Source organism: Bacteroidia bacterium, assembly GCA_020852255.1.
Classification (GTDB): domain Bacteria; phylum Bacteroidota; class Bacteroidia; order JADZBD01; family JADZBD01; genus JADZBD01.
This window is the reverse complement of record JADZBD010000025.1, coordinates 57,672-115,342: the sequence shown is the minus strand read 5'-3', so window position 1 is coordinate 115,342 and position 57,671 is coordinate 57,672. Positions and strand designations below refer to the sequence as shown.

Below are 57,671 nucleotides of genomic sequence, written 5' to 3'. Positions count from 1 at the left end.
CCCACACAGGAAGAAGTAAAAACAGAGAACGTGGGAACGATCACCCAGGAAGGTGATGACGGACCTCCGCCGATTGTGGAAACGCCAACCGAAACAGAAGACAATACGGTATACGAAACGGCCGCCATTCAGGAGCAACCGGAATTTCCGGGAGGCGTAGCTGAAATGTATAAGTTCCTCCAGAAGAACATAAACTACCCGCAGATGTGTAAAGAGAACCAGATCTCCGGAAAAGTATATGTTGAGTTTGTGGTAGGTAAAGATGGTTCCATTTCTGAAGTGGCGGTAAAAAAAGGCGTGAATGCCTGTCCGGCCATGAGTGCCGAGTCGCAGCGTGTGATCTCGCAGATGCCCAAGTGGAATGCCGGAAAACAAAACGGTAAACCGGTTAAGGTGCGTTACCTCATTCCGGTTACCTTTAACCTGAAATAAGTTTCATTCGCGCCCCGGTTGTTACCACTTCCGGGGCGCATTATATCCCGACATGTCAAAGCAAATCACCCTGTTCATGATCGTGCTGTACACCGTAACGGGGTTCGTTTTCATCTTCACCGATCTGTTAATGGAACATATCAGCAAGTACCGAATGCTGTGGGGCTGTGTGTTTCTTGCCTACGCTGTTTTCCGCGCCTCCATGTTATACAGGGCACATCGTAAAGAACAAAATCAAAACAAGGAACTATGAATCGCGGATCTGTTACCTTCTGGTGCCTTACCGTTGTGCTGGCTGTATTGCTCATCCACAGCTGCAGTTCCGGCACTACAAAAAGGAATAATTCTGATACGCCCACCTCGGGCAGCGTTCGCGTGGGCGCCGATGATTCCTACCGGCTTATCATGGATGCGGAAGAAATGACTTTTGAGCAGTTGTATGTGGATGCAGATGTACATTTTACCTATACCCACGAAGATTCGCTAGTGGGCTTATTACTGAAAGACTCAATACGGTTCGCCATTCTTTCGCGTAAACTAACCGCACAGGAAGAGCAGGTGGTGAAACAGCGCAAGGTGGATCCCACCTATATCAAAATTGCATATGACGGCGTAGCCCTTATCGTTCATCCCGACAATAAACTCCGCGGTTTAAGCGTGCCACAGATCCGGCAGATACTCAGCGGGGAGTTGCAAACCTTTGCCCAGCTGGATTCCATGGGGAACAGAGATTCGTTGCGTATGGTTTTTGATCACGCACTTTCCTGCAATGCCAGGTACATGAAAGATTCCCTGATGAAAGCGGGGGCCGAGTTTCCCGGCAACTGCTTTGCCGTTAAATCCAATGAAGAGGTCATCAATTATGTAGCGGCACATCCCAACACTATCGGGGTTATAGGGGTAAACTGGCTCAGTGACCGCGACGACTCTCTTTCCAATTCCTTTCTGAAAAAGGTGCGGGTGCTGCCTATTTCCGCGGGTCCGTTTAAAGAGTATTTTGAACCGTATCAGGCCTATCTGGCTCAGGGACAATATCCCCTGATTCGAGACGTGTATATTGTTAAGGTTGAGGTAGGTGCAGGCCTTGGCACAGGGTTTGCTGCCTTTATTGCAGGTGAAAAAGGGCAGCGAATTATACTGAAATCGGGTCTAGTACCGGCCACCATGCCGCTACGGATTGTGGAAGTTAAACAGTAACCCTGATTTTGTATTTTCGCTCTCCGTTTACTGAAAAACAGTTATATGAAAAAAGTGATCCTTCTTGCTGTTCTCCTGACCGGGTCAGTGGTTCCTTTTCATGCACAGTCTCTTAAGGACGCCATTCGTCTTTCGGACAATGAACAATACGAGAAAGCGGCAGCAACCCTTGTCCGGCTGATTCAACAGGCGCCGAATAACGGTGAGAACTACTTTTATCTGGGAGAGAATTACTTCCGCCAGGAGGAATTGGATTCGGCGCTTTTATTTTACAACAAAGGCGCTTCCGTGAACCCTAATTTTCCGCTCAATCATGCCGGAATTGGAAAAGTGTTCTGGTACAAGGGAAAATCCGCAGAGGCCGGAACCCATTTTTTCAAGGCAGTTTCCATTGTAGAAAATGACAAAACCCAAAAATTACATCAGGTAAATACGTACCTGAAAATAGCCGAAGCCTATGTTTATGCTCCGATAAAGGATGTTCCCAAGGCGCTTTCCTACCTTAACAAGGCACTGGCGATCAATCCTAAAAACATGGAAAGCCTGGTACTGAACGGCGACGCTTTGTTTGAGCAGAACACCACAGACGGCAGTGCGGCCATTGAAGAGTACAAAAAGGCAGCGGCTGCAGACAAAACCTCGCCAAAGCCCCTTGTTCGTCGCGGTATTCTGTACATGCGCGCGAATAATCCTTCGGAGGCCGCCAAATATTTTACGGATGCCATAACACTTGAACCCAATTTTGCCCCGGCGTACCGCGAGCGTGCGGAAGCCTATAACAAAATGGGCCAGATCGAAAAAGCACTTGAGGATTACAAAAAATACCTTGAGCTCAACACCGGCAGTATTTCCGCCAGGGTGCGCTATGGGATCTTTCTTTACATCGCAAAAAAATATACCGAGGCACTGGATGTCCTTAAAGCAGTACAGAAAGAGGTTCCGTCCAATATGGTAGTGCTTCGGCTTATCGGATACTGCTATTATGAAATTGGTGATATGGCCAACGGAATGTCCACCATGGAAACGTACCTTGCCAAGCAGACCCCGGACCGGGTTATCGCGAGAGATTATGATTATTACGGAAAGTTTTACCAGAAGTCAGGAAAAGATTCCCTGGCTGCTGAAATGTTCAAGAAAGCCTTTGCGATTGACAGCAACAACTGTGATATGGCGGCCGAGATCGGTGGCGTTTACGCCAAAATGAAAAAACACGCTGACGCTGCAGTGTGGTATCAAAAACGAATCCTCTGCGGAAAGAAGATTGTGGCGAACGACTACTACTACCTGGGCCGCTCACTGTATTACTCCAAACAATACGTATATGGAGATTCTGCGTTCGCCGGCTACATTCGCCTTCAAAGCGGGATTCCGTTCGGATATGTGTGGAGAGGCCGCTGCAACGCCGCACAGGATACAGGTAAAGTGATGAAAGGGCTGGCCCTTCCCTTCTATACCAAAGTGATTGAGCTGGTGAAGCCCGAAGAGGTTGAAAAAAACAAAAAAGACCTGGAAGAAGCTTATGATTACCTGGGATCGTACTACCTCTCCAACAAAGAATACGCTTATGCCAAGTGCTGTTATGAAAAAATTATTGCACTCAATACCGGCAGTGAGAAGTTCAAACGCGTTCAGGAGTTTCTGAAAAGCGGTGCAGAGTTTAAGGGCGTAACCGCTGCCCCGGACTGCCTGAAAAAGTAATCAGGCTTCGAGGCGGTGCACCTGCTTCTGGCGGTATTTATCATACAACTGATGAACAATGCCGTCGGATAAACCAAACTGCGGAACAATGATTTTTTCCGCCTGCGATTGTTTCAAAACGCTGAGCAGGATTTTTGAGGCCGGCACGATCACGTCTGCACGGTCAGGATTCAGTCCCAGCACCCGCACCCGGTCTTCATAGGCGTACGATTCTACCATTTCACACACCTCTCTGATCCTTGAAACAGGCAGCGGCTTGCTCTCCTTTTTACGTGTCATTTTGAAGAGCTTGTTAATGTTTCCACCCGACCCGATGGCCGTTACCGGTCCTTTTCCTTCGCAAATCTCTCTCACCCATTTTTTAAAATAGGCCCAGTATTCCTTGTCGATCTGCTCATGCAGCATGCGAATAGTTCCCACGTTGAACGACTGAGACGCGACCACTTTTCCGTTGGAAAACAGCGTTATCTCCGTGCTTCCCCCTCCAATATCAATATAGAGATAAGACTGTCCGTTTTCCAGGTACTTCTCTATGTGGTTGGCATAAATGATATCCGCTTCCGTTTTGCCGTCAATGATTTCTATCCGGATACCGGTCTCTTTGCGAATTCTGTCCACAATATCCCAGCGATTCTCGGCGTCACGCATAGCCGAAGTAGCACAGGCGCGGTAGTCTATGGCATCATATACTTTAATCAGGTATTTGAATGCCTGCATCGCTGTTACCAGCTTATCCGCTTTATCTTTTCCGATTCTTCCCCGGATAAAGGAATCTTCTCCCAGGCGAAGGGGTACGCGAATCAGCTCCGCCTTTTTAAAAACCGGGGATTTCCCGTTTTGGGAAATTACGTTACAAAATAAAAGCCGCGTGGCATTGGATCCTATGTCAATTGCGGCGAATTTCATTCTTACTTCGATTGTGTTGAGCGGGTAAGATACTGATAGATTTCTGACTGGGAGCGCACCGAAGGTTTTTCCCCCGCCTTCACATAGGTGTTCTCCTGCATAGGAGTCAGAATCCGCGCCTTGGTATTGTCGGACCATTGTATTTCCATTGTCTGCTTTATTGTTTTGGCGATTCGCGGATCGAGCACCGGCATGGCCACTTCTGAACGGAAATCAAGATTTCGCGTCATCCAGTCGGCCGATGACAGATATATCCTTTCCTTCCCACCCTGATGAAAGATAAAAACCCTTCCGTGTTCCAGGTAACGGTCTACGATGCTGATGGCTTCAATGTTTTCGCTCTGATGCAGTGTTCCTGTTACCAACGAGCAAATTCCCCGAATGATCAGCCGGATCTTTACCCCTGCGCGGCTTGCTTCATATAGCCTGCGGATCATCGTACTATCTACCAGGCTGTTCATTTTTAAAAAAATCTCCGCTCTTCTCCCTGCCCTTGCTTCACTGATCTCCCCGTCAATCAGGCGCATCAGTCTTTTCCTGAGATTAAACGGAGCTACTAAAAGCTGCTCCAGTTGCGGACGGTAATTATTATTGAAGTAAAAACGAAAAACCTCCTCTACTTCCTTTGCAAGCTTTTTGTCTGCAGTAAACAAAGAAAAGTCGCTGTAGACCCCTGAAGTATCCTCATTAAAGTTTCCGGTTCCAACATGAGCGTACCTCGCGGTCTTGTCCTTCTCCTTCCTGTGAATCAGGATCAGCTTGGAATGCACTTTAAACCCGGGCACACCGTAAATCACATTTACTCCCTCCTCCTTCAGCTGATTCGACCAGAAGATGTTTGCCTCCTCATCAAAGCGGGCCTGCAGCTCCACCACAGCGTTCACTTTTTTACCGTTTCGTGCCGCGTTGATAAGCGCATTCACCACGTTAGAGTTTCGCGCCGCCCTGTACAGCGTAATGCTCACCGCAGTTACCTTGGGGTCCATGGAAGCTTCGCGCAGGAGGTCAATGGTGTGATTAAACGATTGATACGGATACATCAGCAGAATATCCTGGTTGCGCAATACTCGGATAAAACTTTTTTCTCTTCGTAACACGGGGTGCCGGGCCGGCGGCTCTTCTTTGTATTTCAGGGTGGCGAGTCCGAGGTCCGGAAACTTTATAAAATCCCGGAAGTTATGGTAACGTCCTCCCGGAACCAGGTATTCGTCTTTGAGCACCGGCAATTTCCGTTGGAGGAACTGGAGCGCATCCTTGGGTATTTCCACGTCAAAGATGAAGCGGACCGGGAACCCTTTCCGCCGCTTTTTCAGGCTTTTAGAAAGTTTTTCCAATAACCCTTTCGAAATGTCATTGTCTGTTTCCAGCTCGGCGTCGCGGGTCATTTTTATAGTAAAGGCATCAATGGTATCGTATTCAAAAAATGGGAACACGTCGTTGAGGCAGTGGCGGATCACGTCGTCGAGCAGGATCACGCATCTTTTCCCCTTCGCATCGGGCAGGCGAAAAAACCGGGGCAGCGCAGAGGGGATTTCGATGAGCGCATACCGGTACTTGTTTTCCTTTTCTCTTCGGACGATCCTGACCAGGAGATAGATTGCCCGGTCTTTCATGTACGGAAACTGAGGAGCGCTGTCAACCATAATGGGAAACAATGCCGGCATCACACTTTCACGGAAGTACTGCCGGGTCACTTCGCTCTGCTCCCTGTTAAGCTGCTTTTCATTCACGATCAGGGCTCCGCTCTTTTCCAGTTCCCGGAGCAGTTTTCTGTAAGTACTTTCAAAACGGGCTTGTTGCCGGATGATAATCTGCTGAATGCGGTCGTAGAGCGCGGCCGGACTTTCTCCGAGAAACTCCTCTCCCTTTTTTCCGTGTTTCATCATGCGCCTTACGGCTGCCACCCGTACGCGGTAGAATTCATCCAGGTTGTTAGAATAAATTCCAAGAAAACGAAAACGCTCCAGCAAGGGCACGCTGTTATCCTCCGCTTCCTGAAGCACCCTCTCGTTGAAGGAAAGCCAGGAAACCTCCCGGTTGATCAGAAAAACATGTGCAGGCATGGTGCCCGAATTTAAGGATTATTCGGGCCTTTTCTTCGGGAACTCATAAAACAGGAGTTCCCCCTTTTCAACATCGCTCCAGTGCCCGATCCTGAACTGAAAAGCAGCTGCGCCGCAGGTCGGAACATTATCGGTGCGTAAATTGCCCAGGCGATTGGCCAGGGTGGTAATAACCGGATTGTGCGCAAAGATTAACAACGTGTTAACATTCGCCTCCGTTCCCCGGATCACCCGCAGGTATTCTTTCTCGCCGGTTTCATATAGTGCGGCGCTCATCTGAATAATGCCGGGATCCAAAGAAAATCCTTCCGTAAAATAAAGTGCAGTGGTCATTGCGCGCAGGGCCGGGCTTGAGATCAGTTTGTCGGGTTTCACTCCCAGGTTCCGTAACCTTTCCGCCATAGCCGGCGCATCCGAATGTCCGCGTGCGTTGAGCGGACGGTAGCGGTCGCTGAGAAGCTCATTCCCCCAGTCGGATTTAGCATGCCGGATCAGAATGAGTGTTTTCACTGCGGCCAGAAATAATTTTTCTCCCATTCAAAAAACGCGTCCGCTTTGGTTCGGTGCTCCGTCACCCAGGCGGAAATGTCTTCGCCGGGATCTGTGTAATAACTCAGCAGAACATAAGCCAGTGTTTCTGCGTGGCCGTTCTTTTCCATGGCAATGAAAAAGGGCGCATAGAACTCCCAGAAAAATCCTTTTTGTCCTTCCGCATTCGCGGCCAGTGCTGTGCACAAGGCTTGAATTTCCTTCGCCAGCTTTTCCGCCGGGGTATGCTGTGTGTCTTTCCCGTAGAGTGTAGCCACCGACAAAGAAAGAAAGAGGTCAACCGTTGAAAAATTGTTTTCTGCTTTCTTGTCCATGCTTCCCGGCTCCACGGTAATATTCATCTGGTTATTGTCACCCTTTGAAACGTTGCCTTCCATTTTGCGCACCAACAGTTCCACCCCGGCCAGGGCCCGGGATCCCTCCTGCTCTAGTATCAAAAAGCGCATCAAGGCTAAAAGGGTGGCTATCCGGTTCTTTTGTTCGTCCATGATCACTGCCAGGTAAAAAGCAGAACCGGGATGGTGGGGGTTCAGGCGGGCGGAAGCATACAGGGCCTCGGCGGCATTCTCCTTCTTTCCCATGGAATAATACGTAACCCCCATATTAAAGGGGATTAGGTAGTAGGAAGGAAACTCGTCCCTGCCCTTTTTAAAGACCTTTACAGCGGCTTTTGGGTCGCCGGAGGCATCCAGACAGGTTCCATACACTACGTACGTCTGGCGGCGTATGGCAGTGTCTTTCTTCTGGTCCAGCAGCTCTCTGCACAAGCGGAAGCAGGGCTCCCATTCTTTGAGGTAATAATGCTCTCTGGAAAGTTCCAGTTTAGCGCGAAGGTTTGCCGGCTCTTTTTTAAGAAGATCCAGCAATGCTTCCCGTGCCCCTGCATGGTCTCCTTTGAGGCTAAGTTTGAGGGCAAATTCTATTTCCGGCGACTGGGCCGTGGCTGTTCCTGTTAAAAAAAACAATATGATTACCGTGACAAACCCCTTCATATCAGTACATCTTCTGGTCCCACAATCCCACCTCGGGTTTGCGCTTCCTTTTTTTCTTTTGCTTTTTCGGCTTCCCGCTAAGGGGGTCCTTTTCCCAGTTCAGCTCCTTCCGGGACTTTTTCATTTCTTTTCTCTTCGTACGCCGCTCTTTCCGTTTTTCCTTTTTAGACTTAATCACTTTTTTGCCCTTTGCTTTTTCACCGTAGCTCTTTCTCTTTTTTCTTGATTTTTTTTTGAAACTGTCTTGCTCTCGGTGGCTTGTCTTCTTTTTTCTTTTCGATGTAAAATAGTCTCCGTGAAATGTTTTGCCCGGTTTTCGTTCTCTGCCGAAGGGATTCTGAATCACACTCACGCTTTTGTGCTTGTATCCGCTACCCCAGGAAGGACAACTCTGCGCAAAAAGAAACTGGCTGCCTGTCAGCAGCAGGATGAAAAAAAACCGTACCAGCGGAAGCTGACACATGAGGAAAGTTTTGACGACCAGGATCAGACCTGGTTGATACGCTTAGTCAGATCGTCCTTATAGGAACCGCCGATCGGTATCTCCTTGTTCTCGTGTTCAAGGATGACATTGCTGTGATCAATGGCCACAATTTTATCAATACGAACAATGTAAGATCTGTGAACGCGCACAAACTCGTTCGACGGCATTTTCTTTTCAATGTCCTTCATCGTAGAGTGAATGGTATATCTTGCGTGGGCAGTATGAATGACCACATAGTCCTTCAGCGCTTCCACATAATATATATCCGAAGTTTTCACCTTTACGAGTTTGTTGCTCGACTTTACGAACAGAATGTCCTTTGAGTCTTTGTTTTCCACGAGCGAGTAGAGGAAATCACGTTCTTTCTTCACGTCTGTTTCCCGCTGGTGTTTATACAGCGCCATCTCAATGGAAGTGTGCAGATCAATTTCCTTGAACGGTTTGATGATATATCCGTAGGGCTCGGTTACCTTTGCCTTGGCAAGCGTACTCTCGTCGGCATAGGCAGTCAGAAATATCACGGGGATGTTGAACCGCTGACGGATCTGATCGGCGGCTTCAATTCCGCTCATCTCCCCTTTCAGCATAATGTCCATCAGAACCAGCTCCGGCTTCTTCTCTTCCGCATTTCGTATGGCGTCCTCCCCGTTATTGCAGATACCCACCACGTTGTAGCCCAGCTTTTTCAGACTCTGCTGAATATCCTTTGCCACAATGCTCTCGTCTTCGGTGATCAGAATATTGACTTTCGACATTCCTTTATTTTTTGATCATTCTTGGGAACGTGATTGTAAATTTCGTTCCGTTTTTTCTATCCAATTTAATGGTTCCGTTAAGCTGCTCTGACAGGGTTACCACCAATTGCAGTCCTAACGAATCCGTATTTCGATAATCAAACCCTTCCGGTATCCCGTCGCCATCGTCGGCTAAAACAACCGTGATCTTGTCGTCCTTCTCCCTGATTTTCAGGGTAATAATACCCTTTTTCTTTTTACGGAACGCATATTTCAGTGCGTTGGAAACCAACTCGTTGATTATCAAGCCGCAAGGAATTGACTGATCCAGATTCAAATGAACGTTTTCCACCTGACTTGCAAACTCGACCTTACGCCCGGAAAGGTCGTACGAACGCATCAGGTTCTTCGACAAATTTACAACATACTCCGAGAAGTTGACCTTAGAAAAGTCTTTGGTTTGATAAAGACTTTCATGAATAAAGGCCATTGATTTGATGCGGTCCTGGCTTTCCCGGAGCATCATGAGGGTGTTTTTGTCTTTTACATAGCTCGACTGCAGGTTGAGGATTGAAGAAATAACCTGGAGGTTGTTTTTTACGCGGTGGTGCACCTCTTTCAGCAACACTTCCTTTTCGTGCAGAGACTGGATGATCCGGTTCTCGTTTTGTTTACGTTCCGTGATATCGCGGGAAACGCCCATCGCTCCGATAATCTCTCCTTTGTCGTTCTTGAGCACAGAAGCAGAAAGATACGCGTGAAAAATCTCTCCGTTTTTTCTCCGGTACATCACCTCTCCGGAAAAAGTTCCGCTTTTATACAGGCCCTCTTCGGTAATGGTGCTTCGGTCTTCCGGGTTGGCGTAGAGCAGGCTAACGTGACAGCCAATCACCTCGTCTGCGGAATAGCCGAATGTTTTCTGTGCGGCCGCATTAAACTCGGTAAGTTTACCTTCGCGGTCCGAGGCACAAATCATGTCAATGGAGCTGTCGATAAGCAGTCGGGAATATTTCTGGGTTTCCCGTAACATGCGCTCTGTATTTTTTCTTTCCGAAATTTCTTCCTGCAGCCGCCTGCTGGTTTCCTCCGCGAACTGTGCCCGGAGGGTCTCTTTTTCGAGCTGACGATAATACTCGGGGTCTCTCACAAACATGAGCACCGCCTTTTCTCCTTGAAAATCGATGAGAATCGGTTTAGTCTCAATGCGGATGGTGTCTCCTTTGTGGTTACGGACGCGGGATTCGAGGTACCCATGATCTTCTCCCCGGAGGAGGGTTATCTTCCGTCTCCGCAGTATTTCAAGATCCTCTTCCAATGAGAAGTTGAGTACGTTTTTGCCGATGAATTCATCGGACGATCGGGCGCCCATAAGCTGAAGGGCGCGTTGGTTTGTGAAAAGGATGGTTCCCTGAAGATCGTGGACAAAGATTCCTTCCGGCGAAGATTCGATCAGATTTTTATACATCCGGCGGCTGTCCTCCTGGGCAAGCTCAAACAATTTCCGTTCTGTAACATCGGCAATAAATCCTTCCAGGAAAAGCACTTCGCCGTCGGGTCCGTATACCGCCTCCCCTTTTTCCCATACCCACCTTACATCCCCGCCGGCCTGAATAATGCGGTATTCTATTTCGAACGAACCTTTGTCCCGGACCGATTGCCGGATCTGGATGCCACCAATCCCTTTGTCTTCCGGATGAACCAGCGAAGAGAAGGTGCGCTCTTTATTTCCCACGATATCTTCCGGGTCGTAGCCGGTTAGTTCCTTGCATCCGTTGCTTAAAAAAAGCATGGTCCAGTATTCATCATATAAACAGCGGTAGGCCATTCCCGGAAGATTGTTCATCAGCGTGGAAAGCGTTCGCTCGCTCTCCCTCAGTGCTTCGGCCGTTTTCTCAAAAGCCGTAATATCAATTACTGAGCCCTCGATGACCTCTGTGCCGTCTACCGGCTCCCGGAGCACCTTTGCGTTCACCAAAACATGTACTCCCTCTCCGTTGGTTTTCTTCAACAGCAGCGGGTAATTGCTTACCGTGCCATCCTTTCTAAGCTTTCGTACATATTCCTCACGGTCCTCGGCTCTGAAATAAAAAGATGCCACTCCCCGCCGCGCCAGTTCTTCTCTTGAACATTCAAAAATATCCAGATAGGCGCGGTTGCAATCCAGCATTTTTCCTTGCACTGTTGTACGGAACACCCCCGCTACGCTGTTTTCGAACAACTCCCTGTAGCGGCGCTCGCTTTCCCGTGTCTGCTTTTCCACCAGCGTGCGGATCGTAACATCCCTGGTTACTCCAAGAATGGCTACCATCTCTCCTTTGGAATTCAGCTTGGGATATACTCTTTCTTCCAGCCAAACATAGTCCCCGGTTGTTTTGTTTCGAAAACGGTACGTCTGAACCTGGGCCGTTTTGTTATTATACAGTCGTTGCGCCACTTCCACTACCACAGGAAGGTCTTCCGGATGAACGTAATCTTTAAGTATTGCGATATTTCTTTTATATTCTTCAGCAGGGATTCCGATCAGTTTGTTCACGTTTTCCGAAATAAACTCCACCTCTCTCCTGCCGCCTTCCGCCCGGATCAGATATACTACTTCTTCAATGTTGTTAATAATATCGCCTAAACGCTCTTCATTTTTTCGTACATCGGTCACATCGCTGAATACTATCTGGATGGCGGCATGTTCTCCGAAGTGAATCCTTGAAGCGGCTACCTGAAGAATTCGCCGGGCGCCCGACCGAATGGTCACCGGCCAGTCTGAAATATGGTCGTTTTGGTTCGGGGAAGAAATGCTGCGGTAGGTTTCCAAAAATTTTTCCTGGTCGCCTGGAAGAATAAAGTCGAAGATGGAATGTTTCTCTTTTGACTCAAGGTATTCCGGATCAATGCCCAGTATTTCGTGTGCCTTGTGGTTGGCATAAGCAACACGATCTTCATCAAGAACCGCGATTCCTACCGGCAGATTGTCCCATAGTTCCTTATGTACCGACATTTTACTCCGTAAACGGTTTCACAGGAAAGTTGTCCCATTTGGTCTCTTTGCCGTCCTTATATGTGATGGTCAGAATGTATTCCAAGGCGCCGGTTTCTTCATTGTATCCCCAGTATCTCCAGTCTCCATCCTTCGTTCCCATTACGTATTTTCCTTCTCTCAACGGCTGGCCGCCGATGGTATATTCCTTGTATTTTCCGTCCGGATTTCCGTCTACAAAGCTTACCTTCCATTTCAATTGCTTATTAGAAATAAACCAGGCGTTCCATTCGCCCGACATCTGTCCTCCCTTGTATTCTCCGGATTCTTTATAGTCGCCCATACAATATTCCCATTTCCCTTCTTTCATGCCTTCCAGAAAATCACCGCGGGTAATTACACTTCCGCTGTCGCTGTACTCTGTCATGGCGCCCTCTCGTTGTCCGTCCAGGTAATTCTCTTCCCTTAAAAGGTTTCCGCCCTCATAATACCATTTCCATACTCCCTGTGCTCTTCCCTTTTTGTCGTACTTGCCTTTTTGTTCCAGTTTTCCATTGATGTGATAAAACGACCAGTCGCCTATTCTTTTTCCGTCCTTATACTCGCCCTTCCCCTTCAGCTGACCATTGGCATGAAACTCCTCCCAGGGTCCTTGCTCGTTACCGGCAGCATCCATGATGCCCGCTCCTGAAAGTATTCCTTCCGTATACACTTTAGTTTTGATCACCACTCCCTCGGGACTGAACAGGTTGTGAATTCCTTCCGGCTTTCCATCTTTGAATGTTCCCTCGTATTTCTTGGTCCCGTCTTCGTAGTATTCAGTTTTCACATCCAGCTTTGCCAACTCAGGCGCATCCTTGATGAGGGAATCCATAAAATATTTATACACATTCAGCAGCTGTCCGTTAGTGTCAAATTCCTTGTAATACCCATTCTTTTTTCCTTCCAGGTAGGTTGCCTCGTTCTTTATTTTCCAATCGGGATAAAACTCTTTCCACATCCCCGTCTTCCTTCCCTCCCCGTCCTTTCGGTTCACCACCTGCTGATCCTTCATGAATCCGAAGGTATATTCTACCATGCGTGTTACATTGCCATCTCCGTCGTATTCAAAGGCTGTTCCTTCCTCCTTTCCCTTATCGAAGGGGACTGTTGATTTAATTTTTCCGTTCGGGTAGTAGGCTGTAGATATACCATGCCGCAGGTTTTTTTCATATCTCTCTTCCAGTACCATTCGTCCCTCCGGATCAAATGAAATTTTTACTCCTTCCTTCCGGTCCTCACGGTACGTAATGGTCGTTTGAAGTTTCCCGTCTTCGCCGTAAAATTTCCAGACGCTGTCGAGCTTGAACTCTTTCCGGTTACCCTCTGTCTTCAGGTTGCCGTTCGGATAATAGGTTTTCCAGTAACCTTCCGGTTTGCCGTTCTTCAGCGTTCCTTCGCTGGAAATTTTTCCATTGTCGTAATAGAATTTATTGTAACCGTTCGGGTTTGTGTTTTCCCCTCCGCCCTGTGAAAAACACGGGTGAAAAAAAAACAGTCCAATAATAACAATGAATACTTTGCTCATAACAGACATACCCTCCTTAAAGTTACGTTTTTTTGATCAGAGGCCCAACTTTTCAGATAGTTCCAGCATCCGGTGTATTGGTCTGGCAGCCTTTTCAATTAATTCTGCGGGAAGGGTTATTTCCGGCAGTTCGTAATTCATGCAATTGTAAACCTTTTCCAGGGTATTCAGCTTCATGTGCGGACAATCATTACAGGCACAAGTGTTTCCGGGAGGTGCGGCAATGAATGTTTTATCGGGAGAGGCCAGACGCATCTGATGCAGAATTCCTGCTTCAGTAGCCACGATAAATGCATTTGCGGGTGTTTTCTTTGTGTAAGCCAGAAGACCCGATGTAGACCCCACATAGTCCGCACTATTTAGCAACGCCTCTTCGCATTCCGGATGAGCAATAAAACGAGCGCCGGGATGTTCCGCTTTCAGCGCCTGAATCTTTTCCAACGAAAATAATTCGTGAACCATACAGGATCCGTCCCACAAAACCATTTTCCTTCCGGTTTGTTTCATTATGTATCTTCCCAAATTCCTGTCAGGAGCAAAAATAATTCCCTGTTCGGGAGGAATGCTTTTAACGATATGTAATGCGTTACTGGAGGTGCATACGATATCTGTCAAAGCTTTTACTGCTGCAGAACAATTCACATAAGAAATAACCACATGTCCGGGATGTTTTTTAATAAAAGTCTCGAATTGATCCGCCGGACAATCATCGGCCAGTGAACAACCCGCATTTAAATCCGGAAGTAATACTTTTTTTCCGGGACTCAGAATTTTTGCAGTCTCGGCCATAAAGTGTACGCCGGCGAAAACAATAATATCCGCGTTTGTTGCGGCTGCCTGTTCGGAAAGACCCAAGCTGTCGCCAACATAATCTGCTATATCCTGAATATCCGGTTCCTGGTAATAATGTGCCAGAATAACCGCATTCTTCTGTTTTTTAAGTTTACTAATCTCCTCAAAAAGGTCAAGCGAGGTATCTGTCTTTGCATCAACAAATCCTTTCTTAATCAGGTTATGAACATTCACAGACATAAAGAATAAAATATATTTTAAAGTTACTTATTATGTTCTCTTTATTAGGCTGTTAGTATTGTCAGTTTTTTAAAAGAAAGGCTATTGGTTTCTTGCCTTCTAACAGTACTTCAACTTGCTTTAAACAAGGTTATTTCTCTTAATGTGTTGATAGTTAGATTTTAATGAAAGTAATAAACACGTGTTAGTAAACTCAACTGTTGATGGATTCTGCCTTTTGAAACGGTTCATAAGAGCATATATTTATGTGGGAAGATGTCAAAAGAAGAGGAATAAGAAAGCAGGATAATCCGGAAAAATACACAGGGGATGGCTTTATGAACAATACACAAGAATGATTTCAGAAGAATGTAACAGAGATGAACAGAAAACAGACAGGAATTGTTGGAAAATTGTTATTCCTTTCCGATCGGACTTTAAAGTTCTTTTTCTCCCTGAATTCCAATACTTTTGTGAGGAAACATGGGCCTGAACATATCAATAGGTTCCGATCACGCGGGATTTGATCTCAAAGAAGAGATACGCCATTATCTGGAGAAATCCGGCCATAGCGTCAGCGACCGCGGATGTTATTCTCCGGAAAGAACAGATTATCCGGACTATGCACACCAGGTAGCAGAAGATATTCTGCAAGGCCGTTCCGGATTCGGTGTTCTCATCTGCGGAAGCGGAAACGGAATAAGCATGGCGGCCAATAAGCACCCCGGAATACGGGCAGCATTGTGCTGGAACGAAGAAGTGGCGGCGCTTGCCCGGCAGCACAACAATGCAAATATTCTTTCACTGCCCGCCCGCTTTATCTCAAAAGAGGAAGCACAAAAGTGCGTTGACGCTTTCCTGAATGCTGTTTTCGAAGGCGGACGACATCAGCAACGGGTAGAAAAGATAGATCTGTCATGCTGAAGGCTTTTCTGGCGATACTCTTCCTTCCGGCTTTTATGTGGTCACAATACGATTCTGTGGCGGCGCGCTATGCACAGTTTATTGACAGGAAAGATCTGAAAAAGCACCTGCAGATATTTGCAGGAGATAAATTCGAAGGAAGAGAATCCGGAAAGAAAGGACAGAAAAAGGCGGCGAAATATCTGGCTTCCGAATTTAAAAAGAACGGAGCGCTTCCGCCAGGAGATACCTCTTATTTTCAGGTTTATGAAATCAACACGCGGGACAAAGACACAACACAAAAAACAATAATAAAACTTAAATCAGAAAACGTGATCGCCTTTATTGAGGGCACGGATCTGAAGAATGAGTTTATTGTGATCTCTGCGCATTATGATCATCTTGGGAAAAAGCTAAAGGTTGTGTATAACGGTGCGGACGACGATGGATCAGGAAGCGTTACTCTTTTGGAACTGGCACAGGCTTTTGCTGAAGCAAAGCGGAACGGCCATGGCCCGAGAAGAAGCATTGTTTTTATCGGCTTTTCAGGAGAGGAAAAAGGACTGCTCGGCTCAAAGTATTATGTAAAACATCCGGTATACCCTCTGGCTAAAACCGTATGTAACCTGAATATCGACATGATCGGCAGAGTGGACAAGAAACATGTTGCCGACAGCAATTATGTATATGTGATTGGATCCGATAAGATCAGCACCCAGGTTCATAATACGAACGAAGAATCGAACTATATTTATACCCGCCTCACCCTGGACTATACCTTCAACGATATTGAAGACAAAAACCGATTTTATTACCGTTCCGATCACTATAATTTTGCAAGGAACGGGGTTCCTGTTATCTTTTATTTTAACGGCGTACACGAGGATTATCACCGGGAAAGCGACGAAGAGCATAAGATCATTTATCCGCTCCTGGAAAAAAGAGCCCGCCTTGTTTTCTTCACAGCATGGATGATTGCCAACGATCCGGCACCAATCCTGCGAAATAAAAGCAGTAAATGAGCAGGGAATTTATAGACTCCTTTTTGGATGCCGCAGGGCAAAAGGTGTTTGATGCGGAACACCGGCGAAAGCTGCGCTTCAACATTACCCAGTATGACAAAAAGGTGGTGGAAGGGAAAAAACAGTATGAGCAGCTGGAGCTGGCCCGGCAACGCGCTTCCGCAATCAAGACCAGGGTCATAGATCACCTGGATAAATACCTGATCGAATTCGAGGCAAATTTTTTAAAACGGGGCGGAAAAGTTCTTTGGGCCCAGGATGCGGAAGAGTGCATGTCGGAGGTGGTGAAGATCATGCAGGCGCTGGGATATAAAAGCGTTGTTAAATCCAAATCTATGACCACCGAAGAGGTCCACTTTAATCACCATGTGGAAAAATTCGGAATGGAATCACTCGAAACAGATCTTGGGGAATATATCCAGCAGCTTCGCAACGAACCACCGTATCATATTGTAACTCCTGCCATGCACCTTTCAAAAGAAGACGTGGCAAAAACATTTCATGAAAAACAGGGTACACCACCCGACTGGAAGCCGCAGGACATTGTATCTCATGTGAGAAAATTGCTGAGAGAGAAATATGTAAAAGCGGAAGTGGGAGTTACCGGCGGAAATTTCCTGATTGCGGACATCGGAGCAGTTGCAGTTACAGAAAACGAGGGGAATGCCATGATGTCGGTTGCATGGCCGAAGATTCATATCGCAATTGTTGGAATTGAAAAGCTTATTCCCTCTCTCAACGACCTGGACCTTTTCTGGTCGCTGCTTGCTACACACGGCACGGGACAGAATATTACGGTATATAATACCATTTGCACAGGACCTCGCCAGCCGGGCGAAAAGGACGGACCTGAGGAAATGTATGTGATACTGTTGGATAACGGACGTACCAATCTGCTCGCACAGCCCGAGCAGCGCAGAGGACTGCATTGCATTCGCTGCGGCGCCTGCCTGAACGCTTGTCCGATTTATCAGGGAGTGGGTGGTCATGCCTATAATACCACTTACAGCGGCCCCATCGGAAGCGTTATTACGCCCCACATGAGAGGAATGTCCGACTTTAAGCACCTCTCCTATTCTTCTTCTCTTTGCGGCCGTTGTACAGAGGTGTGCCCGGTGAAAATCGACATTCACCATCTGCTCCTGCTTAACCGGAGAGACTCCGTTGCTGAAAAAACAACGGGAAAAACCGAGAACTGGACCTGGTACTTCTGGAAGAAAGCCATGATGAAGAGATCCGTCATGGAAAAGGGCGGGGCAAAGCTTAAAAACTTTATGCTGCGGCAATTCTTCAGAAAGTCCTGGGGCGATCGCCGGGAGATGCCTGAAGTGGCTCCGAAATCATTTAACCAGCTCTGGAAAGAACAAAGAGGTAAATAATTTACAGTTTATCCTCTCTGCCGGTGCGCAAGCTGCTTCGCGGCTTTTAGTTACCTTTGCGCCCCTTTTGTTAATAACGTGTTCAAAACCTATGACCTGATCGTTGTTGGGGCGGGGCATGCTGGCTGTGAAGCCGCCGCCGCCGCCGCAAATATGGGCTGCGCCACATTGCTCATTACAATGGACATGACCAAAATGGCCCAGATGAGCTGTAACCCTGCAATGGGAGGTATAGCTAAAGGTCAGATAATCAGGGAGATAGACGCTATTGGAGGACTTTCAGGGATTATTAGCGACCGAACGGCCATTCAGTTCAGAATGCTAAACCGTTCAAAGGGACCGGCTATGTGGAGTCCGAGAACCCAGAACGACCGGGAAATGTTTACCAATGAATGGAGAAGGCTACTGGAGAGGATACCAACCCTTCACTTCTGGCAGGACATTGTTACTTCGGTTATTGTAGAAAATGGTGCGGCGAAAGGAGTTCGCACCGGCCTTGGAGAAATGATAAATGCAAATGCAGTGATCATTACCGGTGGCACTTTTCTCAATGGTATTATTCATATTGGAGAAAAGCAGTTTGGAGGAGGAAGGGTTGGCGAAGGAGCGTCTGTTGGGATAACGGAGCAGATGGTCTCGCTCGGAATTAAATCCGGTAGAATGAAGACGGGCACTCCTCCAAGAGTTGACGGACGCTCGCTCGATTTTTCCAGAATGGAATTACAACCCGGAGATGAAAATCCGGGAACGTTTTCTTTTTTACCTCATCAATCTCCCCTACTCTCTGCAGCTAACCCGAGTGGACGTAAACAGCGACCCTGTCATATCACTTTTACTAATCCGGCGGTGCATGATATTCTTAAGACAGGCTTTGAAAGGTCACCGATGTTCACGGGAAGAATTCAGGGACAAGGACCGCGGTATTGTCCGAGTATAGAGGACAAAATTAACCGGTTTGCGGAGCGTGAGCGTCACCAGATTTTTGTTGAACCGGATGGATGGGAAACCGAGGAGTTTTATGTGAACGGATTCTCTACCTCTCTTCCTGAGGAGGTACAATTCAGAGCCCTTCAGCAGGTACCCGGGTTTGAGAATGTAAGGTTCTTTAGGCCCGGATACGCTATTGAGTATGATTATTTCCCTCCTGAGCAGCTCTACCCTACCCTGGAATCAAAGGCTGTTGAGGGGTTGTATTTCGCGGGCCAGGTTAACGGAACAACAGGATACGAGGAAGCGGCATGCCAGGGACTATCGGCTGGGATAAACGCAGTGTTAAAAATCAGAGGAAAGGAGCCCTTTGTGCTTAAGAGGTCGGAAGCATACATTGGAGTGCTTATAGATGATTTGGTTACAAAGGGCACAGAGGAGCCCTACAGGATGTTTACATCCAGAGCAGAATACAGAATTCTTTTACGGCAGGATAACGCAGACGAGCGGCTAACGGAGATTTCAGCAAGCATTGGGCTGGCTGGGGAAGATAGAGTGAAGTGCAAAAGGGAAAAGTATGATGCAGTAGAGGGGTTGGTTAAACGATTCAAAAGCGATAGCATTTCTCCTGAGCAGATAAACGCTGTGCTTACGGCGAAGGGTAGCGCGCCTATTCGGCAGAAAACAAAAATGTTTGGATTACTTACGAGACCGGACATGCGAATCAAAGATTTCGCAGAGCAGGGAATGCCTTTGGTAGAAGAAATTATGCTTAGCGCGGAATTGGTAGTGGAGGCAGCCGAGATTCGGATGAAATACGAAGGATACATAGACAAGGAAAGCAGCGAGGCAGAGAAGCTGAAGCGCCTGGAAGGAATCCAGATTTCTGCAGATTTTGATTATGACAAATTGAATTCCCTGAGTTCTGAGGCCAGGCAAAAGCTGGGACAGATTCGTCCCAGAACCATTGGGCAGGCGCTAAGGATCAGCGGAGTCAGCCCCAGCGACATTTCTGTTTTGATGGTTTATCTCGGCAGGTGAGTTCCACGTGGAACTTACTGCGAGCTATTCTAATTTTATACTGACTTATGGAGACTTTACATCAATGCCCAATATGTGAAAAGCCCGGATTCAGGGCTGTTCAGGCCTGCGTGGATTACACTGTTTCACGTGAAACATTTACTATCTCTGAATGTGAGAGCTGCGGGTTTTGGTTCACTAATCCCAGGCCGGGACCGGGCGAGATTGGGCGATATTACGAGAGCGAGGAATATATTTCTCATAGTGGAAAGTCCAGGGGACTGATGGGAGCTTTGTATCGCCGGGTGAGGGATTATACACTAAGGAGAAAGCTTGCTCTGGTGGTTGGTCAGCATCCGGGAAAACGAGAGATTCGCCTGCTGGATATTGGTTGCGGAACCGGGGAATTCTTAAACGTCTGTTCCCTTGCAGGACTTGTCGTTAGCGGAATAGAGCCCTCCCTCAAGGCAAGAACATTTGCCCAAACGAATTACTCGCTGGTGGTAGGGGAGGAGAGCCAGATTAATGCGCTGGAGAAGGCTTCATTCGATGTAATAACAATGTGGCATGTCCTGGAGCATGTTCATTCTCTTAAAGAGCGCGCGAGGCAGATCTACTCTTTGTTGTCTGCAGGAGGTGTGGCTGTTATTGCTGTGCCTAACCGCTCTTCTTGGGATGCGGAAAAGTATAAGTCGGAGTGGGCAGCCTACGATTTACCAAGGCACCTTTATCACTTCAGGAGAGAGGATATCCAGAGGCTGTTTGAAGCGGAAGGATTTCGTTTAACAGGAACACTGCCCATGAAATTCGATAGCTATTACGTAAGTATGCTTAGCGACCGAAACACCGGCAGGGGAAGCCTGCTTGGTTCCACGTGGAACGGTCTTGTCTCAAACCTGAAGGCAAGCACACGGGATGGCACCTGGTCATCGCAGATTTATATTCTCAAAAAGTAGTTAGGAGTACGAACAAAAAGGGCGGCCTTGCCTTCGCGCAGAGTATTTATCCTTTCTCGCTACCAATCTTGATTTTTTGTCCGGGCACAAGGCTGTACTTTTTCCCGAAACCATTAAGCTGTTTAAGGTTTTCGACGGTTGTGCCGTACTTCTGTGCGAGGGTCCACAGGTTGTCTCCATTGCGTATGATATGGTATTTATACTTGCCATCCCCGGGGGCAGTATTCACTGCTACCGTTTTATCTTTTGGAGCAATGGGCTTTTTATTGCTTACAACCGGTGAAGGGGCGGGGGCAGTTCCTTTTGCAGGAACGTAAATGGTTAATTTCTGACCGGGCTTGAGTTTGTAGCTGGTAAGACCGTTCCACGTCATTATGTCTGCTACAGTACATTTGTAGCGGTTCGCAATGGAATTGATCTTTTCTCCGCTTTTAACGGTGTGAGTTTTCTGAACCTCCTTTGTGATCATGCCCGCCAGAACAGAGTCTTCCTTGATGTATTTGTAAATCGAGCTCTCGTTATTGATGAAGCTTCCCACTCTTGAAACAGGAAGCGTAAGCACCATGGTTTGACCGGGCAGAACGGGGATATGGTTTCGCTTGTATACCGGATTAAGGTAAACCAGGTCTTCTACCGGTATATCCAGTACCGCACTTACCTGTGCGAAGGATACCGTTTGCTTGATGTGAACGGTATCTATCTGGAAAAAGCCTTTTTTGGGAGACAGGGTCGACAGGTTGTGTTCAGCTGCATAATTCATAACATAGGTCACGGCGATGAAGGAGGGTACATAGCCCTGCGTTTCTTTCGGAAGATAGGGCCGGACCTCCCAGTACGTTTTCTTACCTCCGGAACGCCGGATGGCCTTGTTGATGTTTCCGGGGCCACAATTGTAAGCGGCCAGGGCCATTTGCCAGTCGCCAAAGGTTTCATATAAAAACTGCAGGTACTGGCAGGCAGCTTCCGTTGCCAGTCGCGGATCACAGCGCTCATCCAGGTAAGATGTCACCTTAAGCCCGTATAGCTTTCCGGTACCATACATAAATTGCCACAATCCCATTGCACCCGCTCTGGATTTGGCATTGGGATTCAGCGCCGATTCAATCACAGCGAGGTATTTTAATTCCAGGGGCATGTTGTATTTATCCAGGGTTTCTTCAAACAAAGGGAAATAAAGCTCCGATAATCCCAGCACCTTAGCCATCAACTGACGTTTGCGGTAGGCATACATTTCGATATAGCCCTTCACCTGATCGTTGTAAACCATATCAAACGGACTGGTAGCATCGAGTCTCGACAGGCGCTGAGCGATGATCGCATCGGAGAAACGTGGAACACTGTCAGGAGCGTAGTTATACTTGGCAGCGCCCGAAAGAGGTTTTCCGGTTTTTTCAAATATGTTCAGCTGTACCAGCGAATCCAGCATGGCAGCGATTGGGTCGTCCTGAAAGCCCGGAGCAGACTGAGATAAGCAGGGAAGAGAAAGCAGTGAAAAAACTGCACCTAAAACGATTTCGCGAATGGATCCCGGCCTGATCATACACCTTTTAACGTTTCCACCTTCGAAGGGTTCCTCCGAAAGAGGGATAAATATCGCAATTTTAGGGACAAAAACAAGCGGGAATTCCCGCCGGAACAGGGGCTTATCTACAGAGCAATGTGGAAAAGAGGGACTTACAGAGGCACAAGATGTTCCGCGAAGGTCAAAAGCCATTCATCCTTACCCTGAGGAGCCATAAACTGGGTTCCTGCAGGTAGTCCGCCGGGAAGAGTGCAGAGCGGAAGTGAAATAGCAGGACATCCTGATTCGTTGGCCAGAACGGTAAAAATATCTTCCAGGTACATTTTTATGGGATCAGAAATTTCGCCGTGGCGGAACGCAGCTCCGGGGGTAGTAGGAGAGAGGATGAGGTGGTAATTTGAGAAGATGTCGTTGGTTTTTTTCCGTAACACCTGCCTTACTTTTTGCGCTTTGGAATAATACGCATCGTAATATCCGGCGCTGAGCACAAAAGTTCCCAGCATGATGCGGCGCTTTACCTCATCTCCGAAGCCTTCGGAGCGGGAAAGCCGGTAGGTGCTTTCAAGATCGGTAGCCGCATGGCTTCGGTATCCGAAATGAACGCCGTCGTAACGGGAAAGATTAGAAGAGGCTTCCGCTGTAGTAAGAACATAGTAGGCAGGCACCAGGTAATCAATATACGGGAAATCCACCCCTTCCACCGTATGTCCTGCTTTGCGCAGGGACTCAATAACAGCCAGCGTGTTTTTTTTCACTTCCGGATCCAGGGCAGGGTGCTCCAGGCAATCTTTCAGATAGGCTGCGCGCACCTTTTCTCCGTTGTATTTTTCTTTTTTCAGATGGAACGGGCGCGAAAGCGAGGTGGCGTCCATTTCATCTTTTCCGGCCATAATCTCCATAGCCAGCACAGCGTCGCTTACGTTACGGCTCAACGGTCCGATCTGATCGAACGAGGAAGCATAGGCGAGAAGACCATAGCGGGAAACCCGTCCGTAGGTTGGTTTATATCCCACCACACCGCAGAAGGAAGCGGGCTGACGGATGGAACCTCCGGTATCGCTCCCCAGCGCAACCATACACAGTCCGGCAGCAACGGCAGCAGCGGAACCTCCTGAAGAGCCTCCGGGGACACGTGAAACATCGTGCGGGTTTTTTACCGGGCCGAATGCAGAATTTTCGTTGCTGCTTCCCATTGCAAACTCATCGCAGTTGGTGCGTCCGATGACCACTGCACCCTCTTGTATCAGGCGTTGAAGGGCGGTGGCTGTATAGGGAGAAACGTAACCTTCGAGGATACGGGAAGCGCAGGAAACGCGATGGCCTGCATAGGCGATATTGTCTTTTATGGCGATGACCATTCCGGTCAGGCGGCCGCTTTTGCCCTCTTTGAGTTCGCTGTCCAGTCTCCGGGATGTGGCAAGGGCTGAATCTGTAAAAACCTCCAGAAAGGCGTTCAACCCCCGGTGTGAATTAATTTCACCCAAAAAATGTTCAACGATCCGGGTAACGGAGATGTTTCCGGAGAGAATGGCGGGACGAATCTCCGTATATGAAGTGTAATTCACGATAAGCGGGAGGAACTCAGCTGTTTTTCTCCGGCGAATTATCTTTCTTATCGCCTTTGGAAGCATCCTTGAATTCACGAACTCCCTGACCGAGACCGCGCATCAGTTCGGGAATTTTCTTGCCTCCGAACATCAGAAGAATCACCGCTACGATAAGTATGATCTCCGTAGTGCCGAGAGACCAGAGAAGGATGGCTTGCGTCATGGTTGAATTATTATATTACAAATATACGAAGAAACAGGAGACAAAAGGACCTAGGCGCGGGAGATCCAGTGCTCCGGATCCTGCAGTGATTTACCGCGATAAATCTCAAAATGCAGTTCTGACTCATTGTTATCGTTAATAATCACTATCCCGATCTGTTGCTTGGTTTTTACCTTATCACCTTTTTTCACATTCAACTCCTCCAGTCCCTGATACACAGTGAAATATTCTCCGTGTTTGATAATTACCACCTTCCCGGCAACCGCTCCGAGAGAACCGGCCACCACCACCTCGCCATCATAGACAGCACGCACCCCCGCCCCTTTGTTTGTGGTAATATCCACCCCATTGCTGTTTAGTTCAATATTCTTCAGTTCGGGATGTAAATAGGTGCCGAAATGCTGTACAATAACACCTTCCTTTACGGGCCAGGGTAATTTTCCCCGGTTACCTTCAAAGCCGGTATTCACCAGCTCTTCTTCAGGCGTCAGTTTGATCTTTGGTGTTTTCTTTTTAGGGTCGGCTTTGGGATCGGGTTCCCGGGTGGCATATTTCCGGATTTCTTCTTCAATCAGCTTGTCGATCTGTTTTTTGATCTTGTCGGCCATCTCTTTCTTTTTCTTCACCTCATCCTTAAGCTCTTTCTCTTTTTTCTTCAGATCGCCTATCAGGGTTTCTTTTTCATCCTTCTGCTTCCCGAGTGATCGTTTTTCATCTTCGCTTTGGCCAAGCAGAGAATGCTGTTCAGATTTTTTATTTTCCAGTTCAAGCATGCGCTCACGAAGGGCATCTCGCTGTCCGGCAAGTTCTTTTGCCCGGAGTGCCCGGTGGTGCGTATATACTTCAAAATACTTCAGCCGTTTGTAAGCCTGTCCGAAATCTTCGGAAGCAAAAAGAAAAAGAAGTTTATCGTTGGCATTCCGGCCCTTGTAGGCGGAAATTACCATGCGGGCGTATTCGGCTTTCAGCCTGGCCAGATCGTCTTCTGCGTGCCGGATTTCCGTTTTTTTCTGATCGATCAGCACACCCAATTCATTGAGCTCCGCATTCAGCGTTTGAATAAGATCTTCCTGATCTTTCATTTTGTTATTGATGATTGCCAGCAGAAGCATGGACCGGCTTTTGTTTCCCTTTACCTCATCCAGAAGTTTTTTCTTGTATTCGATCTCTTGCTGTAATTTTTTTTTCTTCTCCTCCAGTTCTTTTTTCTTCTTGCTGGCGTTTCCTCCGCTCCCGAAGGCTACGGGCTCAGGGCCGAGACTCAGGGCAACGGCCAGGAGGAGGAGGAGGGAGGGAAGGAGCGCTTTCATTTCAGGGCTTTTTACGATGAACCTCATATCCGGACGGAATCAGAAATGGAAAGGTGGTTTCCTTGTTCAGCCCGGCTCGTTTGTACGCAAAACGGATCTCAAGGTTTTTCTGAGCCTTGATGAAAAATGTCATCTTATAGGGAAATGCCACAGAATCTACCTGCTGAAAGTTCTCATAATTGGCGTCAAATGTCCTTTGGGTCTCAATGTCTGTGAAGAAAAGACGCACCACCTTGAAGGTTCCGTCTTTCATCCAGATGTTCTGTGCGGGTTCTTTCAGCTCCTTTTGCCCCGTCATGGCCTTGCGGAATTTTTTCTTTCGTACCGTGCCAAGCATATATTGACAAAGAACCCGGTCGATGCCGGGACGAAGTTTTTCCTCCTCTTCGTAGAAAGCCACGTGATTTCCGGTGATGATACTTTGCAGAATTTCAAAATCAATGTCGGTATGCAGGAGGGAACAAAGGGTGTCATATGTACCCACAAATGCGGTCTTATGAATGCGGTCCATCATTTTTATCGAATCCTGTGTAAGAAGCAGCCGTGCCGCTTCAACGGCCCCCAGAACAGGATCAATAATAGACATCCAGATCACGCTGTCTTTTTTCATTCGGAGCACCACGGTAAATTCCTGTTTCTTTCCGTCCACAAGAAGCTCGGCGTCAAATTTTCCACTGAAATAGGTGTAGTGCAATTGATTTTGCTGCAACAGAGCGGTAAGCGTTTTCGCCGATTTATAATCCAGACGACATTTGCCGAGTGAATCAAGCGGCGGCGCCGTTACCGTTTCTTTCCGGTGCCTGCAGGCGGGTATCAGCGACAGGATTACGCAAAGCAAAACCGGCCAAAGTATGATTCTCCCGCATTTCATTCCAGCAGTTTTTTCTCCAATAGTTTTTTCTCCAGCAGATCAGACCCTTTTCCTGCTTTTTTAGCCGATTCCCAGAAATGCAGGGCCTTTTCCTTGTCTCCCAGCCGGAACAGAACATCTCCGTAATGCTCCAAAATATTCGGATTGGAGGAGCCTCCGTTCAGCATGGCTTTCTCCAGCCAGATTTTTGCATCGGCATATTTTCCTTGCTTATAAAGCACCCATGCGTACGTGTCCTGATAGCTGGCCGACCCCGGCTCAATGTCAATGGCCAGCAGGCACATTTTCTCTGCTTTTTCCAGCTGGGTGTTCCGCAGCGAAAGGTAATAGGCATAATTATTCAGCACCGTAGCGTTGCGCGGGTCGTACGAAAGCGCTTTGTCAAAACTCAGATCGGAACTTTTATAGTCCTGTTCCTTATGATACGCCTCCCCGAGGTAGGAATAGAACTGCAGCATCATCGGCGGATCTTCAATCACCAGCTCCTTTCCCGCTTTAAGCTTTAGGATGGCCTCTTTGCTGTTGTTTTCCTTAATCAGCGATACTCCCATAAAAAGGTAGGGAGCGGGCTCATTGGGAAAAAGCTCCACACACTCCAGGGCCGTGTTTTTCATTTCGGGATAAAGGTCGAGTTGCGACTGCAGGATCATTACCTGATGCCAGATGGCGTATTTGGAGCGATCCAGCGCAAGGGCTTTCATGAAGGCGTCGTAGGACTGCGAATATTTTTTATCGCGGTAATAGAAATCGCCGATTACGGTGAATGTGCGTGCATCTGTAGGATTAACCTCCTCAACAATGCGCATCAGCGTGTCGGCCTGGCGCATCAGCGACGTGTCGCGGGAGGTCCGTTCGTAATATTCCAGCAGGATCTTTGTTTTGGAATCAACGCTGACATCTCCGCTTCTGAAAGCGGTTTTAAGTTCTTCAAATGCCTGCGTCCCTTTTCCCTGCAGCAGATAATGATCGTGCAGGTAGAGATGAGGAATGCCGCTGGAAGGATTCATCTGAATCGCCTTGTTGAAGTAGTCCATGCACCGCTCATCTTTCGCTTTTGACAGAAGATTGGCCATCATGAGAACATATCGGGGTTCGTTTGGATTTTGTTCGCTTAGCCTCCGGATTTCGGCAACGGCCTTCTCTACGTTTCCGAGACGAAGCCAGATTTTCTGTTTGGTAACCGAGAGTTCTTCGTATACCCCGGTACGCTCTTCCAGTTTGTTATATACCGTGAGGGCTTTTTCATATTTGCCGGAAAGCAAATAGATTTCTCCCAGACGGAAATAGAAATCCTGACGGGACGGGAAGGTTTTTATTCCTTTTTCAAGGATCTGAGCGGCCAGGTCAGAATTACCGGCCCCCTTCGCGCACTCCGCATAGAGCATGAGATACCAGGGATTAGACGGATCAAGACCGGCGGCCGTTTTAGCGTAGCCGAGCGCCTCTTCATTCCGTCCGAGTGATTGCAAAACGAGCGCAATCTCATAGTGAGGCGCTGAAGCGGAGGGATCTATCCCGAGCGACTTCACAAACTTATCAAGGGCGTCGGAATAATTTCCCAGCATTTTTTCCTTCAGTCCGTCAAAATAAAGGGTCTCAAATTTTCGCTTGTCATAAAGGCTAAGCTCCTTTTTCTTTCCGCCGGAATTTCCGCCGGCTGTTTTAGACGAAGTTTTGCATGCCGGAAGCGCGCCCAGCATCAGCACAGCCAGCAGAGAGATTTTAAGCGCCGTGTGTAGAGTAGTCCCCAAGACTTGCGTTTTTACTGCTGCCATTGTATTCTACAAAATTTCCCAACATGGAATTTTCGAGCCGGGCGTTCTTTATTTTACAATTTGTTTGAACAATGCTGTTCTTAATAACGGAATTTTCAATGTTCGTATTTTCTCCTACCGAAACGTGCGGTCCGATCTCGCCTCCGGTGATTGTGACTCCTTTTCCGATAAAACAGGGAGGGTGTATGATGGTGCCCTTCACATTCGCATTGGGATGAATCAGTTGTTCCTTGTCCTGAACAAACTCGAGAATCCTGGAGTTTGTATAAATCGTGGCATCTTTATTCCCGCAGTCCAGCCACTCGCTTACCTTGCCCGGGACAAACTTTGTGCCCTTTTTCTTCATATTCTCCAGGGCATTGGTCAGCTGAAACTCGCCTTTTTCCTTGATATTATTGTCCAGCAGGTACCGAAGCTCTTTCTTCAGGTACTCTCCGTCGCGAAAATAATAGATCCCTATAATGGCAAGGTCGGAAACAAATTCCTGAGGTTTTTCCACAAAGTCGGTGATGGTTCCGGCCGAATCCAGTTTCACCACTCCAAATGGGCGCGGATCCGCGATTTTTTGCACCCAGATGGTTCCCTCACTGGAAGAGTCCATTTTAAAATCGGCTCGGAACAGGGTATCCGCGAAAGCCACTACCACTTTCCCCGTCAGGCAATCCTCGGCGCAAAGAATGGCATGAGCGGTTCCCAGAGGCTGATCCTGATACCAGATGCTTCCTTTGGCTCCGAGTTTTTCAGCCACCATGATCAGGTTGTTTTCGGCTTCTTTTCCAAACCTTCCCACCACATAAGCGACTTCATCCACCTTTTCATCACACACAGAGATAATGTCTTCCACGATGCGCTGCACCATGGGTTTCCCGGCAATAGGAATGAGGGGCTTTGGCGTAGTCAGGGTATGCGGCCGCATACGCTTTCCCATGCCGGCCATCGGTATTATGATTTTCATAGTTATATTTTTCCTGTGGAGCCGAAACCGCCGGCCCCTCGCTCGCTGTCCTGTAATTTTTCAACTTCCACCCATTCTGCCTGCTCGTGTTTGGCAATTACCATTTGTGCGATGCGTTCACCATCATTGATCACGAATGGCTCGTTGCTCAGATTTACCAGGATCACTTTCACTTCTCCGCGATAATCCGCATCAATGGTTCCCGGGGAGTTCAAAACAGAAATCCCATGCTTGGCCGCCAATCCGCTCCGGGGTCGGATCTGCGCTTCGGCTCCCACCGGAAGTTCCATATAAAGACCCGTGGGAACCAACGCACGCTCCAGCGGCTTTATGGCAACAGGGGCATCCAGATTGGCGCGAAGATCCATCCCGGCCGCGGCCGCAGTGGCATAAGCAGGCAAAGGATGCTTTGAGCGATTAATGATCTTTATCTTCATGTTCTGTTCAGCAAGGACTTGATGTTCTCTCTTTCAAATTTCAGCACCCCCCCGATGAATAGCAGCAACAGGGCATTATTCACGGCTAAATTAATCACCGTCCCCATATCCGGCAGCACCCGGGCAACGCCATACAAAGCTAAGGAAACGGCAAGGTATCCGAGTATTCTTTTGAGGTCATAATCAACAGGATAGTGTTTATTCCCAATAAGCCAGGAAAGAACCATCATAGAGGAGTAACATGCAAGGGTTGCCCAGGCCGAGGCCATATATCCGAACGTTGGGATAAAGGCAATATTAATACCCAGCGTAATGGCGGCACCGATAAGGGTAAGGACGGCCCCAAATGTTGTTTTTCCTGTGAGTTTGTACCAGATCGACAGATTGAAATATATGCCAAGGCAAATGTTGGCAAAAAGAAGAATGGGAACTACACCCAGCCCCGAGCGGTAAGGCACTCCTACAAAGTATTGTATCCACGACAGGTTCATCAAGGTTCCGAGGAACAGAATCGCACAAACGATCACAAACCAGGTCATAACCACTGCATAGGTCTTCCGGGAATCTTTTTCTTTTTCGTGGGAGAAGAAGAACGGTTCGGCCGCAAAGCGGAACGCTTGTGTGAAAATGGTCATGAGTATCGCAATCTTATAACAGGCGTTATAGATTCCGACCTGCTCCATGGCATCGCCGGTTTTGACAAGGTACTTGATCAGCACCCGGTCAAGCGTTTCGTTCACCATTCCCGCAAGTCCTACCAAAACCAAAGGCAGGGCATATCCCATCATACGTTTCCACAAGACAAAATCAATGCGCAGTTGTACGTTGAGGTAGGAGGGAAGCAACAATGCCAGTGTAACCAGGTTCGCCGCGGCATTGGCAATGAAAACGTAGCCGATGCCGATGTCGGGGTTGTAGTATTCGCCCCAACTCAGCCCGGCAGCGTGCCGGTTTTTACAGAACCAGAGAAAAAACACATTGATGGCAATGTTGATGAGGATATTGAAAGTTTTAAGAAAGGCAAAACGTGCGGCGCGGTTTTGCTCTCTTAGCTTGGCGAACGGAATTGCGCAGAGCGCATCGGTGACCAGAATGACAACAACAGCGGAAACCAACTCCCCTTTTCCCGGATATCCCAGCCAGGCTGCAATGTCTCTGGAAAGGAAAAGGGCCGGAAGCAGCACCAGAAAGGAAGTAAATGTAAGAGACAGAAGCGCAGTACTATAGGTTTTTTCGCGAAGATCGGCCTGCCGCGAAAAGTTGAACAGCGCCGTTTCCATGCCATAGGTGAGCAGGATGTTCAGGAAAGAAACGTAGGCGTAGAATTCACCTACCATTCCATAATCAGCGGTATTGGAGAATTGGTAGGTATAAAGCGGAACAAGAAGGTAGTTCAGCAACCGCCCCACTATGGTGCTGAGTCCGTAAACGGCAGTTTGGGATAAGAGTTTGCGAAGGGCGCTCAAGTCCCGCAAAGATAGGGAACCCTTTCAGGAGAACTTCGGCTTCCTTTTTTCCAGGAAAGCATTGACCCCTTCCTTGAAATCGTCGGTACCGAAACACTTTCCGAACTCAATGACTTCGGTATTAAATCCGTTTGTGCCGTTCGTTAAACAGGCATTTACCGAGGCAATCACACCGGCCTGGGCATGGGGCGACCAGCGCCTGAATGAGAGCATGAGCTCCATAGCCCTGGCGAGGAGCTGATCCTGTGGAACAACATAATTCACCAGTCCCATGGCTAATGCTTCCGGGGCTTTGATATTTTCTGCGGAGAGGGTGTATTCCATTGATTTTCCTTTACCGACAAGTTGCGTGAGCCGCTGGGTGCCGCCGTAGCCCGGTATCAATCCCAATTTCACTTCCGGCTGGCCGAAGACAGCATTTTCGGCTGCAATACGAACGTGGCAAGCCATGGCCAGCTCACAGCCTCCTCCGAGCGCAAACCCGTTCACCGCCGCGATAACCGGTTTTGGACAATTCTCAATGCTTTTGAATACATCCTGACCGGCTTGTGCCATCGCCATGCCTTGTTCCGGACTCAGCCCCACAAATTCGGAGATGTCCGCTCCGGCCACAAATGCTTTGGTTCCGGAACCGGTGAGGATGATGCCATAAACATTTTTGTCGGCCATTGCCCTGTTGATTGCCGCACCGATCTCCTGCACGGTTTGCCTGTTCAGAGCGTTAAGTTTGTCGGGACGATTGATCACAAGCGTGAAGATCCCGTTTTCGGTAGTGGTGAGGAGGTTGGTGTAGGTCATGCGTTGGTGGGTGGTTATATTTCGAACCGTATGCCCTGAGCGAGGGGCAGCTGAGCTCCGTAGTTGATGGTGTTGGTCTGCCGGCGCATATATGCTTTCCAGGCATCGCTGCCGGATTCGCGGCCGCCGCCCGTTTCTTTTTCTCCGCCAAACGCACCGCCGATTTCCGCGCCGGACGTTCCGATGTTCACATTGGCAATACCACAATCACTGCCACCATGACCAAGAAATCTTTCCATGTCGCGCATGTTGTTGGTGAAAATAGAGGACGACAATCCCTGAGGGACGCCATTTTGCATAGCTACCGCCTCATCCAGCGTTTGGTATTTCATAACATACAAAATAGGAGCGAAGGTTTCTTCCTGAACAATCTTAAACGTGTTCTTCGCTTCAATGATGCATGGTTTTACATACGTTCCTGTTTCCATACTTTTTTCAACGCCTCCTTCCACGATTATTTTTCCTCCTTCTTTCATTGCATGTTCAATGGCGTTCAGGTAATCCTTGACGGCGTTTTTGTCAATGAGCGGGCCCATGTGATTCTCTTCGTTGAGCGGATCTCCGATGCGAATCTGAGCGTATGCTTTCTTCAACACGTCAATTACCTTATCGTAGATGCTTTCATGAATGATCAGTCTTCGCGTGGAAGTGCATCGTTGACCGGCCGTTCCTACTGCGCCGAACACTGCACCGGGAACCACCATTTTAAGGTCAGCGGTTTCCGTGATAATGATGGCATTATTTCCTCCCAGCTCAAGAATGGTTTTTCCAAAACGTTCCGCAACGAGCGACGAAACACGACGACCAATGCGGGTTGATCCGGTAAAGGAAACCAGCGGAACGCGTTTGTCATTGTTCATGAGATCTCCCATGGCATTGCCCAACACGAGGCAGCTTACGCCCTCAGGAACATTATTGTTCTTCAACACATCCGCGATGATATTTTGGCAGGCAATGGCGCACAAAGGAGTTTTGGAGGAGGGTTTCCAGATGCATACATCGCCGCAGACCCAGGCAATGGCCGCGTTCCAGCTCCATACGGCAACCGGAAAATTAAACGCGGAAATAATTCCCACCACACCCAGCGGATGCCACTGTTCGTACATGCGGTGATTGGGACGTTCGGAGTGCATGGTTAAACCATAGAGTTGTCTTGACAAACCCACGGCAAAATCGCAGATATCTATCATTTCCTGCACTTCCCCTTTTCCTTCCTGCAGGCTTTTCCCCATTTCGTAGGAAACCAGTGCGCCCAATTCATTCTTGTATTTACGGAATTGTTCTCCCATCTGGCGAACGATCTCTCCGCGTTTTGGTGCAGGCAGGTGTCTCCATACCAGGAAAGCCTCCTGCGCCTTTTGCATCACCTTTTCATAGTCTTCCGGCGTGGCCGCATTGGCAGTTCCGATTAAAGATCCGTCAACAGGAGAGTAACTTTCGATCTTGGCGCCCCTGGTTTGAAAGTGGTTGAGCCCTGTGGAAGCTCCGTAGTTATTTTCTTTCAATCCGAGTTGTTGTAAAACGGGACTGATTATGGATGTAGAAGCAATCATGGAATTAATGTCTTAGGAAATCAGAGTTGGCGTATACCATCAGCAGCAGCAGAAGAATCATTCCGGCGTATTGGGAATATTCCATTACTTTTTCGTTAGGCTTTCTCCGGGTGATGAGCTCATAAAGCAGGAACATAACATGCCCTCCGTCCAGTGCCGGTATGGGAAGAATATTCATGAACGCAAGCACAATGCTGAGGAAGGCGGCGAAGGACCAAAACACCTTCCAGTCCCAGCCGGGATCAAGCGCTTTCCCGAAGGAATAAAATCCGCCCAGACTCTGGTAGGCTTTATCAACAGTGAACAATACTCCAATCTGCTTAATCTGCAGACGGATTTTATCCATGCCCTCCGAAACGCCCGCTCCAAAAGACTCAAAAAAGCCGAATTCTGTTTTTACAAAATGCAGGTACTTGTCAATGTTGGGACGAAATCCCGTAAGGCTGTCGGCCGATGCGCTTACCTGAACAGGAAGCCGCAGCGTGTCTGCGCCCCTGACAACTGCAAACAGTACCTTTTTGCCAAGGTGAGAACGGATAAACCGGGAAACATCCTGCTGAAACGGAGTGGCGGTATCATTGAGTGCTATCACGCGGTCGCCCACCTTCAATCCGGCTTTTTCAGCGTTACGCCCAGGCAGAAGGGAATCAATTTCTGAAGGGAAGCGGGGTTCGATAAAAGGAGAAACTTTGTTGTTGCGGATCATTTTGCTCAGGTGTTCTTCCGTGATGGGAAGGCTGAGTTTTTGTCCGTCTCTTTCAATTTCAATACTGGACGCTTTATCGAGAATAATGGCCACCGGAACCCGGTGAAGACCTTCCGGTTTTACTCCGTCAACGGATAAAATCCTGTCGCCGTCTTTCAGGCCGATTTCCATGGCTAAGGAGTCCACGGCAATACCGTACTTCACGTTTTCAAGCGGAAGCACTTCCTTTCCCCAGGTGAACAGCACCATGGAATAGATCACAACACCCAGAATGAGGTTCACGACTACACCACCCACCATTATGATGAGTCGTTGCCAGGCCGGTTTGGAGCGGAATTCCCAGGGCTCGGGAGGTTTTTTCATCTGCTCTTTGTCCATGCTCTCATCAATCATACCGGAGATCTTGACATATCCTCCCAGAGGCAGCCATCCGATCCCGTATTCCGTATCGCCGCGTTTTATTTTAAACAGGGAAAACCAGGGATCAAAAAAGAGGTAAAATTTTTCAATTCTGGTTTTAAAGAGCCGGGCAGGAATAAAGTGTCCAAGCTCGTGAAGCACGATCAGCAGGGAAAGGATGAGAATAAGTTGTAAAGCCTGGCTCATGAAGGAGGGCAAAGATAAGGATTCAAAGCGGAAAAACTATGGCCTCAGAACCACCAATAACACATCGTCCGTTTGCCTTCCCTGACCCATCCATTGTTCAAATTCCTCCCTAATGCGGTCGCGCTGAAATTCAGGGGAGCTGCCGCGTTGTTCGCCGATGATTCGTGTCAGACGGGCATATGAGAATTTTTTGTCTTCCCTTCCTCCGAATTGATCTACAAGGCCATCCGTAAAAAGGTAAAATGTTTTCCCTCCTGAAGGAATAGAGTGCTCCGTATAGCTTACCGTACGGGAAGAAAAGATCCCTCCCACCGAGTATACGTCTCCGTCTATCTTTTCAACGCCTTCGCCGTTAACATAGACCAGACCATTGTTTGCACCGGCAAACAGAAGCGCCTGCTTGTTAGGATCAACAACGCATACCGACACATCCATACCATCGGCTTGGGAGGAAAGATCATCTCCTTTCTGATTCAACGCAGAAACCACGCTTTCATGAAGCGATTGCAGAATCAGAGCCGGAGAGAGAATTTTTTTCCCGATCACGGTATCTTTTAATACGGTGTTACCGATCATGCTCATGAATGCCCCGGGCACACCATGTCCGGTACAATCCGCAACCACCACCACTTTTTTTCCGTCTACCTCGGCCGACCAGCAAAAATCGCCACTCACAATGTGCAAGGGTAAATAGAGTACGGCGGAATCCGCAACGATGCTCCGTAATTTTTCTTCATTCGTAACAAAAGCATCCTGTATGCGCTTGGCATATGTGATTGAATCCGTGATGTTTTTATTTTGAATGGTGATGGTGTTAAAGGCTTCGCTGAGCTGCTTGTTGGCCCTTTTCCGAATGAGACTCCGGTTAATGAAAAGCAGGGCGATCAACCCCAGGAGGATCATTCCTCCTATGGTAGAGAACAGGATCAGGTTTTTTCTCTTGAGCTCCAGGTTGGAAATGTTTTTATCCTTCTCGAGGATCTCATTCTGCTTCTTCAGTTTTTCGGAATCAAAGAAAGCTTGTGCCTGGTTCATGCTGCGCATGCTTTCGCTTGAAATCAGCGAATCCTTAATGGACAATAATTTGTTCTGAAACAAGAAGGCCTGTTTAAAGTCGCCTTTGTGTTCGTAATAGTGAACAAAATTGCTGTAGACGTCGCGCAGGAGATGTTTGTCGTCCAGCGACATGGAAATTTCAAGCGACTTGTCAAGATATTGCTTTGCCTTTTCATGAAAACCCATCAGGATATAGATTCTCGACACCTGTGCAAGAACCCGCGCGTACCGGCCGTCGGAAGCATTAGGGCCGGAGGCACGGATCACCTTTTCGTACCAGGTCATGGCCTCGGAGTAAAGAATAAAGTCGTTTTTAATTTCTCCTTTTGAGAGATACGCGTTCCCGAGATTTTCATAATTCATCATCTTCCCGTTGCCATCATTGATCGTTTCAAAAATTTCTACTGCTATTTTAAATTTCTGAATGGCCAGGTCGTATTCCTTTTTTTGCATCAGTTTATTACCCAGATTAGATAGCGCAGCTCCGTAAGGCCCGCGCGACTCCATTTCTTTGAGGATATTTACCGCGGCGGTCATGTGTTCCAATGATTTGTCCAGATCGCTTTCCACGTGCGAAATCTCATATTTACTGGAATATACGTTGGCGATGTTATTATGGCACCAGCCGAGGTCTTCTTTTACTCCCGCTTTTTCTGAGGCGTCCAGGGCTTTAAAATAGTATTCCAGGGCTGAAGAGTAGTCGTATTTCTGGTTATAAAACACACCAATTCGTCTCAGGAAAAATGCCTGTGTTTTTATGCTTCCGAGCTTCACCGCAAGATCCAGTCCTTTCTTGCAGTGTACCATACCGCTGTCGTAGCTGTAATTGTACCAGGTGTACTGCAACATTTTATGAAGATCCATCCGTTCACGGTCCGACCCGGCGTTTTGAAGCGCGAGGTTCAGGCTGTCTATCCGCACACCTGTGATGGAATCAATGACATTTAAAGCATGAGAATTAAGGGCGAGAAAAAGGAACAGGGGGATCAGCCGCATGGAACCCCAAGATACAAAAAAGACTAAATGTGTGCGGAAGCTTGTTTACGGGCCTCCTTGTCAGACAGGATAAGATCTTCATAGGAAGGCTCCGGAACATAGGAAACAGCGTACAACGTTTCCGAAATGATTTCCGGGATCCGGTTAAAGCCAATTCTTTCCGACAGGAAAGCCTGCACGGCCATTTCATTTGCTGCATTGAGCACACAGGGGGCATTGCCGCCTTTGCGCATGGCTTCATAAGCGAGGTCAAGGCAGGGGAAAGTCAGGCTGTCGGGATTCTCAAATGAGAGGGAGGGGAACTGATTAAGATTTAACCGCGGGGTTGCCGATGGCAGGCGTAGCGGAAAGGAGAAGGCGTACAGTATGGGAAGTTTCATGTCCGGGAGTCCCATTTGCGCCTTCATGCTTCCATCGTGAAACTGCACCATGCTGTGGATGATGGATTGCGGATGCACCAGCACCTCGATTTGTTCCGGCCGTAATCCGAAAAGCCATTTTGCCTCGATCACTTCCAGTCCTTTATTCATGAGGGAGGCAGAATCAATAGTGATTTTGCTGCCCATATTCCAGTTTGGATGCTTCAGGGCATCGGCCACGGTTACTTTCTCAAGGTCTGATTTTTTCTTTCCGCGGAAAGGACCTCCGGAAGCGGTAAGAATAATTTTCTCCAGTGGATTTTTCCATTCTCCGGCCAGGCATTGAAAAATGGCGCTGTGCTCAGAATCAACGGGAATGATTCCGGCGCCGGAAACTTTTGCTTCAGCCGTAATGATTCCGCCGGCCACCACCAGCGTTTCTTTATTGGCGAGGGCAACAGACTTTCCGGCTTTTATAGCAGCGAGCGTAGAGGACAATCCGGCATATCCAACGATGGCTGCCAGTACCATGTCTACCGAATCAAAAGCCACTACCTCTTCAATGCTCTTTTCTCCGGAGTATACTTTAATGGGGTGAGAGGAGAGGGCAGCCTTCACTTTTTTATAGGCTGCATCTCCGGCAATCACAACAATGTTGGGTTGAAATTCCAGCGCTTGTTTGATTAACAGGTCGGCGTTGTTGCCGGCAGCCAGTATTTCAGCCGAAAAGTGTTCCGGATGTTCGCGGATCACCTCAAGCGCCTGGGTTCCGATGGAACCGGTGGAGCCGAGAATGGCTATGCGTTTGGGAGAATCACTCATTTGAACAACATATGATCCTGTGGATCCAGGGCATTGCCATTATACCAAAGCTCAAAATGCAGATGAGTGCCGCTGGTGTACTCCCCGCTGTTGCCGATGATGGCAATTACTTCTCCTGCTTTTACATATTGTCCTGCCTTTTTTAAAAGCTTGGAATTGTGCTTATAGATTGAAACCAGATTATTGCTGTGTTGAATATGGATTACATGTCCGGTTTCATTACTCCATCCCGCAAAAATGACCGTGCCATCCAGGGTGGCTTTTATTGCCTCGTTCTCCGGAGCCGCAACGTCTACTCCGAAATGCGATTCAGGCGTACTGAATGAAGCGGTAACCGTGCCTTTCACCGGGGTGAAAAAGAAAAATCCGGCGATGCTGTTCTTCGAACGGTCGTCGCCGACAGTCACCGAGTACTTGTCTTCCTGCTCGATCTGTTTCCGCAGGGCAGAATCTTCTGCAGACGGAACTACCCGAAGGTCGGTGTATTTGATCATGGTGTCCTTTGGATTCATCATCGTATCGGCCGGAATTTCGCCCCTCAAAACCAAACGAATATTATTCAGGTAAATGTCCTTTTCCCTGGACGCCAGAGACAATGAATCGGTCTTTTCCTGCAACAGGATCAGTTTTTCATTCAGGGTAACATCTTCTGCATAGCCGGGGATATATGCTCTCAGCGGGGTGAAGGCAACAAGACTGATCACCAGAGTGGTCATAAGTATACTGATGGCTCCAATGAGGATAATTAAGCCCAACGGGGTGAGCCTCAGGGAGAACTTCTCCTCGAACGTGCTGTCATTCATAACAACCAGCCGGTAGCGGCTTCTGGCCCACTCACGGAGTTTCTTCTTGGTCTTTTTCTTTTCCATGGAAAGAGAACCGCAAATATCGTCTAAATAAAATATTTTCCCCATCTTTGGGTTATAGTAAGTGCCTGATTTTATGGGGCTGACAATAAAATACACCCGGGTCGTATTTACGGCCCTTTTTATTCTCTTTTTGGTGAACTCCTGTTCCACCAAAAAGAACCGTTGGGTGAACCGCCAGTACCATAACCTGACCGCTCATTATAACGGTTATTTCTGGGCCCGGGAGGCGATCAAGGAAGGAGTAGACAAACTGGACCGTTCCCACATTGATGATCATGACAAGATCCTGCCTTTTTACCGTTATGCAGACGACAAGGCCGCCAAATCAAACATTCCTTCCTGGGATAAGGCCATTACCAAAACATCTCTGGTAATTGCCAAACATTCCATGCTGATTAAGGGAACGGAATACTGCCGCTGGATCGATGAAAATTATCTTGTACTGGGTCAGGGGCATTTTTACAAGCGGGATTATTACGCAGCCGTAGAGGTGTTTGAGTTCATGGTACGACAATATAAGAACAACCCTTCGCGCTACGAGGCCCTGCTCTGGCTCATCAAAACCTACAATGCGCAGAATAGTGTCATTAACACACAAAGCATTATTGACCTGCTGGAAAGTGATAAAGGATTTCCTAAAAAGTTCCAGGGAATGTTCGATATTCTTCGGGCGGAGTATTATGTGAAAATGGAGAATTATCCCAAGGCCATCGAATACCTGATCCGGGCCATTCCGGCCGAGAAAAAGAAAAAACAGCGGGCCCGGTTCACCTATATTCTCGGGCAGTTGTATGAGCAAACCGGAAATCCCAAAAAAGCTTCGCACTACTACGAGCAATGTACCAGGATGAGTCCTCCTTATGAATTGCTGTTCAATGCGCGTATCAAAAGGGCCATGACAGCATCGGGCGCTGACAGCAAGGAAGTAAAGAAGCTCCTGACTAAAATGCTGAAAGACGAAAAAAACAGAGAGTACCGTGATCAGATTTATTATGCCCTGGCCGAGCTGAACATGAAAGACGGTGACACCACACTGGGCATGGAGCAACTGAAACTTTCGGCCGCTGCCAGCATGGTTAACACGAAGCAGAGAGGGCTGTCGTACCTGAAGCTGGCCGACATTTATTTCTCACATCAGGATTACGTGCCCGCACAGGTTTATTACGACAGCTGCGCAAGTTTTCTGCCAAAGGATCACCGCCAGTATCCGCTGGTCAACAATAAAAAGACATCGCTCACCGCACTTATTAAGAATATCCGGATTATTTCCACCGAGGACAGCCTGCTGCGGCTTTCCGCTATGGACACCGCAAAACTGACCAAAATGATAGAAAAAATCATTGCGGATCTTATAGAAGAAGAGAAGAAGAAGGAAGAGGAAAAAATCAACAATCAGAATAATATATCCAATACCCCGTGGAATCCGAATAGTCAGAACCAGACAGGTAACACCACAACCGGCGCATGGTATTTTTATAATCCCGCCCAACTCAGCTTTGGAGTTTCCGACTTTTTGAAAAAGTGGGGAAACAGAGAAAGAGAAGACGACTGGAGAAGAAGCATAAAGGAGACGGACCCTTCTCTGGTAGAGAATCCGGAGCTGAATAACAAGCAGGATACTGTGAAAAAGGACGTGAAGTTGGCCGATAACAAAACCAGGAATTTCTACCTGAAAAATATTCCCTTTAGCGAAGAGCAGAAGCTGAAATCCAACGAAAGAATTATAGAGGCCTATTATGCACTGGGCGGTATTTACAAGGAACAGCTTCAGGATCTTCCCAAAGCAAATTCCACCTTCGAGGAACTGAACAAGCGTTATCCCGGAAACAAGTATGAGCTTTCCTCCTGGTACTCGCTCTACCGCATTGCACTTACCGTGAAGAATACCGGTGCCCAGCAGAAGTATAAGTCACAAATATGTACCAAATATGCGGAGTCAGAAATCTGTAAACTGGTTTCCAATCCTAATTATGCCAGTGAAAATGCCGGGAAGAAGTCGGAGGTAGAGAAATTTTATAATGATACCTATGATCACTATGTGAACGGACGGCACGCGGAAGTAATCCGTAACGCCTACCTGGCCGATTCGCTGTATCCCAAAAGCGAATTTATGCCGAAGTTCGCATTGTTGAATGCCTATTCGGTGGGAAGAACCGGAAGTGTACAGGATTATAAAAACGCACTTCAGAGGGTGATTGCAAAATATCCAAAGGATCCCGTGCGGCAGAAAGCGCAGAACCTGCTCGACGCGATTGAACGTGTGGGTATAACCAATGTGGCACCTAAAGACACCGCACGGCCTGCTGAGCCGGATTTTATTTACCATGCATCAGCAGAGCATTTTTGCGCCATCTTTATCATGAATAAAAAGGTAAAGGCACCTGATCTGGCTGGAAAGCTTTCCAATTTCAATACGGAATACTTTTCACTTGCCTCGCTGGGGGTTAGCCCGAACCTGCTGGATCTTGAAACGCAGATCATACTGGTAAAGAGCTTTCAGAGTGCGTCAAAAGCAATGGATTATTATTCCATGCTCGTCGGGGACCTCAAAGTATTCAAGGATCTTCAGCCAAAAGATTATAAAATAACAGTCATCTCGGCAGACAATTGGGCGCGGCTTTTCAAGAGCCGGAAGAAACTGGAATACATCACCTTCTTCGAAGAGAATTATAAGAAGAAGAATTAGTTAGCCATTGCCGGCCAACAATTATCACTCACCGCCAACTACCTACTATTTCAGTTTTTCTAAAAATCCCGGATCGGGTTTAATACCGAGTTTTTCAGCACGGGCAACGGCATTTCTTGCGGCTTCTTTGTTTCCGGTTGCCACATATCCAAAAGCCAGATTGTAATGGTAACTTCCGTTATCCGGATTTAACTGAATGGCTTTGTTGATTTCTGTAATTCCTTCAGCAGGCTTTGATACATTCAGCAGGGCAGTACCTTTAAAGAAGTAGAGTTCCGCATTTTGAGGGAACGTCAACAGCAGTTGTTCGCAAAGCCGGATGGTTTCGGGATATTTACCAAGATTCAACAAACTGCGCGCTTTCAGTGTGAAGGCCTGTTCAGAACCGGGAGACAGCTTGAGTGCGCTTTCCATGTCGGCAAGAGCCTCCGCGTTTCTTCCCAGGTTGGAATACGTAAGGCCGCGGTTGAGGTAGGTCTGAAGATTACCGGGATTATACTGAATGGCTTTTGAATAAGCATCCAGCGCCTTGGAAATATCTCCCTTTAGCGCATATACATTACCGAGATTACTCCACACCCCGGCATCTTTGGTTGCCGCACGGGCCAGCACATCGTAATCGGCAAAAGCGCTGTCGTATAATTGACGGTCGGCATACCAGTTTCCGCGGTTTTTATAGGCAGTTTCAAATCCTCGCTTTTTTACTTTCACCACATTCCCGTCTTGTTCAATCAGGAAAGGATATTGGTCAATAACATCTGTCCATAACACCCCACTGTTGTGCCATATCTGGACTCTGCTGTGCGTTAGCCATCCGCAAAGCAGCGCAAATCCGGCAACAGCACCCAGCGCAAGATTACGACGCCGGGAAACAAGAATCTTTTCAAAACCCATGCCGGCAATAAAGAAAAGCCCTATGTACGGCACATAAGTATAGCGGTCGGCCATTATGGCCTGCCCCACACTGATGAACTGCAGGACGAGGGCTACCATCAGGGAATAAAAGCCAGAGCCAAGCAGAACAACGCGAAACCATTCGGGGTTTTTCTTTCGCAGGTAGATGAGGGGAATCGTGAGAAGAGCGCTTGCGAGCAACGGCGCGAGATAGTACAGGGCGGGAATGGTTCCGTGTTCATCAAGAGCCGGATACGGATAAAATGCACTCAGCCCGAAAGGCGCAAAAAGTTTGACCACATACATGATAAACCCGTAGGAGGCGAACATGATGCGCTGACCGAGGGTGAACACTTCAAATTCGGCAAGCGCCCCCCGGTCCTGAATCTGCACCGCATTGTAGCCAAACCAAAGCGCCAGCAGGAGAAAAGGAATTTTCTCGGCGATCACACGGAAATTAAACTGACGTTGCCGGAAAACATCAATGAGGATAAGAACCAATGGGAGCGGTACCGCCATGGCTTTGCTGAGACAGGAAAGTGCGAACAATAAAAAGCTGATGCCAAGCCACAGCCATTTTGAGCCTTCTGTAAAACGCAGGTATGCCAAACAGGAGAGTAAAAAGAAGAAACAGTACAACACATCTTTTCTTTCAGAAATCCATGCTACACTTTCTACATGCATGGGATGGATTCCGAAAAGAAGCGCCGTTAGCCCGGAAGCCCACCATTTTCCTCCTGTGAGCGACCAGATAAACAGGAAAACAAGCAAGGTGTTTGCCAGGTGTATCATCAGGTTGGTAATCGCAAAAGGTGTTACATCCAGCGTGTTGGTTTTTTTGTCAAACCCCTGTTTGTAATTCCAGGCGAGGGTCATCATCGTAATGGGGTGGTAATTCAGCATTACATCGGTGGACGGATCCCAAAGTATGCGCCGCTTATCCGCGTTGTATTCTTTTACCAGGGGCTGCTCCAGCACATAGCCCGGATCGTCCCAGTTAGTGAATTCCTTTTTATCGGAAAGCAATGAAGTATAACAAAGGAAAGTAACGGCCATAACAGGCAGCAACCATTTCAGGAGCGACATCCGGGCGGATGAAGCACCGGAAGGTTGGTGCTTCTCCCTGGCAGATTGCTTTTTCATTCTGCCGGCGTTTGAAGTCTTATCCATTCGGTATAGAGTTCATCCATATCAGATCTGTTATTTTCACTTTCTGTGAAGATATGACACAGGGCGGTTTTATACTGCCAGAAAGTAAACGGACGCCGGAGAAACCGTTCCTGCCGCGGATCTTCCAGTTTGCGCGACATTGCTCCCTGAACGGCACCAAGGTCGCCGTACGACAAAAAGGTTCGTTCTTCAAGTATAATCATGGCGTTTTTTTTCAGCCGCACGCGGGCCGAACTGCTTTGCCGGAGGAACAGTTGTTGTTGAGAATCGAAATAATCCGCAGGGCGTACAAGGCTGAAATGCTCCTGTTCGGGAATGAGGGTGAATGTGTCCGTATCGAGCAGCGTATATCCCTTTTGAAGTGCAAAAAGAACGGCTCTTTTCAGGTCCGGGGAATAAACGGGTTTTTTTTCAGGGATCGGAAGGCGGTCTGTTTTTACAACCGAATCTTCTGTAGGGGGAGTAGAAACTTCCGGCGCAGAACAGGCGAAAAACAGCGTCGTTGTCACTATGAAAAGCGGTATCCGCATCAACCGAAATTACGTAAATTTACGGTTTGGGAAGAATTTTAATCCCCGGAAGGTTCAGCAGGCTTAGTGCCGGCAGAAGCATGGTTGAAGGGTAACTAAAACAAAACATATGGGACGCATTTTCGAAAAGAGGAAGCACAAGATGTTCGCGCGCTACGCGAAAATGGCCAAGGCCTTTACGCGTATCGGGAAGGAAATTGCCATTGCCTGCAAACAGGGCACGCCTGATCCGGAACACAACCCGCGGCTCAGGGCGGTGATTCAGAACGCCAAAGCGTTGAACATGCCGAAGTCGAACATCGATTCAGCCATTGCACGAGCGAAGAGCAAAGACGCTTCTAACTTTGAAGAAGTAACCTATGAAGGATACGGTCCTCATGGTATTGCGATAGTTATTGAAACTGCCACCGACAATCCCACCCGCACAGTCGCCAACATCCGCATGCATTTCAACAGGGGAGGAGGCTCGCTGGGGAAAACGGGCTCGCTGGATTTTCTATTTGAACGCATGGGCGTTTTCAAGATTGCCAGGCCGGCCAATGTAAATCTGGAAGAACTGGAACTGGAATTGATTGATGGCGGATTGCAGGAAATTGCGGAGGCGGAAGATGGAATCTATATCTACAGCGGATTCACGGATTTCGGAGCCATGCAAAAAGCGCTGGAGGATAAAAAACTGGAAGTGATCAGCTCCGACAAACAGCGTTTCCCGACCAACACAACGGAACTGACTGATTCACAATCGAGGGAAGTTATGCACCTGATTGAAATGATTGAAGAAGACGATGACGTGCAGGTGGTGTATCATAACATGAAGGAGACGGATTAAGCCGCTACCACGGCCTGGTATATTCCGTTAACAACCTCCGACATTTTACCGTAGTTTAATGTTTGCCAGGTGTCGGTTTTCTCATGGTAATTTTTGTTACGGTAGAATGCCGTATCGGTAATCATTACTGCGTTGTAACCGAATCGCCAGTAATTCAGATGATCGGAGAAATCAATGCCCGGTATGAACGACGGTGCGGAAATGCTTTTCACCGTAAGATCACAGCCGCCACGGAGTTGTTTTTTAATCTTTCGTAAAAAGCGGCCCTGCCCCGGCTTTCCCACAATGGCGATGTAATTACCGGTGGTGGGATAGAAGAGCTTTAGTATTCCCGCCGGATAATCCTGCGACCCCTTCTGTTTACTGAAGTACCCTATCATTTCCAGGCAGATCATGCCCTTGACACGGATATTCGAATCGCTCAGCGATTTTGCATGTATGTAACTTCCCATTTTTTCAGTACGGAAATGCGGCGGTTCTTCCAGAGTGTAAAAGACAAGTTCAACACAATAGGAGAGAACCGGTCCCTCTTTCCTTAGCATGCGGGCCAGTTCAAGTAATCCTGCGCTACCACTGGCGTTATCATCTGCTCCGGGCTGATCTTCACAAACGTCATAATGCGCGCCAACTACTTTGCGGGAGTGAGAGGGATCTCCGTAATACGCGATGATGTTTTTATATTTTTTACCACTCACGTCGTAAACCTGGGCTCGCGGAGTGTAACCGGCAACCCGTAATTCCTGCTCAATATAAGCGGCGGCAGAATCCAGCCCTGTTTCATGGCCGAATGAACGGGGTGAAGGCAGGCTGCTTAAATGAACAACATCTTTTTTTAGCCGCAGACTATCGGCACCGGCGAAAGGTATCCGTTTGGCACTTCCGGGAACCGGATTGCCGATCAGCAGGATTAAAAATGAAGGAAGTACAATGAGCACCCCCAGCGAAATGAACGCCCTATGCCTCGTTTTCTTTCTCAATACCGTTCAGTGGCTGGTTCAGGCTCCTGCCTCGCCTTTCCCAAGTGTACCGGTGAGCGCCTCCATGTCGCGGTCGAACAGATACAGACCGCCTTTCTCTCCGCCAATCAGCTTGAGCTTATCCAGCACATTTCGGGCCAGCGCTTCTTCCTCTATCTGCTCGGAAACATACCATTGCAGAAAGTTGTGAGTAGTGTAATCCCTTGCTTTCAGGCATTCCTCTACCAGGTTATTGATCTCGGAAGAGACATGGATTTCGTGCTGCAAAATATCTTCGAATACTTTGGCTACCGACTTGAACTTTCCCGAGGGAGCCCGCAGTGCAGGAATAGCAGCACAACCGCCTCTTTCGTTAACGTACTTGATCAGTTTGAGCATGTGCATCCGTTCCTCATCGGAATGGTGATACAGAAAGGCGGCCACTCCGCTCATGCCCTGGGTTTCGGCCCAGGAGGCCATTGACATGTAAAGGTGCGACGACTCTCCTTCGAGAAGAATCTGTTTGTTTATCGCAGATTCAATTTTTTTTGCAAGCATAGGGTCTTTTTTTCTGGTACAAAGTTAATCAATTTGCAGGATCCATCTTACGGCTCAACCAGTGATCGTAACGGATAATATCGGATGAGGCGTCCGGATTTCTTTTTAAGAAGAACCGGATGTTTTTGCGTAAGGCCTGGTCAAACCGCAGGCTTTGAGTCTCCGCCAGCCCGGCAATGATCTCCAGTACTTCTTTCTCTCTTTGCAATGCCGGATCGCGCCACTGTTTTGGAAACTCCTTTTTTATTTGTCCTATTTTATGCAGAACGTATTCGGTGTCTCCTGTTTCCAGCCGGATCATCAATTCCACTATACTCACCTTGTACCTGAAGCCTGCGTCGAGCGACCTGAACGACTCGCCCATGGTGAGTTTTAGCAGATAGCGCAGCGAGGGCTTGAATTCCCGTATATCGAAATGGGTGACGGCGAGGTTCAGGTGAATAAAGACGTCATAGATAGGCAGCTTCTTAATTACCGGGTGATCTCCCGCCTCGTGGAGTACCGCAATGGCTTTCTGCACCTGTATCTGGGAATAATTGATCACCAGCACATTGTAATAAAACGCCAGGTATTTCTCGTACAATGCGGAATCGTATTCTTTCATTGCCGCGTGCAGCACTTCCGCCGTTTCCAGAGACTCTTTGTAAAGTCCGAGCTTAAAGCGGCAGTTCGCGATATAGGTCAGCATCTGCAGCTTGGTGTCGTGGTTGCTTTTCTGAAAAAACCGGTCATCTACAAATTCTATGTAGGTGCGCTGGAGGTATTTTTCCAATGAACGGAAATCGTTTTTCTGCAGCAGAATCTTACTCACGGCTTCGTAAATCTTTTGTCGCAGTACCGGATTGTGCCGGGTGTTTTTGTCCCTGGCAAAATCATTCACCGTTTTTTGCAAAAGCTCCAGGATCCGTGTATCGGTGCCGCCCAGATTTTGGGAGGTCTGTAAACGGTAGATCACCGCGGCCAGAATATCATCAATCTGGCGTACCTGCTCCACTTGTCCCTGATTGTCTTTTCGCTTCCGGATGTATTCCTCCGGATTCACAAGCATGGTCTCGTGCGAAAGAAGAATAAACTCTGAATAAATCAAATCAAGCAACTGAAAATTACTCAGCTGTACCGCCTTCTTTTCGGCACGTGATAAAAAATAGGAAGCCACTTTCCACATAGACCGCTTCCTGAAATGTATGGCCAGTGAGATCTGATTCAGCACCGACCGTGTATCTTCTTCGTTGAAATATAAAAGCGAAAGGGTTTTCATCAGGTCTTCCAGTACCCTGTTCTTTAACCGGTATAAAGAGTTCTTTTCTTCGCCCTTGTAGAGCTTTTTCATGATCACTTCCTCATCGTACTCCGGGAATTGCTGTTTGATCAGGTCGAATAGTTTCCCGTCCATTCGCTCTCCTGAATCCCCCGTACGATGGATAAAAATTTTGTAACTTCTTGATTCTTCTTTAGTTAGCGATCCTATGATACTTTGGAGTATATCCATGGTCTTGCTTTTGAACGCGTAAGAAAGATACAACTATTAATTGAATGCGCGCTGCCCTTCCGGTAATTTTACGTCTGAACAGTAATTCACATTTATAATGAAAAGACTTTATTCACTGATCTCCTTTCTTGTGCTTCTGGGAATGGCTCCTGTTTATTCCCAGTTTACACTCGGCTTTGCTGATAGTAATCAGATCACCAATATTCCAACTACCGCATACTATAACGACCAGGCAACCTATTTTGTATGGGTAAAGAATTTTTCTTCTTCTTCTACCTATCAGGGAACAATTTGGTTGTATACATCGGTGGATTCCGGAAACGGGGCGGATACAGTTCAGATTGATACTTTTTCGGTGGTCATTCCCCCCAACGACAGCCTTCCTCTGGTGTTGAATGAAGTGTACACCCCCAATGATTACCGCATCGGAGGAAATATTGTAGTGATCTGGCCCCAGGCGATGAATGCCAACTGGCTCAACGGATCCACTCTCCCTTATCCGGTTTATATTCTGGGATATAGCAGCGTGGCTGAAACAGACGAAGAGAGCAAGCGCATCTACCCTGTGCCCTGTTCTAATTCACTCACCATTCGCATTCCTCCAGGAAAGGAGAAACCGGAGCATGTAATGATCCTGAGTGCAGATGGAAGAGTGTTACTGGAAGCGCCGTTCAGCGCTACGCTTTATCTGGATCCGGAATGGTCGCCCGGAACATACATTCTGGAGTTGCGGTATCATTCTGGGAAAAGAGAACACCTCCGCGTGGTAAAGGCGCAATAAGAAAAGACTCCGGCATTTCTCCGGAGTATTTCTTTATTTCATAATCATAAACCAGCCGGTTTTTGTAAAGGGCAGATCATCCATACCTGTTCCGTTCAGCACATAGTAATAACATCCGTCGGAGAGCAATTGTCCGTTCGGTGCCTTTCCGTCCCAGCCCGCGGTTATCGGATCCCAGGTATCAATCAGATTTCCCCAGCGATTATAAATTTCTACGGTAGCTGATTTTAGTCCCTGAATAGTGGCAGTCAGAATATCGTTGCTGTTATCGTTATTGGGAGTAAACACATTGGGTATGATCACACTTATTTCCTGTACCACTTCCACTGTCAGGTAAATTGTATCTGCACAGGCAGGGTTGTTGTTGTAAACGATGAGCATTACAGTATAAGTGCCCGGACTATTATAGGTGTGAGAAGGGTTTTGGGCATTAGAGAGCGGGCTGCCATCGCCAAAGTTCCAGATGTAGTTGGTGGCACCGGATGATGTATTGTTGAAATTTACAGGCAGCGGGCTTATTCCGGAAGGAGGAACTGCGCTGGCGTTCGCATTGGCACCAATGATTTGATTTACGGTTACCGTTTGCGATGCCGTACATCCGTTTGCATCCGTGATCACTACCGTATAGGTTCCGTTAGTTAGTCCGGTTGCTGTTGCCCCGGTTTGTCCGTTGTTCCACAAATAGGTGAACGGGGCACTTCCTCCGTTCGGAGTTCCGGCGGTGGCCGTTCCATCCGTATTACCGCAGGTTTGATCCGTAGAAGCGCCGGCTGCGAGCGTGTAGGCGGGATTAACATTGATGGTCACGGTTGCAGTGGCCGTGCATCCGTTCGTGTTGGTGACGGTTACTGTGTACGTAGTGGTGGCGGTGGGTGTGGCGGTGGGATTTGCCCCGGTGGAGGCGCTTAGCGAACCCGACGGTGTCCAGGCATAGGATGTTCCTCCGCCCCCGGTAAGAGTGGTGTTAGATCCAAGGCAAATACTGTTGTTCGTTGCAGAAGCAGTGGCATTGGGGAGGGCGTTCACAGTTACCATAATGGTGGATGTGGCGGTACATCCGTTGGCGTCTGTGACCAGCACGGTATAGGTTGTGGTTGTGGTGGGATTAGCAGAGGGAGAAACAACCGTGGAGGAACTTAACGAGGAAGACGGAGTCCAGGCGAAGGAAGTTCCGTTACCCGCAACATTCAGCGTTGTAGAGCTTCCGGAACAGATGGCCGCCGGCGTGGCGGTGGCGGTGGCCAGCGCCTGGTTCACAGTAACTGTTACAACCACGGTTCCCGAACATCCGTTGGCGTCAGTGATGGTAACGGTATAGGATGTAGTGGTAGTAGGTGTGGCTACCGGGTTGGCAATGGTGGAATTACTCAATGAGCTGGTGGGTGTCCAGCTGTAACCTACGCCTCCTGATGCGTTGAGTTGTGAATTTCCTCCCAGACAGAACGCCGGGGGCGAAGCTGTGGCGGAAAGATTTGGAGGGGGAACCACATTGATTGTAGTAGTAGCCGTTGCCGTGCAGCCGTTCGGTGCCGTTACCGTAACTGTATAAGTGGTGGTGGTGGTGGGTGTTGCGGTAGGATTAGCGATTGTTGAATTATTCAGCGAAGCCGCGGGAGTCCACACATAGGTTCCTCCGCCGGTGGCGTTAAGCGAAGTGTTTCCTCCCGGACAAATGGTGTTGTTTGTTGCCGACGCGGTAGCGTTGGCTGTATTCACTGTAACAGTAACCGTGGTGGTGCCGGTACATCCGTTGGCATCGGTTACCGTGAGTGTGTAAGTGGTGGTTACGGTTGGCGATGCTAATGGATTACTGATAGTAGAATTATTGAGCGAGGAGGCCGGCGTCCAGCTGTAGGAAGCGCCGCCGGTTCCGGAAAGTTGTGTGGTGGATCCGGAACAAATCGGATTGGTGTTTGCCGAAGCAGTTGGTGAAGGTGGTGTGAATACAGTAACCGTGACAGTGGCCGTGGAAGAGCAACTTCCGTTTGAGACGGTCACAGTATACGTTGTGGTTACAGTGGGAGAAGCTACCGGGTTGGCAATCGTTGAATTATTCAGTGAAGCTGCAGGAGTCCAGGTATAGGAAGTACCTCCAGAGGCGTTCAGGTTGGCAGATCCACCCGGACAAATGTTTCCGCCGGGTCCGGCGTTTGCATTGGGCGGAGGAAGTACTGTTACCAGTACCGTGGCCGAGCCTGTACATCCGTTCGCATCGGTTACTACTACGGTATAGGTAGTGGTGGTAGTAGGAGAGGCTGTAGGATTGGCCAGGGTGGAATTGTTCAGTGAAGAGGAGGGCGACCATACGTAGGAAACACCGCCGGAGGCACTTAAACCGGTAGACTGACTCTGGCATATTGTGACAGGACCCGAAACGGTAGGCGAAAGTGATCCCACCGTAACCGTCACCTGATCGGTCCAGCTCGTGTTATCACAGGAATAGGTGATCTGTGCGGTGTATGTTGTAGTAACAGTAGGACAAACGGTAACGGAAAGATTGTTCGAGATGGGTGTCACGCCCTGAAGCCACTGAAAAGTATAGGCAGGAGGATCAGCGGGGGAAAACCTCCAGGCATCGTTAAAAGCCGTCCATTGCGAGCTGTTTCGTCCGGGTACCGTGTAAGCAATGGTTCCGAAAAAATTATGGATGCCATGCACTGCCGTTCCGCCGGCCCAGGCACAGGGTCCGGGCTTGGCCTGTATATGCGTTTCAACAATGTTCGTTGTTTCATATAAAGTGATCTGGAATGTTCCTGTAAGGAAGGTGCAGTTATATAATGCGCAGTTGTTCCAGGATACCACCAGACGGCGAAAAGGCGCTGTTCCGTAAACCTGGTACCGAATGGTTCCTCCCGAAGGCGCAGGATACCAGTCCTGCCATGGCCCCATGATACAATCTTTTGGAACCGTTGCGGCTGTATTGGGAACGGAAGCCGCGGTATAAGCAGTAGGTCCGTTTGAAAATCCCACCCACCCGTTGGTGCCAATATAAAACTGGTTACGTGTTACGCCGAAAAAACAAAAATTGAATCCGATAGCGTATGGTCCGTGTACTTCATCATCAGAATTGCTTTGCCACACCAGCGCAGTTCCGTTGGTGAACGGATCCGGCGCGTACGGAATTTGCGCAACGGTGTAGGTGTTGGTGCCGAGTGCCGGTGTGATGGTGGCGGTCAGGTTGGCACAGTTCGGAACGCAGATATTCTGATCGGCTCCGGCATTCACCGCGGTTTGAGCCCGGAGTGCGGCTGTAAGGCCGAGCAGTCCCAGCAGAAGAACAAAATTTTTAATCATAGCAGATCTTTTATCAATTATCCCTTTCCCGAAATCCCTGTCTTTTATCCCTATCTTTATCCCCATGTCTTCAAAAATAAGAAGAAAGAAAGGAGTAAGAAATAAAAAGTACCTGTTTGAGGAGGTGATCGAGGCGCTGCGATACAGCAAGGGCAAGCCACTGAATTATAAGCAGATATCATCGTTTCTAGCCATTACAGAGCACGGACAGAAAATGCTGGTTCAGCATATTCTGGAAGATCTGGTTACAAAAGGAATGGCGGAGGAGACCGACCGGGGAAAATTCAGATGGAAGTTTGAAGGCAAACAGGTAACAGGACGTGTAGAGCGGCTGATGTCCGGATCAGCGTATGTTATTCCCACCGAAGGAGAAGGAGACGATATCTATGTTCATGAATCCAAACTGCACGGAGCGCTTCACGGAGATATTGTCAGCCTGAAAGTGAGTAAAGGCCGAAGCGGACGAAAGGCAGAAGGAGAAGTGGAAGAGGTAATTTCCCGCGGACGATCCGAGGTGGTGGGAACCCTGCAGGTTAAAGGGAAGTTTGGTTTCCTGGTACCCGACAACCAGAAATTCGGTGCAGATATTTTTATTCCTGAATCTTCGCTCAAAGGAGCAACGGACAAACAGAAAGTGGTGGTAAAAATTCTGGAGTATCCGGAAGAGGATAATCCCATAGGAGAAGTCCTCCGCATTCTTGGCAATGCCGGGGAAATGGATGCGGAGATTCACGCTATTCTGGAAGAATTCGCCCTGCCGTATTCGTTTGATGAAGCGGTGATCAGGGAGTCGGAAAAAATTCCGAGGACGATTACGCCGGAGGAAATTAAAAAGAGAAGAGATTTTCGCGAGGTGCTCACCTTTACCATTGATCCGTTTGACGCGAAGGATTTTGATGACGCGCTTTCCCTGAAAAAACTTCCCAACGGGAACGTGGAAGTGGGCATTCACATTGCGGATGTTACGCATTACATGAAGGAGAATACCCTGCTGGAGAAGGAGGCTTACGCCCGTGCAACATCCGTTTATCTGGTGGATCGTACTGTTCCCATGCTGCCGGAGGCATTATCCAACGACCTGTGTTCCCTTCGCCCTGATGAAGACAAACTTTGCTTCGCCGCGGTGTTTGAACTGGACAGTGAAGCCAGAATTAAAAGCGAGTGGTTCGGTAAGACAATTATCCATTCGCGGCGGCGTTTTACGTACGAGGAAGCGCAGGAACGGCTGGAGAACGGTACCGGCGATCTGGCGGATGAGCTAAAGCTATTAGATGATCTGGCGAAAAAACTGCGAAGGGACCGTTTTCAGAAGGGAAGCATAGGTTTTGAAAAACTGGAAGTGAAATTCAAGCTGGACGAGGAGGGGAACCCCCTGGGTGTATTCTTTAAACAAATGAAAGATGCTAACCAGTTGATCGAGGACTTCATGCTGCTGGCTAACCGCAGGGTGGCTGAATTCATCGGTATGGGAAAAACCCTTAGCGGGAAAGCAGCGGCACCGCGCCCTAATGTATACCGCATTCACAATTCACCGGATCCGGAGAAGATGCGCTCTTTCGCCGATTTTGCCTCTAAGTTCGGATATAAGATCAGTACCAAAACAGAACGGAGCATCGCGGAATCACTTAACAAACTAATGAGCGATGTTCAGGGGAAGCCCGAAGCCAATGCGATTGAGCTCCTCGCTATCCGCACCATGGCCAAGGCCGTTTATTCCACAAAAAATATCGGGCACTACGGGCTCGGATTTGAATATTATTCTCATTTTACTTCTCCCATCCGCCGCTACCCGGATGTGATGCTGCACCGGCTATTGGAGAAATGCCTTAGTAACGACAAGCATTATCCCAAAGAGGCGGATCTGGAGTCAAAGTGCAAACACAGCTCCGAAAGAGAAAAAATTGCGGCCGAAGCCGAGCGGGCCTCCGTCAAATACATGCAGGTCAAATTCCTTGGCGATAAAATCGGAGAGGAGTTTGACGGGGTGGTGTCGGGAGTTACTGAATTCGGTTTTTTTGTAGAACTGAACGATTCGCTCTGCGAGGGAATGATCCGCCTTCGCGACATGACGGACGATTATTATTATTTTGACGAGACCAGTTATTCGGTGATCGGAAAACGTTTCCGGCGAAAAATTACACTGGGCGATAAGGTGAGGATACTTGTAAAGAGAGCGGATCTTGCGCGCAAACAACTCGAATTTGCCCTGGTGGAAATGGGAAACAAAGGAGCCGGCCCTTCCCCGAAAAAAGAAACGCGCCCCGGAAAACAACAGCCGGCGCATCCCCTGCCAAAAAAAGGCGGCAGCGTAAAAGACGAATGGGGGTTTGAAGTTTAACGGTATTCGCAGAGTTCAAGGTATTCGAACCGGAAGGGTGCTCCGTTGCGGTACAATTGTCGGCCGAACTGGGTGAGGGTATCAGGGAAAGAATCGAGCCAGTTGTTTTTTACAAGATAAATCCGTTTCATTTTTGAGGCGGCCCACATCCGGTCGTAGTTCCGGATCGGCTCGTGCTCTTTCGGAGTTCCGGTGATCTTGCCGGGATCACCCGCGCTGAGCAGGTACGAGTTCCAGTACGTTCCCAGCACCGCCCCGCTGTCGAGCCGCGTTGTAATTACACGGTGTTCAGCAAAGGAAAGATGTTTATCGCCGGTTGCCGCCCAGGGGTAATGAATCAGGGAATCTACCGCGGAAAGAAGAACGGCAGCAGTGAGGGCGATGGTGGCAGCCAGGCGAATTCTTCCGGCCTGCATACAGCAGATGCGAAAAAAAATTCCCAGCAGCAACAGATAGTAGGGTACTACAAAATACCTTGCCTGGAATGAATTCAGAGAAACCCATTCCGAGAACAGCAAGGCAAAGAAAGTAAGTACGGATGAAAAGAGGAGCAGGTTAGACAAGGGGAAGGATTCATTTTTTACTCTTCCGCTCAGGAAAGTGAGCCCCAGGATAAGCAGCAGCAGCCAGGCATGAACTGAAACCAGAATGTTAAAAACCCGGAAGGCGAAGGCGCGTGTGACCTCATTGAAGAGCTGGAACAGCCCGTCTGTGACCACGGATATATCGGAAACACGGTACACGGTATATTTGAACTGGTAAGCCTGTGATTTGGCAAACAGGAGAAAGAAAACCCCTGCCAGTAAGGCTACAAAGGATGCGGCAATGTCTGACCGGCTCATCTCAAACGGAATGCGAAAACGGAAAACAGTGGACGTACCTTCTTTACCCATATCCAGCGAGGGCTGCAGAATAAACAGCAGGAAAAGAGGCAAAATCACTACCGACATATCATTGGTCCAAACGGAAAGCATCCATGAAAAAAGGGAACAGCCCAGCAAAAAACTTTTTTTAAGGGCATGGCCGCGAAATTCCCTGTACCTGTAGAGGAAAAAGAAGCTGAGTCCGATCAGGAAAAACTGGGCAGTGTACGGTTGTCCTACAAGCAGATTCCAGGAAAAAAACGGGAATGGCATGAGCCATGCCACGGCAAACAACAAACGCAGGAACAACGGACGCAGTTTATCGGTAAGTAACCACAGGGCGGCAGCACTGAGCATCCATTGAAGAACCGAAACAAGCCAAACTGTATGCACAGGCAGCCATCGGAACAGGTGGGCGAGGGCGGGCAGCAGACTTCCCAGCCGGTCCTGTCCCCAGTAATATAGATCCGTTCTCCAGTTAAAATCATACGCCTGGAGCACAGGAATCACCATGTCGGAATGTAGATCAAAATGAAAGACAGGAGAAAAATGCAGAAAAGAAACGATGCAGGCCGTCAGAAACACGGTGCCATACACGGGATAGAGGATCTTCTGGCTTCTCACTTTTCAAAAGTACCTTTTTGCGTCGAAAGGTCTAAAGGTCAGATTTGTGACGCAGATCATAATCAGATGATTTATAGTGTTTTGCGAGGCCGTTGATAAACAATTTCGACGAATATATCCTGTTGAACTGATTTTGGTGAGCAGGAAAACAAGTAAATTTGCACCCTCGCTGATCCTGTGCAAAACGGATATCATAGTTACCTGAGCAAGGTTACTGCCGCCGGACTTCTGGTTACACTGGGGATCATTTACGGCGATATCGGTACCTCCCCGCTTTACGTATTGAAAGCCATTGTAGGCGATGGGAAAATTATTTCGGCCGATGTGGTGCTGGGAGGGATTTCCTGTATTTTCTGGACTCTTACGCTGCAAACAACATTAAAGTATGTGATGCTTACATTACGTGCAGATAACAAGGGGGAAGGCGGAATATTTGCGCTTTACGCGCTGGTAAAGAAAACCAAAGTGAAGTGGCTGATGTATCCTGCAATAATTGGCGGGTGTTTTATTTTGGGAGATGGAATTATCACCCCTCCGATATCTGTTGCGTCGGCAGTAGAAGGATTAGGTCAAGTTGAATCCTTAAGTCACATCCCCACTATTCCTATTATTTTAATCATTCTTACATTGCTTTTCACGATTCAACAATTCGGTACAAAGTTCGTTGGAAAGTCGTTTGGCCCCATCATGATGGTTTGGTTCTTGATGTTGGGAGTTTTAGGAATTATTCAGGTTTCGGACAATTGGGGAGTTTTGGCCGCAGTAAGTCCGCATTATGCATTTAATTTATTATCCGATCATCCGGAAGGATTTTGGCTTCTGGGAGCGGTATTTCTCTGCACTACAGGGGCTGAAGCTTTGTATTCAGACCTTGGCCACTGTGGGAGGAAGAATATTCGCATCACCTGGATCTTTGTGAAAACAATGTTACTTATAAATTACTTTGGACAAGGCGCATGGCTCATTGCGCGGGATGGTGAACAGCTCAGCAGCAATCCATTTTATTCCATTATGCCGGAATGGTTTCTGCCTGTCGGGATCACCATTGCTACTGCCGCTGCCGTTGTTGCCAGCCAGGCGTTAATCTCCGGATCATTTACCCTGATCAACGAAGCCGTGCGTTTGGATTTCTGGCCCAAAGTCAGGATTAAATACCCTACAGAATTAAAGGGACAATTGTATATACCCTCGGTGAACTGGTTGTTATGGGCAGGCTGTGTTGGAGTAGTACTTTATTTTAAAGAATCGTCACACATGGAGGCGGCCTACGGACTAACCATCATTGTAGGGATGATAATGACCTCATTACTTCTGATCTGGTACATGAGGATCAAGCACTATAAAGGAATTTGGATTATCGGGTTCATCGTAGTGTATTTAATTGTGGAGTCTGCCTTCCTGGTGGCAAATTCCCGAAAATTCTTTGAAGGCGGATGGGTAAGTTTAATGATCGCATCCATCCTCTACCTTGCCATGTGGTGCTGGCAGGGTGGAAGAAAAATCCGCAATCGTTATGTGGAGTTTGTGAAGCTTGACGATTATGTGCCCATGATTGCGGAGCTGAGCAAAGATGAAAGCATACCGAAATTTGCCACGCATTTAGTCTATCTTACCAGCGCAAATAAGGCCGATGAGATTGAACAAAAGGTGGTGCATTCTATTTTACAACGACGGCCAAAGCGGGCGGATATATACTGGTTTGTGCATGTAGACGTGGTGGATGAGCCTTACCGGATGGATTATAAAGTGATTGAGATCGTAAAGAATGATATTATTCGTGTTGAATTCAAACTGGGATTCCGTGTGGCACCCCGAATCAACCTCATGTTCCGCAAGGTGATCGAGGATTTGGTAGCGAACCACGAGGTGGATATCACTTCACGCTATGAGTCATTGGGAAGAAGCGGGGTAATCGGCGATTTCCGCTTTATAGTGATCGAGAAGTTCATGAGCTTCGAGAACGAATTCCCCTTCCTG

The 57,671-nt window shown here is 48.1% G+C and carries 45 protein-coding genes (2 of these 45 cut by a window edge); 14 read left to right on the top strand and 31 right to left on the bottom strand.

Going from position 1 to position 57,671, the window contains the following annotated elements:
* The 4 genes in view from IT233_13905 to IT233_13890 are tightly spaced (at most 52 nt apart) and all read left to right on the top strand, a layout consistent with a single transcriptional unit that may run on beyond the window.
* Positions 1–432: the 3' portion of a TonB family protein gene (locus IT233_13905; GenBank protein ID MCC7303730.1), read on the top strand. It extends 414 nt beyond the left edge of the window; the window shows 432 of its 846 coding nt (coding positions 415–846); the start codon falls outside the window, past its left edge; the stop codon is at positions 430–432.
* A gap of 52 nt (positions 433–484) precedes the next feature.
* Positions 485–685: a hypothetical protein gene (locus IT233_13900; protein ID MCC7303729.1), complete on the top strand. Its 201-nt coding sequence runs from the start codon at positions 485–487 to the stop codon at positions 683–685.
* Positions 682–1,629 (top strand): substrate-binding domain-containing protein, encoded by a 948-nt coding sequence (locus IT233_13895; protein ID MCC7303728.1) that lies wholly within the window; start codon positions 682–684, stop codon positions 1,627–1,629. The genes IT233_13900 and IT233_13895 overlap by 4 nt, the downstream gene beginning before the upstream one ends.
* 45 nt (positions 1,630–1,674) lie before the next feature.
* On the top strand, positions 1,675–3,327 hold the full coding sequence (locus IT233_13890; protein ID MCC7303727.1) for a tetratricopeptide repeat protein: 1,653 nt from the start codon (positions 1,675–1,677) through the stop codon (positions 3,325–3,327).
* Here the strand turns inward: IT233_13890 and IT233_13885 are convergent, their stop codons facing one another.
* The 9 genes from IT233_13885 to nadA are packed head-to-tail and all read right to left on the bottom strand — an operon-like array spanning position 3,328 to position 14,625.
* On the bottom strand, positions 3,328–4,233 hold the full coding sequence (locus IT233_13885; GenBank protein ID MCC7303726.1) for an ethanolamine ammonia-lyase reactivating factor EutA: 906 nt from the start codon (positions 4,231–4,233) through the stop codon (positions 3,328–3,330).
* Between the two features lie 2 nt (positions 4,234–4,235).
* Positions 4,236–6,296: a polyphosphate kinase 1 gene (gene ppk1, locus IT233_13880; GenBank protein ID MCC7303725.1), complete on the bottom strand. Its 2,061-nt coding sequence runs from the start codon at positions 6,294–6,296 to the stop codon at positions 4,236–4,238.
* An 18-nt stretch (positions 6,297–6,314) separates the two neighbouring features.
* Positions 6,315–6,806, bottom strand: a complete 492-nt coding sequence (locus IT233_13875; protein MCC7303724.1) for a histidine phosphatase family protein — start codon at positions 6,804–6,806, stop codon at positions 6,315–6,317.
* On the bottom strand, positions 6,803–7,837 hold the full coding sequence (locus tag IT233_13870; GenBank protein MCC7303723.1) for a hypothetical protein: 1,035 nt from the start codon (positions 7,835–7,837) through the stop codon (positions 6,803–6,805). Before IT233_13870 ends, IT233_13875 begins: the two co-directional genes overlap by 4 nt.
* A gap of 1 nt (position 7,838) precedes the next feature.
* On the bottom strand, positions 7,839–8,300 hold the full coding sequence (locus IT233_13865) for a hypothetical protein (protein ID MCC7303722.1): 462 nt from the start codon (positions 8,298–8,300) through the stop codon (positions 7,839–7,841).
* A gap of 23 nt (positions 8,301–8,323) precedes the next feature.
* Positions 8,324–9,076, bottom strand: a complete 753-nt coding sequence (locus IT233_13860) for a response regulator (protein MCC7303721.1) — start codon at positions 9,074–9,076, stop codon at positions 8,324–8,326.
* 4 nt (positions 9,077–9,080) lie between these two features.
* Positions 9,081–12,047, bottom strand: a complete 2,967-nt coding sequence (locus tag IT233_13855; GenBank protein ID MCC7303720.1) for a PAS domain S-box protein — start codon at positions 12,045–12,047, stop codon at positions 9,081–9,083.
* A 1-nt stretch (position 12,048) separates the two neighbouring features.
* Entirely contained in the window at positions 12,049–13,593 is a 1,545-nt protein-coding gene (locus tag IT233_13850; protein MCC7303719.1) for a hypothetical protein, read from the bottom strand.
* Between the two features lie 36 nt (positions 13,594–13,629).
* On the bottom strand, positions 13,630–14,625 hold the full coding sequence (gene nadA, locus IT233_13845) for a quinolinate synthase NadA (protein ID MCC7303718.1): 996 nt from the start codon (positions 14,623–14,625) through the stop codon (positions 13,630–13,632).
* Between the two features lie 462 nt (positions 14,626–15,087).
* On the opposite strand from nadA, the gene rpiB reads away from it, so the two are divergent.
* The 5 genes from rpiB to IT233_13820 all read left to right on the top strand — a co-directional run bounded on the left by rpiB (position 15,088) and on the right by IT233_13820 (position 20,811).
* On the top strand, positions 15,088–15,528 hold the full coding sequence (gene rpiB / locus IT233_13840) for a ribose 5-phosphate isomerase B (GenBank protein ID MCC7303717.1): 441 nt from the start codon (positions 15,088–15,090) through the stop codon (positions 15,526–15,528).
* Positions 15,522–16,529: a M28 family peptidase gene (locus IT233_13835; protein ID MCC7303716.1), complete on the top strand. Its 1,008-nt coding sequence runs from the start codon at positions 15,522–15,524 to the stop codon at positions 16,527–16,529. Before rpiB ends, IT233_13835 begins: the two co-directional genes overlap by 7 nt.
* Positions 16,526–17,908 carry a lactate utilization protein gene (locus IT233_13830; GenBank protein MCC7303715.1) on the top strand — a complete coding sequence of 461 codons (1,383 nt, stop codon included), beginning with the start codon at positions 16,526–16,528 and terminating at the stop codon, positions 17,906–17,908. The genes IT233_13835 and IT233_13830 overlap by 4 nt, the downstream gene beginning before the upstream one ends.
* 78 nt (positions 17,909–17,986) lie before the next feature.
* Positions 17,987–19,876 carry a tRNA uridine-5-carboxymethylaminomethyl(34) synthesis enzyme MnmG gene (gene mnmG / locus IT233_13825; GenBank protein ID MCC7303714.1) on the top strand — a complete coding sequence of 630 codons (1,890 nt, stop codon included), beginning with the start codon at positions 17,987–17,989 and terminating at the stop codon, positions 19,874–19,876.
* A gap of 47 nt (positions 19,877–19,923) precedes the next feature.
* Positions 19,924–20,811: a class I SAM-dependent methyltransferase gene (locus IT233_13820; GenBank protein MCC7303713.1), complete on the top strand. Its 888-nt coding sequence runs from the start codon at positions 19,924–19,926 to the stop codon at positions 20,809–20,811.
* 46 nt (positions 20,812–20,857) lie between these two features.
* Here IT233_13820 and IT233_13815 read toward each other — a convergent pair whose 3' ends face one another.
* The 15 genes from IT233_13815 to IT233_13745 all read right to left on the bottom strand — a co-directional run bounded on the left by IT233_13815 (position 20,858) and on the right by IT233_13745 (position 38,727).
* Positions 20,858–22,351 carry a transglycosylase SLT domain-containing protein gene (locus IT233_13815; GenBank protein ID MCC7303712.1) on the bottom strand — a complete coding sequence of 498 codons (1,494 nt, stop codon included), beginning with the start codon at positions 22,349–22,351 and terminating at the stop codon, positions 20,858–20,860.
* A gap of 134 nt (positions 22,352–22,485) precedes the next feature.
* Positions 22,486–23,964, bottom strand: a complete 1,479-nt coding sequence (gatA, locus tag IT233_13810) for an Asp-tRNA(Asn)/Glu-tRNA(Gln) amidotransferase subunit GatA (GenBank protein MCC7303711.1) — start codon at positions 23,962–23,964, stop codon at positions 22,486–22,488.
* Positions 23,915–24,103 carry a twin-arginine translocase TatA/TatE family subunit gene (locus IT233_13805; protein ID MCC7303710.1) on the bottom strand — a complete coding sequence of 63 codons (189 nt, stop codon included), beginning with the start codon at positions 24,101–24,103 and terminating at the stop codon, positions 23,915–23,917. Before IT233_13805 ends, gatA begins: the two co-directional genes overlap by 50 nt.
* A gap of 50 nt (positions 24,104–24,153) precedes the next feature.
* Positions 24,154–25,440 (bottom strand): peptidoglycan DD-metalloendopeptidase family protein, encoded by a 1,287-nt coding sequence (locus IT233_13800; GenBank protein MCC7303709.1) that lies wholly within the window; start codon positions 25,438–25,440, stop codon positions 24,154–24,156.
* On the bottom strand, positions 25,415–26,284 hold the full coding sequence (locus IT233_13795; protein ID MCC7303708.1) for a DUF4292 domain-containing protein: 870 nt from the start codon (positions 26,282–26,284) through the stop codon (positions 25,415–25,417). Before IT233_13795 ends, IT233_13800 begins: the two co-directional genes overlap by 26 nt.
* Entirely contained in the window at positions 26,281–28,059 is a 1,779-nt protein-coding gene (locus IT233_13790; protein MCC7303707.1) for a tetratricopeptide repeat protein, read from the bottom strand. Before IT233_13790 ends, IT233_13795 begins: the two co-directional genes overlap by 4 nt.
* The gene (locus IT233_13785) at positions 28,007–29,014 is read right to left on the bottom strand and encodes an NTP transferase domain-containing protein (GenBank protein MCC7303706.1); all 1,008 of its coding nucleotides are present in this window, start codon (positions 29,012–29,014) and stop codon (positions 28,007–28,009) included. The genes IT233_13790 and IT233_13785 overlap by 53 nt, the downstream gene beginning before the upstream one ends.
* A gap of 2 nt (positions 29,015–29,016) precedes the next feature.
* Positions 29,017–29,451, bottom strand: a complete 435-nt coding sequence (gene dut / locus IT233_13780; protein ID MCC7303705.1) for a dUTP diphosphatase — start codon at positions 29,449–29,451, stop codon at positions 29,017–29,019.
* Entirely contained in the window at positions 29,448–30,917 is a 1,470-nt protein-coding gene (locus IT233_13775) for an oligosaccharide flippase family protein (GenBank protein ID MCC7303704.1), read from the bottom strand. Before IT233_13775 ends, dut begins: the two co-directional genes overlap by 4 nt.
* Positions 30,918–30,941: 24 nt before the next feature.
* A complete protein-coding gene (locus IT233_13770; protein MCC7303703.1) occupies positions 30,942–31,715 on the bottom strand; it encodes an enoyl-CoA hydratase/isomerase family protein in 774 nt (257 codons plus the stop codon).
* Positions 31,716–31,729: 14 nt separating this feature from the next.
* Positions 31,730–33,268 (bottom strand): aldehyde dehydrogenase family protein, encoded by a 1,539-nt coding sequence (locus IT233_13765; protein MCC7303702.1) that lies wholly within the window; start codon positions 33,266–33,268, stop codon positions 31,730–31,732.
* 4 nt (positions 33,269–33,272) lie between these two features.
* On the bottom strand, positions 33,273–34,580 hold the full coding sequence (gene rseP, locus IT233_13760; protein MCC7303701.1) for an RIP metalloprotease RseP: 1,308 nt from the start codon (positions 34,578–34,580) through the stop codon (positions 33,273–33,275).
* A 36-nt stretch (positions 34,581–34,616) separates the two neighbouring features.
* The gene (locus IT233_13755; GenBank protein MCC7303700.1) at positions 34,617–36,632 is read right to left on the bottom strand and encodes a SpoIIE family protein phosphatase; all 2,016 of its coding nucleotides are present in this window, start codon (positions 36,630–36,632) and stop codon (positions 34,617–34,619) included.
* 23 nt (positions 36,633–36,655) lie between these two features.
* On the bottom strand, positions 36,656–37,813 hold the full coding sequence (locus tag IT233_13750; protein MCC7303699.1) for a 1-deoxy-D-xylulose-5-phosphate reductoisomerase: 1,158 nt from the start codon (positions 37,811–37,813) through the stop codon (positions 36,656–36,658).
* Complete coding sequence (locus IT233_13745) at positions 37,810–38,727, bottom strand: M23 family metallopeptidase (protein ID MCC7303698.1); 918 nt, start codon at positions 38,725–38,727, stop codon at positions 37,810–37,812. The genes IT233_13750 and IT233_13745 overlap by 4 nt, the downstream gene beginning before the upstream one ends.
* Before the next feature lie 28 nt (positions 38,728–38,755).
* Between IT233_13745 and IT233_13740 the strand changes: the two genes are divergently transcribed.
* Positions 38,756–41,368 carry a tetratricopeptide repeat protein gene (locus IT233_13740; protein ID MCC7303697.1) on the top strand — a complete coding sequence of 871 codons (2,613 nt, stop codon included), beginning with the start codon at positions 38,756–38,758 and terminating at the stop codon, positions 41,366–41,368.
* Positions 41,369–41,413: 45 nt separating this feature from the next.
* Here IT233_13740 and IT233_13735 read toward each other — a convergent pair whose 3' ends face one another.
* Positions 41,414–43,432, bottom strand: a complete 2,019-nt coding sequence (locus IT233_13735) for a tetratricopeptide repeat protein (protein MCC7303696.1) — start codon at positions 43,430–43,432, stop codon at positions 41,414–41,416.
* The gene (locus tag IT233_13730) at positions 43,402–43,962 is read right to left on the bottom strand and encodes a hypothetical protein (GenBank protein MCC7303695.1); all 561 of its coding nucleotides are present in this window, start codon (positions 43,960–43,962) and stop codon (positions 43,402–43,404) included. Before IT233_13730 ends, IT233_13735 begins: the two co-directional genes overlap by 31 nt.
* Positions 43,963–44,071: 109 nt before the next feature.
* Between IT233_13730 and IT233_13725 the strand changes: the two genes are divergently transcribed.
* Positions 44,072–44,791, top strand: coding sequence for a YebC/PmpR family DNA-binding transcriptional regulator (locus tag IT233_13725; GenBank protein MCC7303694.1), 720 nt, complete (start codon positions 44,072–44,074; stop codon positions 44,789–44,791).
* Here IT233_13725 and IT233_13720 read toward each other — a convergent pair.
* The 3 genes from IT233_13720 to IT233_13710 all read right to left on the bottom strand — a co-directional run bounded on the left by IT233_13720 (position 44,788) and on the right by IT233_13710 (position 47,794).
* Positions 44,788–45,699: a M28 family peptidase gene (locus tag IT233_13720; protein ID MCC7303693.1), complete on the bottom strand. Its 912-nt coding sequence runs from the start codon at positions 45,697–45,699 to the stop codon at positions 44,788–44,790. The two genes, IT233_13725 and IT233_13720, sit on opposite strands and share 4 nt — an antisense overlap.
* Positions 45,700–45,786: 87 nt before the next feature.
* Positions 45,787–46,305: a ferritin gene (locus tag IT233_13715; protein MCC7303692.1), complete on the bottom strand. Its 519-nt coding sequence runs from the start codon at positions 46,303–46,305 to the stop codon at positions 45,787–45,789.
* A 28-nt stretch (positions 46,306–46,333) separates the two neighbouring features.
* Entirely contained in the window at positions 46,334–47,794 is a 1,461-nt protein-coding gene (locus IT233_13710) for a hypothetical protein (protein MCC7303691.1), read from the bottom strand.
* Between the two features lie 97 nt (positions 47,795–47,891).
* Between IT233_13710 and IT233_13705 the strand changes: the two genes are divergently transcribed.
* Entirely contained in the window at positions 47,892–48,575 is a 684-nt protein-coding gene (locus IT233_13705) for a T9SS type A sorting domain-containing protein (GenBank protein ID MCC7303690.1), read from the top strand.
* Positions 48,576–48,608: 33 nt separating this feature from the next.
* Here IT233_13705 and IT233_13700 read toward each other — a convergent pair whose 3' ends face one another.
* Positions 48,609–51,869 carry a gliding motility-associated C-terminal domain-containing protein gene (locus tag IT233_13700; protein ID MCC7303689.1) on the bottom strand — a complete coding sequence of 1,087 codons (3,261 nt, stop codon included), beginning with the start codon at positions 51,867–51,869 and terminating at the stop codon, positions 48,609–48,611.
* A 64-nt stretch (positions 51,870–51,933) separates the two neighbouring features.
* Between IT233_13700 and rnr the strand changes: the two genes are divergently transcribed.
* Positions 51,934–54,207, top strand: a complete 2,274-nt coding sequence (rnr, locus tag IT233_13695; GenBank protein ID MCC7303688.1) for a ribonuclease R — start codon at positions 51,934–51,936, stop codon at positions 54,205–54,207.
* Here the strand turns inward: rnr and IT233_13690 are convergent.
* Positions 54,204–55,694 carry a hypothetical protein gene (locus IT233_13690; protein MCC7303687.1) on the bottom strand — a complete coding sequence of 497 codons (1,491 nt, stop codon included), beginning with the start codon at positions 55,692–55,694 and terminating at the stop codon, positions 54,204–54,206. The two genes, rnr and IT233_13690, sit on opposite strands and share 4 nt — an antisense overlap.
* Positions 55,695–55,871: 177 nt before the next feature.
* Between IT233_13690 and IT233_13685 the strand changes: the two genes are divergently transcribed.
* On the top strand, positions 55,872–57,671 hold the 5' portion of the coding sequence (locus tag IT233_13685; GenBank protein MCC7303686.1) for a KUP/HAK/KT family potassium transporter. 189 nt of this gene lie beyond the right edge of the window; only the first 1,800 of its 1,989 coding nucleotides appear in the window; the start codon lies at positions 55,872–55,874; its stop codon lies beyond the right edge, outside the window.

Bases quoted from the DNA above. Each gene is read 5' to 3' on its own strand.
- IT233_13885 (MCC7303726.1), bottom strand. From the start codon at position 4,233: ATGAAATTCGCCGCAATTGACATAGGATCCAATGCCACGCGGCTTTTA.
- IT233_13795 (MCC7303708.1), bottom strand. From the start codon at position 26,284: ATGAAATGCGGGAGAATCATACTTTGGCCGGTTTTGCTTTGCGTAATC.
- IT233_13870 (MCC7303723.1), bottom strand. From the start codon at position 7,837: ATGAAGGGGTTTGTCACGGTAATCATATTGTTTTTTTTAACAGGAACA.
- IT233_13835 (MCC7303716.1), top strand. From the start codon at position 15,522: ATGCTGAAGGCTTTTCTGGCGATACTCTTCCTTCCGGCTTTTATGTGG.
- IT233_13745 (MCC7303698.1), bottom strand. From the start codon at position 38,727: ATGGGGAAAATATTTTATTTAGACGATATTTGCGGTTCTCTTTCCATG.
- IT233_13850 (MCC7303719.1), bottom strand. From the start codon at position 13,593: ATGAGCAAAGTATTCATTGTTATTATTGGACTGTTTTTTTTTCACCCG.
- IT233_13805 (MCC7303710.1), bottom strand. From the start codon at position 24,103: ATGACGCAAGCCATCCTTCTCTGGTCTCTCGGCACTACGGAGATCATA.
- IT233_13800 (MCC7303709.1), bottom strand. From the start codon at position 25,440: ATGAGGTTCATCGTAAAAAGCCCTGAAATGAAAGCGCTCCTTCCCTCC.
- IT233_13830 (MCC7303715.1), top strand. From the start codon at position 16,526: ATGAGCAGGGAATTTATAGACTCCTTTTTGGATGCCGCAGGGCAAAAG.
- IT233_13855 (MCC7303720.1), bottom strand. From the start codon at position 12,047: ATGTCGGTACATAAGGAACTATGGGACAATCTGCCGGTAGGAATCGCG.
- IT233_13705 (MCC7303690.1), top strand. From the start codon at position 47,892: ATGAAAAGACTTTATTCACTGATCTCCTTTCTTGTGCTTCTGGGAATG.
- nadA (MCC7303718.1), bottom strand. From the start codon at position 14,625: ATGTCTGTGAATGTTCATAACCTGATTAAGAAAGGATTTGTTGATGCA.
- IT233_13740 (MCC7303697.1), top strand. From the start codon at position 38,756: ATGGGGCTGACAATAAAATACACCCGGGTCGTATTTACGGCCCTTTTT.
- rnr (MCC7303688.1), top strand. From the start codon at position 51,934: ATGTCTTCAAAAATAAGAAGAAAGAAAGGAGTAAGAAATAAAAAGTAC.
- IT233_13785 (MCC7303706.1), bottom strand. From the start codon at position 29,014: ATGAAAATCATAATACCGATGGCCGGCATGGGAAAGCGTATGCGGCCG.
- dut (MCC7303705.1), bottom strand. From the start codon at position 29,451: ATGAAGATAAAGATCATTAATCGCTCAAAGCATCCTTTGCCTGCTTAT.
- IT233_13710 (MCC7303691.1), bottom strand. From the start codon at position 47,794: ATGGATATACTCCAAAGTATCATAGGATCGCTAACTAAAGAAGAATCA.
- IT233_13790 (MCC7303707.1), bottom strand. From the start codon at position 28,059: ATGGCAGCAGTAAAAACGCAAGTCTTGGGGACTACTCTACACACGGCG.
- IT233_13895 (MCC7303728.1), top strand. From the start codon at position 682: ATGAATCGCGGATCTGTTACCTTCTGGTGCCTTACCGTTGTGCTGGCT.
- IT233_13860 (MCC7303721.1), bottom strand. From the start codon at position 9,076: ATGTCGAAAGTCAATATTCTGATCACCGAAGACGAGAGCATTGTGGCA.
- rseP (MCC7303701.1), bottom strand. From the start codon at position 34,580: ATGAGCCAGGCTTTACAACTTATTCTCATCCTTTCCCTGCTGATCGTG.
- IT233_13730 (MCC7303695.1), bottom strand. From the start codon at position 43,962: ATGCGGATACCGCTTTTCATAGTGACAACGACGCTGTTTTTCGCCTGT.
- IT233_13900 (MCC7303729.1), top strand. From the start codon at position 485: ATGTCAAAGCAAATCACCCTGTTCATGATCGTGCTGTACACCGTAACG.
- rpiB (MCC7303717.1), top strand. From the start codon at position 15,088: ATGGGCCTGAACATATCAATAGGTTCCGATCACGCGGGATTTGATCTC.
- IT233_13755 (MCC7303700.1), bottom strand. From the start codon at position 36,632: ATGCGGCTGATCCCCCTGTTCCTTTTTCTCGCCCTTAATTCTCATGCT.
- IT233_13750 (MCC7303699.1), bottom strand. From the start codon at position 37,813: ATGAGTGATTCTCCCAAACGCATAGCCATTCTCGGCTCCACCGGTTCC.
- IT233_13725 (MCC7303694.1), top strand. From the start codon at position 44,072: ATGGGACGCATTTTCGAAAAGAGGAAGCACAAGATGTTCGCGCGCTAC.
- IT233_13865 (MCC7303722.1), bottom strand. From the start codon at position 8,300: ATGTGTCAGCTTCCGCTGGTACGGTTTTTTTTCATCCTGCTGCTGACA.
- ppk1 (MCC7303725.1), bottom strand. From the start codon at position 6,296: ATGCCTGCACATGTTTTTCTGATCAACCGGGAGGTTTCCTGGCTTTCC.
- IT233_13820 (MCC7303713.1), top strand. From the start codon at position 19,924: ATGGAGACTTTACATCAATGCCCAATATGTGAAAAGCCCGGATTCAGG.
- IT233_13890 (MCC7303727.1), top strand. From the start codon at position 1,675: ATGAAAAAAGTGATCCTTCTTGCTGTTCTCCTGACCGGGTCAGTGGTT.
- IT233_13765 (MCC7303702.1), bottom strand. From the start codon at position 33,268: ATGATTGCTTCTACATCCATAATCAGTCCCGTTTTACAACAACTCGGA.
- IT233_13770 (MCC7303703.1), bottom strand. From the start codon at position 31,715: ATGACCTACACCAACCTCCTCACCACTACCGAAAACGGGATCTTCACG.
- IT233_13700 (MCC7303689.1), bottom strand. From the start codon at position 51,869: ATGATTAAAAATTTTGTTCTTCTGCTGGGACTGCTCGGCCTTACAGCC.
- IT233_13715 (MCC7303692.1), bottom strand. From the start codon at position 46,305: ATGCTTGCAAAAAAAATTGAATCTGCGATAAACAAACAGATTCTTCTC.
- IT233_13735 (MCC7303696.1), bottom strand. From the start codon at position 43,432: ATGGATAAGACTTCAAACGCCGGCAGAATGAAAAAGCAATCTGCCAGG.
- IT233_13815 (MCC7303712.1), bottom strand. From the start codon at position 22,351: ATGATCAGGCCGGGATCCATTCGCGAAATCGTTTTAGGTGCAGTTTTT.
- gatA (MCC7303711.1), bottom strand. From the start codon at position 23,964: ATGCTTCCAAAGGCGATAAGAAAGATAATTCGCCGGAGAAAAACAGCT.